At 43.7% G+C, this 57671-nt stretch carries 51 protein-coding genes, 1 tRNA gene and 1 rRNA gene (1 of these 53 running past the window's edge); 24 read left to right on the top strand and 29 right to left on the bottom strand.

Features of this window, described 5'->3' with window-relative positions:
- The 3 genes from NXR94_RS16750 to NXR94_RS16740 all read left to right on the top strand — a co-directional run.
- On the top strand, nt 1-526 hold the 3' portion of the coding sequence (locus NXR94_RS16750) for a sulfotransferase family protein (RefSeq protein WP_258105828.1). Its footprint begins 191 nt before the window's first position; only the last 526 of its 717 coding nucleotides appear in the window; its start codon lies off the left edge, out of view; its stop codon occupies nt 524-526.
- 2 nt (nt 527-528) lie between these two features.
- Nucleotides 529-1428, top strand: a complete 900-nt coding sequence (locus NXR94_RS16745; protein WP_258105827.1) for an aminotransferase class IV — start codon at nt 529-531, stop codon at nt 1426-1428.
- 152 nt (nt 1429-1580) lie between these two features.
- On the top strand, nt 1581-2762 hold the full coding sequence (locus NXR94_RS16740) for an acetyl-CoA C-acyltransferase (RefSeq protein ID WP_258105826.1): 1182 nt from the start codon (nt 1581-1583) through the stop codon (nt 2760-2762).
- Between the two features lie 79 nt (nt 2763-2841).
- Here the strand turns inward: NXR94_RS16740 and rraA are convergent, their stop codons facing one another.
- The 3 genes from rraA to NXR94_RS16725 are packed head-to-tail and all read right to left on the bottom strand — an operon-like array spanning nt 2842 to nt 7501.
- Nucleotides 2842-3327, bottom strand: coding sequence for a ribonuclease E activity regulator RraA (gene rraA, locus NXR94_RS16735; RefSeq protein WP_258105825.1), 486 nt, complete (start codon nt 3325-3327; stop codon nt 2842-2844).
- The gene (locus NXR94_RS16730; protein WP_308706284.1) at nt 3327-5618 is read right to left on the bottom strand and encodes an isocitrate lyase family protein; all 2292 of its coding nucleotides are present in this window, start codon (nt 5616-5618) and stop codon (nt 3327-3329) included. The genes rraA and NXR94_RS16730 overlap by 1 nt, the downstream gene beginning before the upstream one ends.
- Nucleotides 5615-7501: a malate synthase gene (locus tag NXR94_RS16725; RefSeq protein ID WP_258105824.1), complete on the bottom strand. Its 1887-nt coding sequence runs from the start codon at nt 7499-7501 to the stop codon at nt 5615-5617. The genes NXR94_RS16730 and NXR94_RS16725 overlap by 4 nt, the downstream gene beginning before the upstream one ends.
- Nucleotides 7502-7533: 32 nt before the next feature.
- On the opposite strand from NXR94_RS16725, the gene NXR94_RS16720 reads away from it, so the two are divergent.
- The 9 genes from NXR94_RS16720 to NXR94_RS16680 all read left to right on the top strand — a co-directional run bounded on the left by NXR94_RS16720 (nt 7534) and on the right by NXR94_RS16680 (nt 18938).
- Entirely contained in the window at nt 7534-7716 is a 183-nt protein-coding gene (locus tag NXR94_RS16720; protein WP_258105823.1) for a hypothetical protein, read from the top strand.
- Nucleotides 7717-8267: 551 nt separating this feature from the next.
- Nucleotides 8268-9011: a 3-oxoacyl-ACP reductase FabG gene (gene fabG / locus NXR94_RS16715; RefSeq protein WP_258105822.1), complete on the top strand. Its 744-nt coding sequence runs from the start codon at nt 8268-8270 to the stop codon at nt 9009-9011.
- Nucleotides 9012-9020: 9 nt separating this feature from the next.
- Nucleotides 9021-10007, top strand: coding sequence for a 3-oxoacyl-ACP synthase III family protein (locus NXR94_RS16710; protein WP_258105821.1), 987 nt, complete (start codon nt 9021-9023; stop codon nt 10005-10007).
- Between the two features lie 9 nt (nt 10008-10016).
- Entirely contained in the window at nt 10017-11534 is a 1518-nt protein-coding gene (locus tag NXR94_RS16705; protein ID WP_258105820.1) for a sodium/pantothenate symporter, read from the top strand.
- On the top strand, nt 11527-13008 hold the full coding sequence (locus NXR94_RS16700) for a class I adenylate-forming enzyme family protein (RefSeq protein WP_258105819.1): 1482 nt from the start codon (nt 11527-11529) through the stop codon (nt 13006-13008). The genes NXR94_RS16705 and NXR94_RS16700 overlap by 8 nt, the downstream gene beginning before the upstream one ends.
- 56 nt (nt 13009-13064) lie before the next feature.
- The gene (locus tag NXR94_RS16695; protein ID WP_258105818.1) at nt 13065-13964 is read left to right on the top strand and encodes an alpha/beta fold hydrolase; all 900 of its coding nucleotides are present in this window, start codon (nt 13065-13067) and stop codon (nt 13962-13964) included.
- A 4-nt stretch (nt 13965-13968) separates the two neighbouring features.
- Nucleotides 13969-15402, top strand: coding sequence for a hypothetical protein (locus NXR94_RS16690; RefSeq protein WP_258105817.1), 1434 nt, complete (start codon nt 13969-13971; stop codon nt 15400-15402).
- Nucleotides 15403-15661: 259 nt separating this feature from the next.
- Nucleotides 15662-18115, top strand: a complete 2454-nt coding sequence (locus NXR94_RS16685; RefSeq protein WP_258105816.1) for a TonB-dependent receptor — start codon at nt 15662-15664, stop codon at nt 18113-18115.
- 121 nt (nt 18116-18236) lie between these two features.
- Nucleotides 18237-18938, top strand: a complete 702-nt coding sequence (locus NXR94_RS16680) for a 16S rRNA (uracil(1498)-N(3))-methyltransferase (protein ID WP_258105815.1) — start codon at nt 18237-18239, stop codon at nt 18936-18938.
- Nucleotides 18939-18940: 2 nt separating this feature from the next.
- On the opposite strand, the gene NXR94_RS16675 is transcribed toward NXR94_RS16680, so the two are convergent.
- Nucleotides 18941-19405, bottom strand: coding sequence for a hypothetical protein (locus NXR94_RS16675; RefSeq protein WP_258105814.1), 465 nt, complete (start codon nt 19403-19405; stop codon nt 18941-18943).
- Nucleotides 19402-21639, bottom strand: coding sequence for a Tex family protein (locus NXR94_RS16670; RefSeq protein ID WP_258105813.1), 2238 nt, complete (start codon nt 21637-21639; stop codon nt 19402-19404). Before NXR94_RS16670 ends, NXR94_RS16675 begins: the two co-directional genes overlap by 4 nt.
- Nucleotides 21640-21770: 131 nt before the next feature.
- On the opposite strand from NXR94_RS16670, the gene NXR94_RS16665 reads away from it, so the two are divergent.
- Nucleotides 21771-22340: a TlpA disulfide reductase family protein gene (locus NXR94_RS16665; protein WP_258105812.1), complete on the top strand. Its 570-nt coding sequence runs from the start codon at nt 21771-21773 to the stop codon at nt 22338-22340.
- On the opposite strand, the gene NXR94_RS16660 is transcribed toward NXR94_RS16665, so the two are convergent.
- Together NXR94_RS16660 and NXR94_RS16655 are read right to left on the bottom strand one after the other, a co-directional pair.
- The gene (locus NXR94_RS16660; protein ID WP_258105811.1) at nt 22335-23459 is read right to left on the bottom strand and encodes a glycerate kinase; all 1125 of its coding nucleotides are present in this window, start codon (nt 23457-23459) and stop codon (nt 22335-22337) included. The genes NXR94_RS16665 and NXR94_RS16660 overlap by 6 nt on opposite strands.
- Nucleotides 23456-23926: a histidine phosphatase family protein gene (locus NXR94_RS16655; protein ID WP_258105810.1), complete on the bottom strand. Its 471-nt coding sequence runs from the start codon at nt 23924-23926 to the stop codon at nt 23456-23458. Before NXR94_RS16655 ends, NXR94_RS16660 begins: the two co-directional genes overlap by 4 nt.
- Nucleotides 23927-24048: 122 nt before the next feature.
- Between NXR94_RS16655 and topA the strand changes: the two genes are divergently transcribed.
- Entirely contained in the window at nt 24049-26373 is a 2325-nt protein-coding gene (gene topA, locus NXR94_RS16650; RefSeq protein ID WP_258105809.1) for a type I DNA topoisomerase, read from the top strand.
- 88 nt (nt 26374-26461) lie between these two features.
- Here the strand turns inward: topA and dnaN are convergent, their stop codons facing one another.
- The 9 genes from dnaN to NXR94_RS16605 all read right to left on the bottom strand — a co-directional run bounded on the left by dnaN (nt 26462) and on the right by NXR94_RS16605 (nt 35941).
- A complete protein-coding gene (gene dnaN, locus NXR94_RS16645) occupies nt 26462-27586 on the bottom strand; it encodes a DNA polymerase III subunit beta (protein ID WP_258105808.1) in 1125 nt (374 codons plus the stop codon).
- A gap of 129 nt (nt 27587-27715) precedes the next feature.
- On the bottom strand, nt 27716-28618 hold the full coding sequence (locus NXR94_RS16640) for a hypothetical protein (protein WP_258105807.1): 903 nt from the start codon (nt 28616-28618) through the stop codon (nt 27716-27718).
- Nucleotides 28618-30303: a gliding motility-associated ABC transporter substrate-binding protein GldG gene (gene gldG, locus NXR94_RS16635; RefSeq protein ID WP_258105806.1), complete on the bottom strand. Its 1686-nt coding sequence runs from the start codon at nt 30301-30303 to the stop codon at nt 28618-28620. Before gldG ends, NXR94_RS16640 begins: the two co-directional genes overlap by 1 nt.
- Complete coding sequence (gene gldF / locus NXR94_RS16630; RefSeq protein ID WP_258105805.1) at nt 30300-31025, bottom strand: gliding motility-associated ABC transporter permease subunit GldF; 726 nt, start codon at nt 31023-31025, stop codon at nt 30300-30302. The genes gldG and gldF overlap by 4 nt, the downstream gene beginning before the upstream one ends.
- Nucleotides 31022-31936 carry a gliding motility-associated ABC transporter ATP-binding subunit GldA gene (gene gldA / locus NXR94_RS16625; protein WP_258105804.1) on the bottom strand — a complete coding sequence of 305 codons (915 nt, stop codon included), beginning with the start codon at nt 31934-31936 and terminating at the stop codon, nt 31022-31024. The genes gldF and gldA overlap by 4 nt, the downstream gene beginning before the upstream one ends.
- Nucleotides 31937-32638: an SDR family oxidoreductase gene (locus tag NXR94_RS16620; protein WP_258105803.1), complete on the bottom strand. Its 702-nt coding sequence runs from the start codon at nt 32636-32638 to the stop codon at nt 31937-31939. It lies immediately after the preceding gene.
- A 174-nt stretch (nt 32639-32812) separates the two neighbouring features.
- Entirely contained in the window at nt 32813-34210 is a 1398-nt protein-coding gene (locus NXR94_RS16615; RefSeq protein WP_308706283.1) for a glycosyl hydrolase family 28 protein, read from the bottom strand.
- 25 nt (nt 34211-34235) lie between these two features.
- A complete protein-coding gene (locus NXR94_RS16610; RefSeq protein WP_258105802.1) occupies nt 34236-35609 on the bottom strand; it encodes a cytosine permease in 1374 nt (457 codons plus the stop codon).
- 259 nt (nt 35610-35868) lie between these two features.
- A tRNA-Lys gene (locus NXR94_RS16605) sits at nt 35869-35941 on the bottom strand.
- A gap of 103 nt (nt 35942-36044) precedes the next feature.
- Between NXR94_RS16605 and NXR94_RS16600 the strand changes: the two genes are divergently transcribed.
- Nucleotides 36045-36755 (top strand): lipopolysaccharide assembly protein LapB, encoded by a 711-nt coding sequence (locus tag NXR94_RS16600; RefSeq protein WP_258105801.1) that lies wholly within the window; start codon nt 36045-36047, stop codon nt 36753-36755.
- A gap of 80 nt (nt 36756-36835) precedes the next feature.
- Here NXR94_RS16600 and NXR94_RS16595 read toward each other — a convergent pair whose 3' ends face one another.
- The 3 genes from NXR94_RS16595 to NXR94_RS16585 form a co-directional block, all read right to left on the bottom strand.
- Nucleotides 36836-37846 carry a glutamine synthetase beta-grasp domain-containing protein gene (locus NXR94_RS16595; RefSeq protein ID WP_258105800.1) on the bottom strand — a complete coding sequence of 337 codons (1011 nt, stop codon included), beginning with the start codon at nt 37844-37846 and terminating at the stop codon, nt 36836-36838.
- Between the two features lie 237 nt (nt 37847-38083).
- Nucleotides 38084-39091: a porin gene (locus NXR94_RS16590; RefSeq protein ID WP_258105799.1), complete on the bottom strand. Its 1008-nt coding sequence runs from the start codon at nt 39089-39091 to the stop codon at nt 38084-38086.
- 112 nt (nt 39092-39203) lie between these two features.
- Nucleotides 39204-40508, bottom strand: a complete 1305-nt coding sequence (locus NXR94_RS16585) for an ammonium transporter (protein ID WP_374988011.1) — start codon at nt 40506-40508, stop codon at nt 39204-39206.
- A gap of 551 nt (nt 40509-41059) precedes the next feature.
- Between NXR94_RS16585 and rlmD the strand changes: the two genes are divergently transcribed.
- The 4 genes from rlmD to NXR94_RS16565 all read left to right on the top strand — a co-directional run bounded on the left by rlmD (nt 41060) and on the right by NXR94_RS16565 (nt 44677).
- Nucleotides 41060-42451, top strand: a complete 1392-nt coding sequence (rlmD, locus tag NXR94_RS16580) for a 23S rRNA (uracil(1939)-C(5))-methyltransferase RlmD (protein ID WP_258105798.1) — start codon at nt 41060-41062, stop codon at nt 42449-42451.
- A 2-nt stretch (nt 42452-42453) separates the two neighbouring features.
- Nucleotides 42454-42816 carry a hypothetical protein gene (locus NXR94_RS16575; protein ID WP_258105797.1) on the top strand — a complete coding sequence of 121 codons (363 nt, stop codon included), beginning with the start codon at nt 42454-42456 and terminating at the stop codon, nt 42814-42816.
- Between the two features lie 35 nt (nt 42817-42851).
- Complete coding sequence (locus tag NXR94_RS16570) at nt 42852-43679, top strand: mechanosensitive ion channel family protein (RefSeq protein WP_258105796.1); 828 nt, start codon at nt 42852-42854, stop codon at nt 43677-43679.
- 95 nt (nt 43680-43774) lie between these two features.
- Nucleotides 43775-44677 (top strand): histone deacetylase, encoded by a 903-nt coding sequence (locus NXR94_RS16565; protein WP_258105795.1) that lies wholly within the window; start codon nt 43775-43777, stop codon nt 44675-44677.
- On the opposite strand, the gene NXR94_RS16560 is transcribed toward NXR94_RS16565, so the two are convergent.
- Nucleotides 44678-46576 carry an AAA domain-containing protein gene (locus tag NXR94_RS16560; RefSeq protein WP_258105794.1) on the bottom strand — a complete coding sequence of 633 codons (1899 nt, stop codon included), beginning with the start codon at nt 46574-46576 and terminating at the stop codon, nt 44678-44680.
- 3 nt (nt 46577-46579) lie between these two features.
- Nucleotides 46580-46978, bottom strand: a complete 399-nt coding sequence (locus tag NXR94_RS16555; protein WP_258105793.1) for a TerB family tellurite resistance protein — start codon at nt 46976-46978, stop codon at nt 46580-46582.
- Nucleotides 46979-47138: 160 nt separating this feature from the next.
- On the opposite strand from NXR94_RS16555, the gene NXR94_RS16550 reads away from it, so the two are divergent.
- The 4 genes from NXR94_RS16550 to NXR94_RS16535 are packed head-to-tail and all read left to right on the top strand — an operon-like array spanning nt 47139 to nt 49679.
- The gene (locus tag NXR94_RS16550) at nt 47139-47678 is read left to right on the top strand and encodes an acyl carrier protein phosphodiesterase (protein WP_258105792.1); all 540 of its coding nucleotides are present in this window, start codon (nt 47139-47141) and stop codon (nt 47676-47678) included.
- Nucleotides 47675-48049, top strand: coding sequence for a fluoride efflux transporter CrcB (gene crcB, locus NXR94_RS16545; protein ID WP_258105791.1), 375 nt, complete (start codon nt 47675-47677; stop codon nt 48047-48049). The genes NXR94_RS16550 and crcB overlap by 4 nt, the downstream gene beginning before the upstream one ends.
- A 38-nt stretch (nt 48050-48087) precedes the next feature.
- On the top strand, nt 48088-49302 hold the full coding sequence (locus NXR94_RS16540; protein ID WP_258105790.1) for a DnaJ domain-containing protein: 1215 nt from the start codon (nt 48088-48090) through the stop codon (nt 49300-49302).
- The gene (locus NXR94_RS16535; RefSeq protein WP_258105789.1) at nt 49260-49679 is read left to right on the top strand and encodes a DUF3052 domain-containing protein; all 420 of its coding nucleotides are present in this window, start codon (nt 49260-49262) and stop codon (nt 49677-49679) included. The genes NXR94_RS16540 and NXR94_RS16535 overlap by 43 nt, the downstream gene beginning before the upstream one ends.
- Before the next feature lie 4 nt (nt 49680-49683).
- On the opposite strand, the gene NXR94_RS16530 is transcribed toward NXR94_RS16535, so the two are convergent.
- Nucleotides 49684-50232 (bottom strand): acyl-CoA thioesterase, encoded by a 549-nt coding sequence (locus tag NXR94_RS16530; protein WP_258105788.1) that lies wholly within the window; start codon nt 50230-50232, stop codon nt 49684-49686.
- A 9-nt stretch (nt 50233-50241) separates the two neighbouring features.
- Complete coding sequence (locus NXR94_RS16525) at nt 50242-50673, bottom strand: hypothetical protein (protein WP_258105787.1); 432 nt, start codon at nt 50671-50673, stop codon at nt 50242-50244.
- Nucleotides 50674-50745: 72 nt separating this feature from the next.
- Between NXR94_RS16525 and NXR94_RS16520 the strand changes: the two genes are divergently transcribed.
- Nucleotides 50746-51516 carry a class I SAM-dependent methyltransferase gene (locus NXR94_RS16520; RefSeq protein ID WP_258105786.1) on the top strand — a complete coding sequence of 257 codons (771 nt, stop codon included), beginning with the start codon at nt 50746-50748 and terminating at the stop codon, nt 51514-51516.
- On the opposite strand, the gene NXR94_RS16515 is transcribed toward NXR94_RS16520, so the two are convergent.
- From NXR94_RS16515 to rrf, 6 genes are all read right to left on the bottom strand, one after another.
- A complete protein-coding gene (locus NXR94_RS16515) occupies nt 51513-52508 on the bottom strand; it encodes a glycosyltransferase family 2 protein (protein ID WP_258105785.1) in 996 nt (331 codons plus the stop codon). The genes NXR94_RS16520 and NXR94_RS16515 overlap by 4 nt on opposite strands.
- Nucleotides 52501-53478, bottom strand: coding sequence for a glycosyltransferase family 2 protein (locus tag NXR94_RS16510; RefSeq protein ID WP_258105784.1), 978 nt, complete (start codon nt 53476-53478; stop codon nt 52501-52503). The genes NXR94_RS16515 and NXR94_RS16510 overlap by 8 nt, the downstream gene beginning before the upstream one ends.
- A gap of 6 nt (nt 53479-53484) precedes the next feature.
- The gene (locus tag NXR94_RS16505; RefSeq protein ID WP_258105783.1) at nt 53485-53994 is read right to left on the bottom strand and encodes a DUF4199 domain-containing protein; all 510 of its coding nucleotides are present in this window, start codon (nt 53992-53994) and stop codon (nt 53485-53487) included.
- Nucleotides 53987-55249 (bottom strand): dihydroorotase family protein, encoded by a 1263-nt coding sequence (locus tag NXR94_RS16500; protein ID WP_258105782.1) that lies wholly within the window; start codon nt 55247-55249, stop codon nt 53987-53989. Before NXR94_RS16500 ends, NXR94_RS16505 begins: the two co-directional genes overlap by 8 nt.
- A complete protein-coding gene (locus NXR94_RS16495; protein WP_258105781.1) occupies nt 55246-57201 on the bottom strand; it encodes a BatA domain-containing protein in 1956 nt (651 codons plus the stop codon). Before NXR94_RS16495 ends, NXR94_RS16500 begins: the two co-directional genes overlap by 4 nt.
- Before the next feature lie 351 nt (nt 57202-57552).
- Nucleotides 57553-57664 (bottom strand): 5S ribosomal RNA (gene rrf, locus NXR94_RS16490).
- Nucleotides 57665-57671 lie beyond the last annotated feature (7 nt).

Raw genomic sequence — 57671 nt, 5'->3', positions numbered from 1 at the left:
AAACATGAACAGGCTGGAAGAGCAATGCGGTAACGTATTTATCAAAAACATGGCTCATCATCTGATCGAAATGGACGTTGATTTCCTCACTAAGTGGACAAACTTATTTCTGATTAGGAACCCAAAACAGCTGATCGCCTCATTCGCACAGGTTATCCCCAATCCTACACAAACCGATATCGGCATCAAAAGACAATTTGAGCTTTATATTTTTTTGAAAGAGATGGGGCAAGAGCCCATCGTGATCGACTCAGGAGAATTACTCAATAATCCAATTCGAGTTTTCTCCAGACTGTGTGACAAGCTCCAAATAGAAATGCTCCCATCCATGCTGAAATGGGAAGCGGGAGCAATTGAAGAAGACGGCATCTGGGCGAAGTACTGGTACAAAAATGTTCACCAGTCCACCGGTTTCACCGCTCAAAAAACATCTGATCGCGAACTGCCTGATCGCTGCCAAAAACTTTACGAGGAATCTCTACCTTTCTACCAGGAATTATATAAACACGCAATCAAAGCGAACTAATTATGCTACAACAATACAATCCTAAAAATGCCGACATAAAGGTCTGGGTAGGCGATCAGCTTTACCACCGCGACGAAGCAAAGGTCTCTGTCTTTGACAGCACCGTACAGGGTGGAGATGCGGTTTGGGAGGGGTTGAGGGTCTACAAAGAGGGTGTATTCTCGCTGGAGCGGCACCTCAACCGCATGTACGAGTCCGCCAAAGCTTTGGCTTTCACTGATATTCCTTCCTTCGACTTTATCAAGTCCGCGATCAAACAAACTCTGGAAGCTAATGGCATGAACGAAGATGCCCACATCCGACTCACCCTCAGCCGTGGCGAAAAGGTGACTTCAGGTATGGACCCACGGTTGAACCAAAAAGGAACCTGTCTCATTGTACTGGCAGAATGGAAGCCGTTGGTTTACGATAATGAAAACGGCATCAGGGTGATTACCTCTACCCAGCGCAGAAACAACCCGCAGTTTTTGGATTCGAAGATCCATCACAACAACCTCCTCAATAATATCCTTGCTAAGATCCAGGCCAATTTTGCTGGGGTGGATGCAGCAGTAATGCTGGACCACCAGGGCTTTGTTGCCGAGCTGAACGACACCAATTTATTCATGGCCAAAGATGGTAAGCTCTTCACTCCTTTTGCAGATGCTTGTTTGCATGGTATCACCCGTGGACTGGTATTGGAGCTGGCTGACCAACTGGGCATAACTTATGAAGAAAGAAACCTTTCTTTGGTCGACTTTTACAATGCCGATGAAGTATTTGCTACGGGTACCATGGGCGAGCTCACCCCGGTAAAAGAAATTGACGGTAGAACCATCGAGAACCGGTCAGGTCATGGATTAAGGGCTAAATTAGCGACAGCATTTAAGGAGATCATTCCCCAATACTGTGAGGTGCTTTAATGACTTTTAGGCATTCATCCTTAAAACCAAAGGACAAAAAAATCTTCAGAGAAGTTATAACCCGCAATAGTCCACCCCCTAAAATTACCCCTTTTTCTCGCCCACTGTAGAGTTAGTAGTAGATTCACGGCCTACAATATGATTATTCAAAAATGAATGAAGTTTACATCGTTTCGGCCTCCAGAACACCCATTGGATCATTTGGAGGAACCCTTTCAGGACTTACCGCAGTACAACTTGGCACTGAAGCTGTGAAACATGCCCTTGATAAAGGTGGTGTTGACCCAACCATAGTCGAGGAGGTTTTGATGGGGAATGTACTTTCTGCCAATCTTGGGCAGGCTCCTGCTCGTCAGGTCGCCATCTCTTCGGGTATACCGAATACTGTTCCATCCACCACCATCAATAAAGTCTGCTCATCCGGATTGAAGTCTGTCATGTTTGGTGCTCAGACCATTGCTTTGGGACAGGCTGACGTGATTGTTGCCGGCGGCATGGAAAGCATGTCTAACAGCCCATATTACCTTCCCAAAGCACGTTTTGGCCACAAATATGGCAATGGGGAAATTGTTGATGGGCTCCAAAAAGATGGGCTCTGGGAGGTCTACAACAACTTTGCCATGGGAAACTGTGCCGACCACACAGCTAGAAAAATGAGTATCTCTCGCGAAGCACAGGATGAGTATACCATTAACTCTTACAAGCTGGCTTCAGAGGCATCCAATAGTGGGAAATTCAAACAAGAAATAGCCCCTATAAGTATCCCTCAACGCAAAGGAGACCCACTTATCGTCTCACAGGACGAAGAATTCCAAAAGGTGAATTTCGACAAGATACCAGCTCTGAAACCTGTTTTCTCCGAGAATGGCACTGTGACAGCGGCCAATGCCTCAACACTCAATGATGGTGCTGCAGCGGTCGTGCTTATGAGCAAAAAGAAAGTTGAAGAATTAGGTCTTGCACCTATCGCCAGAATATTGAGCTACTCGGATGCAGCCCAGGACCCGCTATGGTTCACTACCGCTCCATCTTTAGCCATACCTAAAGCACTGGATCGGGCCGGCCTCAAAAAATCGGATGTAGATTATTATGAAATTAATGAGGCATTTGCGGCTGTCGCTTTGGCCAACATGCAGTTGCTGGACTTGAATCCTGACTCCGTGAATGTTTTCGGCGGGGCCGTTGCCCTTGGGCATCCCCTGGGGTGTTCCGGAACAAGAATTTTGACCACCCTGACCTCAGTACTTGGAAACAAGCAGGCGAATATTGGTGTGGCAGGCATCTGCAATGGTGGCGGTGGGGCCTCTGCGATGGTCATCGAGAGATTGAATTAACTACTACCCTGACTCTATCAAGAATGGCACCCCAAATGGGGTGCCTACATCCTGATCATTTAGCTGTCACGCCCGTCTCTTAATTAATCAGTAAACGATTGGAAGCCCGGAGCAATCCGTCTTCGTCTGCATACAGGAAGTCTCCCGGCTTAAGGTGAACCCCCGCAAAGCAGACCTCCACATTCCTTTGGCCTTCCCCTCTTTTAATACTCTTGACAGGTGTTGTGTTAAGGGCTTTAATTCCAATATCCATCTTGTTAATCACTGAGCTATCACGAATGCACCCATAAACCACGATCCCGGCCCAGCCGTTATCAATGGCAAGCTGCGCAAGTTGATCGCCCACCAAAGCACATCTCAGAGAACCTCCTCCGTCCACAATCAACACTTTACCCTGTCCCTTCTGGCTTAATAACTCCCTCACCAGGGTATTATCTTCAAAAATCTTAAGTGTGGCTACTTCGCCATAGAAGCAATGCCTCATACCAAAACTCCGAAAAATGGGATCGGCGGGGCTTAGCTCCCCGCCAAATTCATCCCATAGACCAGCTGTAGAGAGATCCATCAATCAAGCTTTTTAATTAGACGTTCAACTCGCTCACTTTGCTCTGAAAATGCCCTCACAGCCTGCCTCGCCACATCCGCCACAATGATATGACCGATCTCAGCACTCACCTGATCGTAAATACCCTGCTTTTTCATGGCTAAACATTGATGCTCATTATCCCCTGTAGGTGTGAGATAATGAACAGAATCCGACTTGTACCGATTCAAGAGAAACAGATGCATAAGTGTCATCAATCGTTTTTGACGATATTCCTTTCTGAAAGTGTTTTGATCCCGCACTGACAGTATTCGTCTTTGGTTGCGATCGGAAACCGTACTGAAAATAATGTTAGCCATAAGATCTCCCGTGCTATCCCTCAGGGCTAGCTCCATGGTCTCAGAACCGGGGCTATGCGGAAGCAAACTCACCTTCAGCTCGTGTTGCATCTGGTTATGTTCAGCCCAGGTTTCGATCCACTTTTGCAGTTCGCTCACAGGAAGCTCGGTATGGATCAGATGCTGAAACTGGGTAGAGCCTTTCCCCATTGCTCTGGTAGTGGCCGTCCGACCGGAAGACGAAGCCAATGCGGCATCCAGCCTTGGCCCACCTACATGCGTTTGAGGCGTTTTATAGGATGATCCCAACAACCTAAACTTTCGCTGAATCTTCGCCAAAGCAATCATGCCTTCGGTCATCAATCCATTGGCGAATTCTTCAGTAGCCAATCCATCGATCTGGTGCCCTCCATAGGTAATGAAATTGAATACGAAACCCAGTTTCCCAATTTCAGCAGGGAAGGCTGCCATCTCTGCTTCCGTCATACCCGTACTGTCCCAGTTGAAGGAAGGAGACAGGTTGTAAGCTAGCATCTTATTCGGGTACACGGCATGCATGGCTTCAGCAAACACCTTAGCATCTTCCAGATCCGCAGTTTTAGTTTCCATCCAGATGATATCAGCAAAGGGTGCCACGGCCAGAGACTTGGCTATGGCATAAGGAATTCCTCCGCGTATCTGATAATAGCCATCGGGAGTGCGTGTCAGCTCACAATCCCACACCAGGTCAATACCCAAAAATTTGGCTTGCTGGTATATTTCAGTCAGGGAAGCCGTTTTTAGTATATCATCCCAGTTTTCCGGTAGAGACATCTTTCTGCCCTCGGAAACATATTGCTCAACCAGATCTCCCAGTGCCTCCCCAATGGTTTTGACACCTGCTTCCGCCTGCCACTTCTCCACCACCATGTTTAAGATTTGATCAAAGGCCTTCTCAAAAAGATGAGGGTTATTGTCGTCCAAATTTTCAAGCACCTCATGGATCGTGTCGAGTACCCCATTCTTTTCCAGCCATTTGGTGGTACTTTCAAAATTGGGTGATTCCCGATAGAGCAGATGTCCGTTGATCGATTTGACACCCTTTTCATTGATAATCCTGTGAACCGCCAGGATCACCTCTTTATAGGAGGGAACCTCCAGGTTCGTGGCTCCCAGAATAAACGGCTGATCCCTTTCATCTGAGATTCCCTCCAGCAAGGTTGCCGCCTCAGCATCGGTTCGTGCTACAATAATACCGGGCACCCGCATCGTATCTAGCTGAAAACGGGCAGCATTCAACCTTTTTATCTGTTCGTCGCAGGGCACGAGCACCTTCCCTCCCTGATGACCACATTTCTTGGTTCCGGGTTTCTGATCTTCAATATGGTAGCCTGTCACCCCAGCTTCAACAAATCTGCGGATCAAATTTCTGACATGTGCATCGCCACCGTGTCCTGTATCGGCATCAGCAATAATGAACGGACGAAAATCGAACTTTGGACTGTTGGCACGCTCCTCAGGGCTCATTTTAAAACGCTGGAATTCCTGATTTTTATCTGCAGTAAGTAATGCCCGCACAATGGCTGCAGCCTCATCCGGCACCTGACTCAGCGGATAGCTAGCTAAATCTGCTCCGGGATCTTCATTGATAGATCCCTTCGCAGAAGTAGCCCATCCTCCCAGATAGATCCCTTCAATGCCCGCTTTCTTCATCATGACCGCCTGACTAGGAGTATAAGGCCCAAAAGTGGTGATCGATTTCTTTTGATTAAAAAGCTCTCTGAGGCGATCATAAAACTGTATCGCCGCATTTTTCGCAATGGAGTAATCGTTGAAGATCGTCCCTTGCTGCTCCGCCACCTGCCTTGGAGAATAGAGGCGCTTCACGTCTTTGAATCGTGGCTGATCCATGTACGATCGTGCCTGTTCTATGGCAGTCTTCATCCCATCATCTTTGATCCGGGGTTTTTCCTGAATTTGGATAGTAGCATTCATATCAATTGGGTTTTAAGGTCAAGGTTTTCAGTCATTCGGATTCCCTGCTTCAGATTGTTGTAATACAGATTAATCCTGTCCAGGGCTTCCTGCAAATCCTCATTATTGAGATTAAGATTGAGGAGGTCGATATACCATGGGGCTTTCAAGGGTTCATGGACATACCTCCTCACTATTTCCAGTGCAATCGGGAGAGTAGTACTTTTAGAGTCATCATGCACGTCTTTATCCTTAGCCTTCAATAGTTTTTCATATTCCTCCCCAAGCAATCGGTCAAACAAGTTTCTGGTAAATACATCTCCTTTTTTACAGTTAGTTTCCGAGTCATCTTCGGTTAGCGTACCTGCTTTGTGCAGCCACTCCCAAAGCACACTCAATCTGATCTCGCCGGTAGCCATATCTTCCATGAGGTAGAGAATGTTATCATCTCCGAAAAAGTCGGCGGGCTTCAATGCCGCAGCCTGAAATCCCTGTAGAAATGCATTTCCATACTGGATGGCTACGCTTAGCAAGTTTCTGGCACCACGTATGGTCCTTGGGGCCGCTTCCAGTAGGGTTAAGGCTGCCGCCGAACTTTCAGAATAGTCCAGTGCAGGGAAATCCCTTCCCAGCTGATTTTTCTCTTTCATTGCTTCCCATACTGGTCTGATGATATGCACCATTTTCCAGTGCGCCACCCATTTTCCGGAAGCTCCGGCCGCCTGCTCCCTGCGAGCTCCGGCTAATGCCTTTTCCATGCTGGAGGCTACACCTTCCTCAGACCCTACCGGAATATTGGGCTCCATACCTCCTTGCCATAGCACATAGTTCCCTTTGAGGTCAGGGGTATTCACGGCGCACCGCACCCGATCCTCGTAGGTGGCCATGTAGGCATAAGTCATTGATATAGCCTCAATGTTAGGGTTAATAAATGTTGGCTCTCCAGCCAATGCATCCGATACGCTATTGATGTAATCCCATCTTCCGGTGTTGAACCCAACAAAGTGAAGTCCAAGCGCCGCCCGGATTTCCATTAGCTGGAAGGTCGCCTCCAGTTGTTCGACAAGCACATAGGTTTTGACGGTACCATTCTCAAGATTTAAATAATCCTCCAGCCTATTTAGCAGCCTATTCCAGTAAGCCGCCTCCTCAGCAGTCTGGATCTTTGGCAGGTACAGGATGATTGAAGCTTCTCTTTTTAGAAATTCCTTGTAATTATTTACAACAAAAAGGGTAACATCAACAATAGAAGCTGAGAAGGGTTCACCACCTTCCAGGCAAAAGTGCCTGTCATCCAAATGCAGCCCCCTGGCACGAAAGATGATCGTAGTAAAATCTAATTGACGCTCCCAGTCGGTCACTATTGACCTGCCCAAAAAGCCTTTGGACCAAATGTTCATCTCGTAAGACACCCTTTGCGCCACTTTCATAAAGAGGGGGTCTTTGGCTATAGCCATCTTGAGGTTCCTCTGGTTGTCTAATGACATACTTTTAATTTGTCCAAGGGCATCCTCGCCATCAAACATCCAGCCATCTGCCCCTGAGAGTAAAGCGTATGCCACGTTTCTCAGGCTACTTTCCAACGGAGCTCCAGGCTTAGCTGCCGGTCCCGTTCCCTGAATCCACTGTCTTTTTAAGTCCCCGGGTATTTCTGAACCGACAAACCTCCCATTTCGAGCATCACTGACCAAAATATCGGTTCCTTCAATCACCGCCTCCTCAGGAAGAAATGCCAGCGGTAAGTCACCTGAAAGCCTCTTGGCCCTCCTCTCCAGTCGTTTTTGCATGAGTCGTTTTTGCTCTTGATTGAGTTCAACCATGTGATCAAGAGCCGACAAAACATCTTCAGTCAAGATATCCTTATATCCTGACATCAAATCGGGGTTTAGTGTAAGTCGTTCCATATTGTTTGGGTTTAATTATCCAAAAGTGATGGATGGTTTTCATCAATCCGATGAAGGCAACCATTAAAAGGGGGTTGACTTTTAGGGCTAAAAAAATGCCTCTACCCTACTCAGGGGACAATCAGAATGTAGACGATCCGAAAATCATCCCATTGAAAAAAAAGAGTGTTAATTCAAAAGAAGCGGCCATTTTCAACGAACCGAAGCACTCTTGACTTCATCTGCCACCAGTGCCTAAAAGCGCTACGACCCGTCACATCATACTCAAAATCAAAACTCCGGACCACTGCACTGACTTTAATGTCCGCAATCGAAAAATGACACTTAAAAACGCAATGAATTTGCAACGCATCATTCCGAAATCACTGATTTTCAAGACTAAAACCCTCAAGGAAAACCAGATTATTTTGTCGTATGTCTGAAACATTTGTCTCAGCGTATCAATATGGACGGCCGGTCGATCAATACCATTGGGTCCCTAGAAATAGCCCGGACTAATAACCACATTACGTTAAAATTTTCTTAAAACAGGACCAGACAAAAACCTCAATACGCCAGAAAGTCTATGGCATTGTAAAAACATTTAAATATCTAAAAATCAATAATTTAAATAGATAACAAAACAATTTTTACTCCATAGTCGGACCCTTTAATTGGCAACATCAAATTCCATTGGATTTTCATTATTCTATTTTTAGGTGATCATTTTTAAATTTTTTCAAATCAGTAAGGGCACTAACCTCTTCCTGAAACCCCATAACACAACATGAAAAGACTCGAAAATAAAGTTGCCATCATTACAGGAGGAGCCTCCGGAATAGGTAAGGCCGCGGTAGAAAAATTTGTAAGTGAAGGTGCGTTGGTAGCAATCTGGGATTTGAACAAGGAGGCCGGAGAGACACTAGCCGCTACACTTACCAGTCAGGGACATCAGGTTATTTATCAAATGGTAGATACCTCCAGCCCCGACCAAACCGAAACGGCAGCAAACACGACGCTTGCCACTTTTGGAAAAATCGACATCCTGATTAATAATGCCGGGATCACTAGAGATGCCACCATAAAGAAGATGACCTTCGAGCAATGGCAACAGGTAATCAATATTAATCTAACGGGCGTTTTTAATTGCATTAAGGTAGTCATCCCGAGCATGACCGAGAACAATTATGGCAGGATCATCAATACCTCTTCTGTAGTGGGCTTATATGGCAATTTTGGTCAAACTAATTATGCCGCTACAAAATCAGGGGTCATCGGTCTATCCAAAACCCTTGCCAAAGAATTAGGAAAATATTCGATCACGGTAAATGCCGTAGCCCCGGGCTTTATCGCCACAGACATGGTACGAGCCATGCCGGATAAGGTCATCGAAATGATGACCGGAAAAACGCCACTAGGACGACTGGGAACACCAGAAGACATCGCCAACGCCTATGTCTTTTTAGCATCTGAGGACGCTTCATTTGTCAGCGGCTCAGTACTTAGTGTAGATGGCGCTGTCACGATTTAACCCAATAAAATGAGAAGAGCTGCATTAACAGGAATCGGGTCCTTCGTTCCCGAGCAAGAAATCCCAAACAGCTACTTCAATGATCTTCTCGGAGAAGACGTTGATAGCTGGCTAAAAGAAAATGTAAATATCCATACTCGCAGGTGGTGTCGAGAAGATGAATCTGTGGCTGACCTCTGTGAAAGAGCCTCCATTTCAGCATTAAATGATGCGGGACTCAGCCCAAAGGATATCGACCTGATCATTCTGGCGACAGACACTCCTGAGTTCGTCTCACCCTCCACCGCTTCGGTCATTCAGGACAGACTCGGACTCCAGCATGCGGGAACTTTCGATCTCAACACGGCCTGTGCAGGATTTGTAACGGCTATGGATGTGGCAGCAAAGTATATTGCGGCTGACGACCGGTATCAAAACATTTTGGTCATTGGTGGTTATGCAATGAGCAAATACCTAAATAAAGAAGATAAAAAAACAGTGACCCTTTTTGCTGATGGTGCCGGAGCGGTGATTATGAGTGCCTCAGAAAATGGAAGTGGGTTGATCACAAGCGACCTTCACACCAGGGGGGAATACAATAGCTGGATGGGAATTTATGCTGGCGCAACCCACCAACCCATTACCAACCAGGTGATCGAAAAAAAAGACCACCTTCTTAAATTCGTACATAAATTCCCCAAAGAGCTCAATCCCCAGATGTGGACGGAGATGACTCAAAAAATTTGTGACCGAATGGATATCACACCCGATAGCTTCGATCACTACTTCATCACCCAACTCAATTTTAATTCAATATATGAGACCTTAGACAACCTAGGTGTAAGCAGAGAAAAGGCTACTTTGATCATGGACAAATATGGTTATACCGGCTCGGCCTGCATTCCGATGGCCTTGAATGACGCCTACATCAATGGAAAACTCAAAAGAGGTGACCTGATGATGTTTATCGGGTCGGGTGGTGGATTGGCCTTTGCGGCGGCGGCAGTAAAGTTTTAAACAAGACTTATGCAACAACTAGCTACTTCAGAACAAATACTGGCAAACTGGATCGTGGTGATCCTGTACATGTGCATTATTCTGTTTTTTGTCATTCGGGGAGCTCTAAAAGTAAGAACCATGGCTGATTATGCCCTGGGAAATATTTCATTCTCTCCCATGGCCGTAGGGTTGGCGCTGGCAGCATCAATGACCAGCGCCGCAACCTTCATTATCAACCCGGGCTTCATTGCCCTTTATGGGATCAGTGGAGTGCTGTCATTTGGGATTGTTATGCCACTGGCCATTTTCTTTTCGCTTATTCTGCTAACCAAAAAATTTAGAATTTCAGGAGCTAATACAAAGGCCCTGACCATGGCGCAATGGATTGGTAAGACATACCAAAATGATGGCTATGCGCTCTTCTTCGCTTTCATATCACTTCTGCTTGTCACTTTTATTGTACTCATCTGCGTCGGGCTTACCCAAATTCTGTCCAGCGCATTGAACGTTGAGCCGGTATTGGTCCTGGGGAGCGTAATCATTTTTGTCTTTGGATATATGATGTTTGGCGGGGCAAATTCTATGGTATACACAAACGCCATCCAAGCTACCCTCATGCTGATCGTTGCCCTCATATTACTTGCATCAGGAGTGGATCAATTTGAAGGGGGGCTGACCGCTTTCCAATCGAGACTGGATGATATTGGCCCCTACTTTGCCAGTTGGGTCAACCCGGATAGTTTTCTGTTTCGAAATTTATTTGAGATCATCTTTTGCCAGGCGGTAATCGGATTCGCCATTGTGTGTCAGCCACACATCATCACTAAATCTTTGCTTCTCAAAAACGACAAGGACGTCAACAAATACCTTGTTATTGGAATTGTAGTCCTGATAATCTTTTTTCAGGTTGTGATCGTTGGACTTTTCGCCAGAATTCATTTTCCCGACCTTGCCATTGACGGGGAGCGCATACCGATGGACGGAATTGTTTCGGCATACGTCATTAGCAAATTTCCCTTTTATATCACCGTCATACTTATTGCAGGGCTGATCTCAGCAGGATTATCCACCCTTGAGGGATTGATACAATCATTGAGTTCGACGCTTACCACGGACCTCATCAATCCTCTGTTCTCAAAATATTACGATCCTTCTAAAAGAGATCAACAGGAAATAATGATCAACAAGGTCATCATTGTATTCCTGGCAATAATAAGCTTTGGCCTTTCCTACCAGCAATTGATCAGCCCTAACTTAAGTGTTGGAATTTTCGCACAAAATGGCGTCTATGCCTATTTCTCTGCGGCTTTTGTTCCGGTCCTTTTCGGAATGTTCATCAAAAAAAATCCTGTAGGGCTGAAAACAGTTGCTACCGCTTCAATTGTGGCAATCGTGACGCATTTCGGTGTTTACTATGGCGGATTTTTCCCGATGATGGATCAGCAAGTAAACAACCCGGCGATTGCCAGTACCATGGCACTCATCGTTTCATTATTAGTTGGTCTCACATTTCATTATTTTTCTATCAATAAGCGTCATGTATAGAAAAGACTGGATATCGAAATGGGCTCAACTCACACCTCACAATGTCGCCGTGGAAGAATGTGAGACCGGAAGATCTTTGACCTATATGGAGTGTAATGAACGGGCTGAAAATCTGTCTGGTCACCTTATCCAAAATTATGAACTAAAAACTGGTGACCGGGTGATGGTTTTGGCTGAACATGCACTTGAGTATGTGATTTTATTTTCCATGATGCAGAAAACCGGGATTACGCTGGTCCCAATAAATTATAGGCTGGCAAATTCAGAAATCAATTACCTGATTCAAAACTGTAACCCCACACTATTCATATCCGAGCATAAGTTTCAGGAAAAAGTAAACGACCTGGAAATCAACGTAACTATTACCTGGTTTGAGGACCTGGCCAAAATGTCAAAAACCAAACCGACCTTTCCTTATTCTCCTGTAGAAACAAGCGAGGATCATCCGGCCTTTATTCTTTACACCTCCGGGTCTACCGGATTTCCAAAAGGTGCTATCTATTCTCATAAAATGCTTTTTTGGAATAGCATCAATACCAGCCAAAGCCTGGAAATAACTACCGAGGATCACACAATCAACTGCATGCCCCCTTTTCACACGGGTGGCTGGAATGTGCTTCTGACCCCTCTTCTGCACAGAGGCGCTACCGTCGCTCTTATGAAAAAATTTGACCCTGAGCAGTTGCTCAGGCTGATCGATCAAAAGCAATCCAAGTTATTTATGGGGGTCCCTACGATGCTCAAGATGATGGCAGACTGCTCGTTATTTCATGCTTCCAGCCTGGCGTCACTACGATACTTTGTCGTTGGAGGGGAAGCACTACCCCTTGACGTCATCCGTAAATGGCATCAAAAAGGCGTGAAGATCAGGCAGGGATATGGCTTGACAGAGGTAGGTCCCAACATCACATCTCTACATCAGGATGATGCTGAAAGCAAGATCGGTTCTATAGGTCACGCGAATTTTTATGTTGATTATAAAATTGTCAATGAGAAGGGTGAGCGCGTAGGCTCTAATGAAATAGGCGAATTTTGGCTAAAGGGTCCGATGGTTACACCCGGTTATTGGCAGGATCAGAAGGCCACCGATGCTGCTATCACCGACGGATGGTTTCATACTGGTGACCTGGTACGTGAAGACGACGATGGGTATTTATATGTTGTGGACAGAAAAAAGTCCATGTTTATTTCCGGGGGGGAAAATGTTTACCCGGCAGAAGTGGAGCGTGTGCTCCGAACCTTCCCTTCAGTGGATGAGGCTGCCGTAGTAGCTGTTCCCGACCAGAAATGGGGAGAGGTGGGCAAGGCTTATATAACCATTCGCCCTGGACAGGAATGTCAGGTGGATCAGATCAGGCAATTTTGTATGGACCACCTGGCGAAGTTCAAAGTACCCAGATACTTTGAGTTCATCCCTGAAATGCCGAAAAATGGAAGTGGAAAGATTGACCGAAAACTCCTCACTAAAAAATGATCCCCTTGTTTCGACCGGTTATTTCTATTCTATTTTTATCCCTATGTTTAACGACCATGGCCCAAAACGAATTATCCATAGCAAAGACAATCAAGCCCTACCCCTATGATGTGAAGTATCACACCGTCAATGATTCCATGAGAGTGGCTTATGTGGATGAAGGGCAAGGGGCCAACACACTGATCTTCATTCATGGATTGGCCACCTATATTCCCTCATGGTTTCCGGTATTTGAAAGTCAAAAGACGAACAACCGATGTATTGCCCTCGATTTGCCAGGCTACGGGCTTTCTTCGAAGGGACAGTACGCTATTTCAATGAACTTCTATGCGGAGGTCGTTATTTCATTGATTGAAGCACTGAAATTGAAAAATGTAATTTTGGTTGGACACAGCATGGGTGCCCAAATTGCTATCACCAGCGTCCTGAACAGGCCGGAAATATTCACTCAACTCATACTCCTTGCCCCTGCAGGTTTCGAAACCTTCACCCCGGAACAGACCAAATGGTTAAAAACAGTATCTGATGCCTCTGAACTATCGAAGGCTACGGATGATCAGATTAGGGCTAACTGGAAACTCAACTTCTTTAATATGCCCGAATCTGTTGAGTTCATGATCAATGATAGAATACAAATGAAAAAAAGCATGGATTTTGATTTGTATTGCAGGTCGGTCTCTCTTGGGATCACCAGCATGCTCGAAGGCCCTGTATTTAGTAAATTAGGAGAACTTAAAACACGTACCCTGGTGGTCTATGGTGCAAATGATCTGCTGATCCCGAATCGATACCTAAATCCGAATCTAAGCACAAAGGATGTGGCTCAATCAGGTGTTAATAAAATCCCTGACGCCACCTTAAAGCTCGTTCCGAATTGTGGACATTTCATTACCTACGATCAACCCGAGGAGGTGAATAAAATTATTCATACATTCCTTTTTCAAACAACAGAATAGTGCGTTGAAAATAAAGCTCAAAAAATTCACGGAATTTGCATCTGATATTCTTCCTCATGAAGCTGATTATCTGGCGAGCATTCAACAATTTGAGGACCAGGAGAAAGCTGATATACTCAACAAAATCAGATTAAATGCCCATGACCTTCAAAACAAGGTCCCCTTTAACCCCCAAATAGACAAACGCAAATACTCCAGCCTCATGGATTGGATCCAAAAGAAGTTGGATGCCATAGACGTAGACAAATACTTTGAGTGGATCAACGATATGGATCGCAAAGTAATTACTGATGCCCTTACAGTACCGGAAGAGAAAGCCTTATTAAAAACCATCAAAAATTACGACCATCCTATTCATAACTTTATGAAGTTTTATGAAATGGTGATCAATTACCGGCACTTCCTACTTATTCGACTACGAAATAAAGATTATCGTGAGGTCAATGCATTCATAGAAAAATATAGAGATGAATATGCCTTTTCCAAAGAGGTCAACGAAAAGCTTCATCAGGCGACCACCGATATCATAGACCAGTTCAATTCCAAGCAGGGAGATTCTACCAAGTGGGAAAACTGGCTGGAGGAATGCTTCACCAATGAAAACCTTGATGGTTATAATCGGTACATGGCGGTAATACGACTGACCTTTCTCTATTTCAACAGCAGGGAATTTGGCAAGCTTAAGAAGATGTATGATCAATTGGACACCCTACTGATCAACGGACTATTTTATACCAGAAGAATCCTCTACAACTACTATGCGAATCGCCTCATGCTGCACTCCAAATTTGATGTATTGCAGCAGGCAGAGGAGTATGGTTATCTCTCCATCAGACAAAAAAATTCTGATCACATCCAATACCTCAGTAATTTCAGCTCCATTCTTATCAAACGCGGAAAAATTGAAGAGGCGCTTAACCTCCTAAAAGAGTCCTTTTCGGAGGTCCAGAAGTCCTCTAACTATTACCAGAAAATTGGCTTCATCTCCTTCTATATCAAATGCCTAAACCTCCACAACCAACCTCAACGTGGTGAAATGCTAGCTGAAAGTTTTTTAAGAATCCACGCTTCGGAAATCCTAAATCAAAGGTGGTACTCCTTTTTTACAGCCTACATTCAGGCACTCATTAAACAGGAAAAATACCAAAAAACGCTTCAGGTTTTTCGCAAATACAATCTCATTAACAAGGACGATGAGGATCGAAAAAAGGCCATTTACCTACCCACCATCAGGTGGTATTATGAAGTCGCTTTGTTAAAAGAAAAAAGGATCCAATCAAAGGAAATGGTCGAATCCATCGTATCCTTCTCTAAAGAGTACCTTTCAGATCAGCATAAAACCTTTGTACTAAAACAAGTACTTACTGAACTGGAAAATTACATACCACGCACAGTTGTAACAGCGCGTGCTGAACTTTTTCAGGTAAAGAGCAATTGACCCATACTTAACTCAAAACTCTCTATTGGTGAATCAAAAATCAGGTCAAATCGCCTAATTTTATCATAGCTCCTATCTTTAATAGTCAACACCATATTTTCAATTCATAACTGACTGATAATTAACTTTTTAAATAAAAAATTGACCCCTATCAACCTGAAAGTCAAAGCAACCTAAAATTATGATAATCCCATTATGGCCACCTGATTTTCTATGTTTATTACGAAAACCGTAAAAACAACTAAGAAACCCCACAGAAATGAAAAAAAACTCTACTCTAACCCTTCTAAGCCTATTACTATTTCTGACTTATCAGGCCGTAGCACAAAGCTCAATTACGGGTCGCGTTGTGGACGACGCATCCGGAGAGCCTATTGTTGGCGTATCTGCCACCTTACTTGGCACTTCAAAAGGATCTATCACAGACACTAATGGCAATTTCAACATTGGCAATGTTGAAGATGGCAACTATGTTCTGGAACTCACTTTCATAGGATTTGAAAAAATAAGTCAGCGAGTTTCCATAGCAGGACAGGATGTCAACTTAAACAGCATCAGCATGAATGAATCTGTTTTCGCATTCGATCAGGTGGTGATCTCCGGCACAAGACAAGCTGAAAAAATCACAGAGACCCCGGCCACCATTGAGGTCATCTCCTCTAAAGACATCACAGAGTCAGCCTCCTTTAATCCCGGAGAATTATTATCCCGAATGAAAGGAGTTGAGTTTGTCCGTTCAGGGGTGGTCGGTACTGGTGTCAATATTCGTGGCTTTAACAGCAACTTCAACTCTAAGAACCTTCAGGTAAATGATGGGCGGTTCTCAACACTTATTGCGACAGGACTTCCTTTCGGGCCGTTGACTACTCAAATCAAAGAAGACATAGAACGTGTAGAAGTAATTATGGGTCCCAACGCAGCCCTTTATGGTCCAAATGCACATAATGGACTCGTACATACCATCACAAAAGACCCAAGGTCCTCTCAGGGAACAACCGTTGCTCTTGGAGCTGGTAATCAAAGTATGTTGACGGGACGCTTTAGACACGCTCAGGTTCTAAATGACAAGCTCTCCTTTAAAGTGATGGGCGAGTACACACAAGCCGAAGAATTCAAATTTGCTGACTCGGTTTATATAGATCGAGATGGTATCCCCGGAAAGGAAGGTTATGAGGAATACAAACTCGACAATGATCTAAGCTTTTTAAGGGGAGAGGCAGCCCTCTACTACCGGGTAGCAGATAATTCAGACCTAATCTTTAGCTGGGGTGCTAGCAATAGTACTTACCTGGCTCCTACAAATGTTGGACGAAATCAAATTAAGGATTGGCGCGTAAATTACTTTCACCTAAGATATGTTTCCGACAAGTTCTTTGTGCAAGCCTATCGTACAGCAAGCAAAACCGAGGATACCTACGCCATTGATCAACGAACCAAAAACTATTGGGCTGCCATTGACGGTGGAGCGACTGAAGCTGAAGCTGAAGAAATCTCTCTGGGTAATGGAGCCACATTCGCAGATGACTCCAAAAGATGGAATGCCGAAGTTCAGTACCACGAAACGTTTGGTAATGCCAAAGTGGTGGTTGGATCCCAATGGCAAAAAGATATTGCCAATAGTAAAGGCACCTATCTTATTGATAATGGAGGAAAGGACCCTATAGAAATTAACCAAATTGGGGTTTACGGACAGCTTGACTACCGATTCAATAATACCCTCAAAGCAGTTGCTGCTTTTAGAGGTGATAATCATGAGGTTTACGGCTTCAACTTTGTACCCAAAGCCGGACTGGTCTACACCCAGGGTGATAACGCCATTCGATTAACCTATGGTAAAGGAATTGCTGCCCCCACCATTTTGAACATGTACGGAGACCTGTTCGCAGGCTTAATTCTTGGTAATGCAGATGGATTCACATTGACAGATGGCACTAAAGTAGAAAAACAAAAAGTGGAGCAAATCCAGACTATTGAAATCGGATATAAAGGTCAGGTCATTCCTAAAAAATTATTTGTAGACGCCAATGCCTACTACAACATGTCAGAAAATTTCCTCTCCCCCGTCACAGTTGTAGGAGTTACCACCGAACGTGGCAGCACCCCAATCGATCAGGTACAGTCAGGCTATGCAGCCTACGGAGGTTTAGTCGCCACCTATGTGAACTTTGGAGAAGTCAACACTTATGGATTTGATATTGGAACCAATGTTTACTTCAGCAACAACCTGAACTGGACATTCAACTACTCCTATTTTGATTATTCTGTAGACAAGAAGGACCTTGAAAACAACGATTTCAATGGTGATGGAGTTGTAAATATTTTGGACATCCTGGTAAACGCCCCTAAAAATCGCTTCGGTACAGGACTGTACTATCGCTCACCAAAATTCTTCGCCAATGTATATCTCAGATGGGTACAGGAATATGATTATTTCTCAAGCTTCCAGATTGCCGCCGAGACGCAAGATTTATCATGGAGAGGGACTCCAATCACCGAAGATGCCAGAAGTACCGACACCTGGAACTACGGCCCATTAGGTGGTTTTGTTAATGTCGACCTCGGCATCGGGTATAACTTCAACGACGTATTTACGATCTCAGGTCAGGTAACCAACTTGTTTGACGCTGAATTCAGAGAGTTTACGGCCTCTCCATTCATCGGCAGGCTATTCGCTCTTGAACTGAAAGCCAATATACCGGGAGGCAAAAAATGATACTTGATTTAAGTTGGTAACTTGAAGGCCGTTCATGTGAGCGGCCTTTTGTTTTATGTTTCTATCAAAATAAACTACTTGACTATGCCAGTATCATAAGTTTTTTTGATCTTCGAGCAACATGAATTACTTCTACCAACCTGACATCACCAAAGGACAGCTTTTTCTTGAAGGAGAAGAGTTTACGCATTGCACGCGCGTACTTCGAAATGCGATTGGCAGCCGGATCGGTATACTCGATGGCATTGGAGGAATGTATGAGGTAGAGCTCACCAACATCTCAGGCAAAAAATGTGAATTCAGCATACTCAGCGAGAGCAAGAAACCTTCGAAGGATTTCTATCATCACATCGCACTCTCGCCTACCAAGAACATTGACCGTACGGAGTGGTTCGTGGAGAAAGCCTGCGAGATGGGCGTGGACGAAATCAGTTTTCTTTTAACCAAAAACTCAGAAAGGAATAAGCTGCGCATCGACCGGTTAGAAAAGAAAGCCATCAGTGCCCTCAAACAATCCAAAAGTGGCTATATCACCAAAGTAAATGAGCTAGTCAAGTTCAAAAACTTCCTGGAAAATCTGGATCGTAGCTTCGCTCGGCATATCGCCTATGTCGAAGAAGGACTGCCTTATTACGGAAAAATACTTACCCCTGCCACCAGGGTGCTGACGCTTATCGGACCAGAGGGTGATTTCGATCCTTCTGAAGTCGAAATGGCGCTGAGTAAAGGCTTTGAAAAAATCTCTCTTGGATCAAACACTTTGAGAACGGAAACTGCCGGATTGGTGGCCTGCCAGTTTGTAAACGCCGCCAATCACTACTAAGACTATTCAGCAACGCTGTAAGTCGCCTGGTATAATTGCCCTGCTTTGTTATAATCTACGCCAAGTGTACTGGGACGTATTTCCCTCACTTTCATAAATGATGGGAATGGAAGATTGTCTCCCTCAATGAGTAATGAATCTGTAAACTGCGTCTCGAAGACCGAGGCACTAACCGCACCAGCGAAAGAAGTATCGATCACCGTGCAGCTATTAAGGTTCTTCAATTCAAACGTAGCAACCGAATCATCATTAACCATCTGAAAAAGCCAATAAACAGAATCGGCGCACCCTTCCATAATTTGCGCCTCCCCATCAATCAAAAGATTAGATAGCGCCCACCTTTTCTTATCCCCAGCCGTGAGCATCAATTCGACCTCTGCAGCCGTGTAGTCCTTGATAATATCAGTGTCTACACAGCCTGTCAGAATTACGAATCCCAGGATTACACTTTTGAGTACTGTTCTCAATTTCCAAATTTTCCTTTCAACATGGCTAATTTAGCCTGAAGGTCTCCCTCAACTTGAGGTTCCTCCCTTTTTTTGCGTTGCTTTGGCGCCGGGCTCTTACCAAACGGATCACTTTTCATAGAAAGCGATATTCTTTTACGAGGCACATCCACTTCAAGTACCGTTACTGTTACCTTCTGCTGAAGCTTCACCGCCTGGGCCGGATCCGACACAAAACTATCCGATAAATGGCTCACATGCACCAGTCCATCCTGGTGAACCCCCACATCTACAAATGCACCAAACTTGGTAATATTAGTGATGATACCCGGAAGTTTCATGCCGATGGTCAAATCCTTGATATCGTGAACATGATCGTCAAAGGCAAACGCCTCGAATTGCTCCCGCGGGTCACGTCCTGGCTTGGCCAATTCCTGGATGATATCCTGTAGGGTCGGCAAACCAACCTCCTCGGTCACGTATTTCTTCAGATCAATCTTTTGTCTGAGGTTGCTGTCCTTCACCAGGTCCACCACAGTACACCCAAGGTCTTTCGCCATGGTCTCCACCGTCTCGTATCGCTCTGGGTGAACGGCACTTTGATCCAATACATTTTTTCCTCCTCCGATTCTAAGGAATCCTGCTGCCTGTTCAAAGGCCTTGTCTCCTAATCGAGGTACTTTTTTCAAATCCTCGCGGCTTTTGAATGCGCCGTTTTCATTTCTAAACTGGATAATGTTATCAGCAAGCTGTGGCCCCAGACCGGAAACATAGGTCAGCAGTTGCTTACTTGCCGTATTGAGCTCTACACCCACAGCATTCACACAGCTCATCACCACGTCATCCAAAGAAGACTTTAAAGAGTTTTGATCTACATCGTGCTGGTATTGTCCCACTCCGATAGACTTCGCATCAATTTTCACCAGCTCCGCCAGAGGATCCATCATTCTTCGCCCGATAGACACCGCACCCCTCACCGTGATGTCGTGATTCGGGAATTCCTCCCTTGCTACTTCTGATGCAGAGTAGATCGACGCACCACTTTCATTCACCATGGCAATGATGATATTTTTAGGCAGCCCCAAAGACTTCACGAACTGCTCTGTTTCACGGCTGGCCGTTCCATTTCCTATGGCCACTGCCTCTATATTATGCTTCTGAGCCAATGCCATCACAATCGCTCCGGCCGTCTGCTTATCTTTCTGTGGTTCGTTCGGGTAAATGGTGGTGTTCTCGAGCAATTTTCCCTGCTTATCCAGGCAAACTACTTTACAACCCGTCCTAAAGCCCGGGTCAATACCCAGCACTGTTTTTTGACCCAATGGTGCCGACATCAACAACTGCTTCAGATTCTCTGAGAATACCCCGATTGCCTCAAGGTCCGCTTTTTTCTTCGATTCCAGTCTGGATTCCGTCTCAATACTCGGCTTGATCAGTCTTTTATAGGAATCCTTGACCGCAGTTTCTACATGTACTGAAGCTGCATTATTTGATTTAACGAATTGTCGGTTAAGCAACGCAATCGCGCTTTCCTCCTCCGGTGCAATGTCCATTGACAAAATCCCTTCTTTCTCTCCCCTTCTTATCGCCAATAATCTGTGCGATGGTATATCCTTCAACGACTCCTGCCAGTCAAAGTAGTCTTTGTATTTGGCTCCTTCCTGCTCCTTGCCACGCATCAACTTGGCGGTCACCACACCTTCTGACTGAAACAGGGTTCGTATTTTCTTTCTTGAGTCCGCATCTTCACTGACCCATTCGGCAATAATATCTCTTGCTCCTTGCAAGGCCTCCTCTACATCTGCAACTCCTTTCTCGTCGCTAATAAATTTCGCGGCCTCCAGCTCGGTATCAAATGCATTCTGAGCAAACAGCATATTGGCCAGTGGCTCCAATCCCTTTTCCTTGGCCACAGAGGCTTTGGTCTTCCTTTTAGGCTTATAGGGAAGGTATAAATCCTCCAACACCGCCATGGTTTCTGCTGCGTCAATCTTCGATTTCAACTCCGGCGTTAATTTGCCTTGCTCATCGATCGACTTAAGGATGGCCTCTTTCCTTTTATCCAATTCCCGCAATTGGGACACCCTGTCTCTCACCTGTGCCACCTGCACCTCATCCATGGTGCCAGTCATCTCCTTTCGATAACGGGAAATGAACGGCACGGTAGCTCCTTCATCCAATAACTGGATCACGGCGTCTACAAATCTTGATTGCAGGGAAAGTTCCTGGGCTATCTTAGCAGCGTAATTTGTCATATTCTTCAAATCAATCATCGGGTCGAGACCCGTCACATTTCTTTTAAGTGGGCATCAAAATTACCCGTATCGTGAATGAATTCTAAATGTTTTTGTTCAATAAATAATGATTAAAAAATCAAGCGACCCTAATGTCCAGAAAATCAGGTAAAAGAGAACTTATAGAATGGGTAATTTTGATAGCAGTCGCCGGCACCCTTTACTTTACGGGCTATCATACTGAAGTGATCGGGTTCGTTCAGAGATTGGTTTTATCAACTGGCATTATCAAACCGGACACCGAACCAGATGCCAGCACCCAGGCCAACTACAATTTTGAATTGGTCAATGCCGCGGGCCGGGTTGTTGCGTTCGAAGAGTTCAAAGGCAAAACAGTCTTTATCAACTTCTGGGCAACATGGTGTCCTCCATGTGTGGCTGAGATGCCTGATATCCATGACCTGTATGAAAAAACGGGGGACCAGGTAGCCTTCGTAATGATTTCACTGGACGATGATCGGAATAAAGCGCTGCGATATATCCAAAATAAGGAATTTGACTTTCCGGTCTATTTTGTGAATGGATATCTGCCACAGGTTTATGAATCGAGTAGCATCCCGAGCACTTACGTGATCTCCTCAAAAGGTAACATCGTAACCAAGCGAGAGGGCATGGCTAAATATGACACGGAGTCCTTTCGTGAATTCCTGTTGAAATTATAAGTCTTGCCTTAGTCGGTCGCCTAGTTTTCTGGCGGCAATTTCCAGGTTATCTCCTGTCTTCCTCATCGATTCTAGCAAATTATCCATTGGATGGTTGATGCTGAGCAGTTCATTAAAGGGACCATCAACAAGGACTTCAGCTTCTCCACAGATCCCGACCACGTATTTACCAGCTTTATTTGCCAGGTACGCTACTAATCCAGGGCCCTTTCCCGAAAGCGTCTGTGAGTCGATCTTACCCTCTCCGGTGATGACCACATCGGCCCATTGTAGCTTTTGATGAAAACCAACCTTATCCAAAAGATTGCTGGCGCCATCCAATAGTTCCGCATTCAAAAACCCATGTAGAAAGGCTGAAATCCCTCCGGCGGCACCACCGTGTTTAATTGCCGAGACATCTGATCCTGTTTTCTTGAGACATATATTATTAAGGTGAGCCAATGCCAGTTCCAATTTTGGGACATCCGCCATACTTGCTCCTTTTTGCGGTCCAAAAACACGTGCCGCGCCTTCTTCCCCTAGAAGCGGATTGGACACATCACAAAATACCTGAATGGACACGCCATCGAGCAAGTTGCTGGCTTCAGAAACATCAATATCATCAATCAAAAAGAATTTTTCGGGGCATACGCCATGTATTGGACTACCATCGGCATCATAAAAAACCACTCCGAGGGCCTCCAGCAGTCCCATGCCACCATCAACGGAAGCACTTCCTCCCACACTCAACCAAATCTCTTTAGCGCCCTTTTCGACGGCCTCTTTTATGATCACCCCCGTCCCACAAGAGGTAGCCACCCAGGGGTTTAGTTCGTCTGTGTTAAGATGTCGAATGCCCGAGGCCTCCGCCATTTCGACAATGGCCACATTTTCCCTTTCCATCCAGCCATAGCTCGCTGTGACTTCTCTCCCAAGGGGATCAGGATATTGATCAGTAAATAATCTGGCTTTGCACGCTTCAGCAAGAATGGAAAGCGTGCCATCCCCTCCATCGGCAATAGGCAACCTGATAATTTGAAATTCGTGGGATGATCTTTTCAGTCCGGCTTCAATGGCCAAAGCCACTTCATTGGCATTCAATGCACCCTTAAACGCATTCGGACTGATCAATACATTCATTGAAAAATACTGCAGGTGTCCTGAGAAATGTTTTTCCAGTCACCCAATCCGTAATCCAGCTTAATTAATTGTCCGGGCTCAAGTCCGGAAATAGATTCCCCGGCAAGGTATTCAGCGAGGTAGCTGATACCCGGGTTATGGCCAATCAGCAACAATTGATATATGGAATGATCCGTATCGCAGATCATATCAAAGAGGGTTTTTACCGAAGCTTCATAGACCTCATCTCTAAACTCAACCTCCCAATCGACATTCATGGTTTCGGTCAGGTGTTGCAAGGTCATTTTAGTGCGTATGGAAGGACTGCAATACACTAATGTTGGATCAAACACATGCGGATCCAGGGACTTCGCCAATTCCTTAATCTGAGCAACTCCTTTAGAGCTGAGAGACCGCTCAAAGTCCTTCGATCCTGCTTGTGGCGGAAGTGCCTCACCGTGTCTTAGGAGATAAATTTTTCTAACCATCTTTGCGGATTTCAGTTTGTGTTAGCATAATTACTTGTTAATTATGCATCCTTCATTGGTTGTATTCTAAAGCAATTAATGAAATTTGGAGATATTTTAGCGATAAAATTTGAATTAATATAATGGCAAAGAATCTCGTAATAGTGGAGTCGCCAGCCAAGGCAAAGACAATTGAAGGGTATTTGGGAAAGGATTTTACCGTTAAATCCAGCTACGGTCACGTACGCGATTTGCCGAAAGGTGATAAGGCCATTGACATTGAAAATGGTTTTCGTCCTACTTACGAAATTTCCTCCGACAAGAAGGATGTCATTAAGGAACTTAAGAAGTTAACCAAGGAAGCAGACATCATCTACCTCGCGAGTGATGATGACCGTGAAGGGGAAGCCATCAGCTGGCATCTAAAAGAGGCTTTGAGCCTAAATGATGAGAAAACCCGAAGGATCGTTTTTAGGGAGATCACCAAAAATGCCATCCAGAATGCTATTCAAAACCCAAGAGGGATCGATATCGATTTGGTGAATGCGCAGCAGGCCAGAAGGATTCTCGACCGATTGGTGGGATTCGAACTGTCGCCCGTATTATGGAAGAAGGTTAAAAGAGGGCTTTCTGCAGGAAGGGTTCAATCCGTAGCGGTGCGACTGGTCGTGGAGCGAGAAAGGGATATTGAAAAATTTGAAGCGGAGTCAAGCTTCAAAATTACTGCCCAATTCAATCTGGATCAGGGCAAGACCCTTTATGCCGAGCTTGGCAAGAAATTCAAGACAGAAGAAGAAGCGCAAGAGTTCTTAAATAAATGTATTGGTGCTGAGTTTTCTATCAGCAACCTGGAAACTAAACCTGCGAAGAAGCAGCCGGCCCCCCCTTTTACTACCTCTACCCTACAGCAGGAAGCAAGTAGAAAATTGGGGTATTCCGTTTCTTATACGATGTCGCTGGCTCAAAAGCTTTATGAGTCTGGTAAGATCACTTACATGAGAACGGACTCAGTGAACCTTTCACAGGAGGCTATCAATGGTGCTGCGGCTGAGATCAGCTCTTCCTTTGGAAACGATTACGTTCAAACAAGAGCATTCAAAACAAAATCAGAGTCGGCACAGGAAGCTCACGAAGCGATCCGTCCAACGAACTTCGGCACGCACAGTTTAGGTGGTAGTTCAGCCGAGAGCAGACTTTATGACCTGATCTGGAAACGAGCGATCGCCTCTCAGATGTCAGAAGCCCGTTTAGAAAAAACTACTGCTTCTATTAACATCTCAACTACTGACGAGGTAATGGTCGCCAGAGGCGAGGTCATCAAGTTTGAAGGATTTCTGAAAGTCTATCTGGAATCAACTGATGATGAGGATGATGAAGAGCAAAAATCTATGCTCCCTCCTTTGACGATCGGACAAAAGCTGGAACTAGCCAAAATGATTGGTAAGGAAGGGTTCAGCAGACCACCGGCAAGATATACGGAAGCGAGCCTGGTGAAGCAACTGGAAGAAATGGGCATTGGACGTCCATCAACCTATGCGCCGACCATCTCTACGATCCAGAAAAGAGAATATGTGATCAAGGAGTCAAGAGACGGAAGAGAAAGAAACTATACAGAGCTGACGCTTGAAGGTGGTAGCACCAGCAAGCAGACGAAGACCGAGATTACCGGAACGGAGAAGAACAAATTGTTCCCAACGAATATTGCCATGATTGTGAATGACTTCCTTGTGGAGCATTTCACCAACGTGGTAGACTATTCCTTCACAGCAGATGTTGAAAAAGAATTTGACGACATCGCTCAGGGAGGAAAATCATGGGAAAGCATGATCCAGTCTTTCTATGGCAAATTCCACGAGAAGGTTCAGGACACTGCGAATGTTCAACGGGCTGACATCTCTGCAGCAAGAGAACTGGGAGAAGATCCAAATACAGGCAAGAATGTATATGTGCGTATGGGAAGGTACGGAGCTTACGCCCAGCTTGGAGAAAGCCCGGAGAATGAAGAGGATGAAAAACCGCAATATGCTAGCTTAAAGAAAGGCCAGTTCATAGAGAATATTACACTGGAAGAAGCACTTGAGCTATTCAAACTTCCACGCACTGTAGGTGAATTCGAAGGTAAAGTGATGGTCGCTGCGATTGGACGTTTCGGTCCGTACGTCAGACATGATGGTAAATTTGTCTCTCTGAAAAAAGAGCAGGATCCATTAACAATTACTGAGGACGAGGCGATCGAATTGATCCTGGCTAAAAGAGAAGCCGATGCGAATAAGTTCATCAAGGTCTTTGACGAGGACCCAGACGTGCAGGTACTGAATGGACGCTTTGGGCCATACATCAAGTTTGGAAAGAAAAATGTGAAAATCCCGAAGGATAAAAAACCAGAAGATCTCACTTACGAGGAATGTAAGGAGCTGGCAGAAAAAACTCCAGAGAAAAAGGGACGAGGCAGAGCAAAGAAGAAATAAGGGTTGCTAAATACCTTACTAGGAAAAACCAAAAAAGCCCGAAATCTTACGATTTCGGGCTTTTTATTAGGTCTTTAGTTTATCTCAATTAAACGTAGTTATTCAACATTACCGGCATTACCAGCATCAGAATATCTTCGTTTTCATCTTTATCATTTGGAGTGATGATACCCGCTCTGTTTGGAGCGCTCAACTTCAAGGTAAGATCGTCTCCTTCGAGGTTAGAAAGCATCTCGATCAAAAATTTCGCGTTGAACCCGATTTCGATATCCTCCCCGTCATGCTCACAAGATAGTCGCTCATTCGCTTCGTTAGAGAAGTCAAGGTCTTCGGCCGAGATCATCAGTTCACTTCCGGTAATTTTTAATCTTACCTGGTGAGTGGTTTTGTTTGCATAGATCGCGATCCTTTTCAAAGAGCTTAACAACGCTCCTTTATTGATCACCATAGTGTTGTCATTGTCCACCGGGATCACATTTTCATAATCAGGGAATCGCTCGTCGATCAAACGACAGATCATCTTCACGCTGTTAAAGTTGAAGAAGGCGTTTGAAGCATTGAACTCAACATTCACATTGGTATTCTCAGATGGCAACGTTGATTTCAACAACGTTAAAGCTTTTCGAGGGATGATCATACTGTGCCCCATGTCAGCAGCCACATCTACCCTTCTGTATCGGATCAATCGGTGACTATCCGTGGCTACAAATGTTGTATTCGTTTCGTCTAACTTGATATATACACCCGTCATCGCCGGACGAAGCTCATCATTGCTTGTCGCGAAGATCGTATTGTTGATTGCCTGCGCTAATACACCTGAAGAAATATTCACTGAATATCCATCAGATACCGACGGGATCTTAGGGAAGTCTGTTGCATTCTCTCCTGACAGCTTATAACGACCATTATCCGAATTGATCTCGATGCTGTAAGTATCTGAGTCAATCGTAAAGGTCACTGGCTGCTCAGGAAGGTTTCTTAACGTCTCCATCAGGATCTTCGCCGGGATCGCGATACTACCATCCTCCTTGGCTTCCACCTCCATTTCAGTAATCATACTCGTCTGCAAATCAGACGCAGTAATGGTCAACGTACCTTCATTGATCTCGAACAAAAAATTTTCAAGAATAGGCACAACAGGGTTGGTAGTGATCACGCCGTTGATTGCGGAAAGCTGTTTCAGTAGGTATGATGAAGAAACAATAAATTTCATGTGTATGTTTTTTGACGACGCAAGGCCACATGGAATTCAAAAAATGATTTCAAGATGGTCCTTTTATCAAGTTAGATTTGGGTGCCAAATTTAAGAACAAATTTTGATAAATCAGCCCTTGAAGTAAACTCACTCAGAGAGTTTAAAATCATCACGTTTGCGAAGGATTTGAGATACCCTCCGCTGATCAAAAATCAGCATTTCCCCATCGGGTCCCACGACGAGATGAAACCCTTCTCCCGGAAGTTTTTCATAAATTTTGTAAGTCATGGTTTCAAGGGAATTGATGGACTCAATGGATAGCAACGCCAATGGAGTAGCCTTTGCGAGTGTATCATATTTTGGAAACCTCCCAACACTAATTCTTTCATTAGCCTGCAAGTATTGGAACTGGTTGAGGTACTCCACCACCCCTGAAGAATCTATTGGACTGACATTTTCTACCACGAAAAACTCATCATTGAACCGAATATCAAAGCCCCTATCATCCCCCTCGACATAATCCAGCTTTAATTCCTGAATCGTTCTCCAGCTCTCATCTAACACCAGACGATCCCTCCACTGGTCAGGATGCAGCTCAAAAATGCTGGCCAGGTAATCTCTGTAACCCGGGATTTCAACCTCATAGCTCTTTCCTCCCTGAGTGAAGTAGGTCTTGGTGCGGGTAGCATTTCCGCTTACGACAAAAGAGTTCGCATCATTATTTCCAAAAATCACCTTCACTCCTTCCTGTGACACCTCAGCCACAGGTCGCTTTACTCTCACCCGCTGCATGATGGACATGAGCAAACGCATCAAACCTTCATCGACTGGATTATCCTCATTGACCAACCATCGCCCATTGGATTCTGTTAATGAATATTCATTTTCCCCAACAAAAGATATTTGATCAACAGATGCGGTATCAGGAAGCACAAACATGCGCTCGTCAAAAGAAACTGAGGAGCCTTTCTTCGGCACAAGAAACAAACCCAGGTTGATCGCTACGACCACCATGATCAAGGTCAAAAGCAGTTTATTCTTTTTCTCCATCAGAATTTGTTTTTGCTTTTCCTCACAAACATTTTCACAACACCAAACACCAATAGTAACAGCACTGGCGCCACCAGATTGATAAGTTGCCACTTAAGTCGTTCCTCTTTTACCCTCACTTTATCCAATGGTCGTATCTTGATCTCTTTGGTTCGCGACTGGATAATCCCCTCCTCATCCATCAGATAATCGACCAGATTCAGAATGAGGTCTTCATTGGCATATCTGGCCTGGCTGTATGGTTCAACACCTAATGACAATGGTGTCCCGTCTTCCAGACTTAATTCATTTCGGATCAAATCACCATCTGACAGCACTACTATTTTGGTAGCAGTTCCTTCATCGATCATCTTATTGCGATCGAAGCCCCTTGGAGGAAACTTGTTTTTATAAAGGGAGGTGAATGGTCCCTCAAGCAAATAACCTAGCACCTTGGGCCCTGCTTGAAATTTATCAGGCAAAAGATCTGACTTAAGATCATTAAAGCTCACTTGTATGGGTGCACCGATCACCTTGGTGTGAGCAGAAGTCAAAAGCAAAGGCGTTTTCTTGATGCCCATGGCCTTAACGGTATCCATGGAAGAAGTAAAACGCATCATAACCGCATCCAGATTTCTTACTGCCGGGTGCGTTCCATAATTGGTGATCACCGGAAAATACGGCCAAGGCAACATCCTGATCTGAGGCTGATTTCCAATGTTCCCCGCTACAATTGGAAAGTCCCCACAGTTAAGGTCTGTTACGTAGTCCTGATTGATGCGGACTCCATATTTAAAAAGTAGGTCCGTTAGATTAGTCTGGTATGGAATAGCTACCGTTCCATCTCCTGAGGCACTATCCATGTTGACACTCAAGGCATCCAGGAAGAAAAGCAACTTTCCACCTTTCATCACATATTGATCAAGAAGAAATTTCTCCCGGTCTGAAAATCCGGTAGTGGGCTTGGCGACTACCAGCAGATCATAACCTGTGATCGCCGTATTTTTTTCAGGAAGGTTTAGCCGGTAAAGATCATACTTGGATAAGATCAGGTTCGTAAATCCTGCCAGCTGAGTAGTATCAGGTTCATTGTGCCCAACAACCAATCCTACCTTTTTTCTCCTCAGCTCAGATAGCTGAATAATGCCACTCGCCAGTTCATACTCAATTCCCTCAATGGCCTGATTGATCATCTCATCCGGACTGGAGGTACGGTTCCCTTTCAATAAATTGATTGCTGTCTCTCTACCCCTGTATGACAAGATCACGCCTGGGAAAACCCATTTCTGCGAATTTTGACCATCTTTCGAATAACTGAGGTTGGTCGGTTGCAATCCACGATTGATGAGATCCTGGTAGTAGCGATTTCTTGCCTGAGTACTTTTGGCCACGGAAGGATCGATGAAGCGATAGTTAATGGTCGTGGCAGCATAGATGGAAAACTCTTCCAGGGTTTCTCTTATAGACTTTTGGAATCGTAGGAAATTTGAAGGAAGCTCTCCTCCCAAATAGACATCCACGTAAACATCCTCATCCAGACGATTCAATAAATTCTTCGTTTGATCGGTCAGGCTAAATCGGTCTTCTTCGGTCATATCCACCCTTACCCTAAATCGGTCAGCCAACTGAAATGCTAACCATACCAATGCCAGTGTCAGCACCAATTGGAGCAATAAGTGAAGCCGGTGACTTTTCCAGTTGATCATTTCTTTAGTCCCAGAATCAGTTTTGTGAACATTAATACAATAGCGATGGCACCGATGAAATAGGCCAAGTCAACCAAATCAATCAATCCTTTACTCATCGAAGAATAGTGAGCCATTATCCCGAGCTCCGAGATCAGGTAAGACCAATCCGCCCAGATATTGATACCCGCCAGCGAATCAAAACCTGCATATAACAGGAAGCAGAGAAATGCGGAAAGGATAAATGATACGATTTGATTACCCGTCAATGCAGAGGAAAGAATCCCAACAGCGGTAAACACTCCGCCCAACAATAATAAACCTATATACGACCCCATGATCCCCGGTGTGTCAAGGTTTCCGGCCGGGTTACCTAGCTGAAAAAGGGAAAAATAATAGACCAGTGTAGGGAGGACTGAGAATAACACAAGGAAATAGCCTGCCAGAAATTTCCCCATGATCACATCAATCTCCCGGAACGGCAAGGTGTACAATAGCTCCAGGGTCCCATTGCGTTTCTCCTCAGCAAACGACTTCATGGTAATCGCCGGAATCAGGAACATGAAAACATAGGGTCCTAATGAAAATACCGGTTCCATGCTCGCATAGCCGTAATCCAAAACGTTCGTATCGGGAAACACCCACATCAGCAAGCCTATGCCCACCAAAAACACCCCAATCACCACATAGGCGATGAGTGAATCCAAAAACTCGTTGATCTCTTTCAGAAAAATGCTGATCATGATTTTTGGTTTTGGGTGAGACGATGAAAGATTTCCTCTAAAGATTTATGTGCTTTGGTCAGGCTCAACAATGGTAAGTCGTTCTCTGACGTGATCTTCAACAAAGCAGCCCGTAGATCATCACGATCCGACTCTATGAGGTAGGCATTCTCTCCATATTCCTTAGGCTCAAAACCACCTGAAACGAACACTTGCCTATCAACCGCCTGCTCAAAGGTGATAATGATCCCATTGGAGTCATTCATACCCTCCTTCAGCACGGTAAGCTGATCATCTGCTACAATCTGTCCCTTATCAATGATCACCACTTTATCACAGATGGCCTCAACCTCCTGCATAATATGTGTAGAAAGGATCACCGTCTTATCCTGACTAATGTTTTTGATTACTTCTCGTATTTCTAAGATCTGGTTTGGATCCAGCCCGGTAGTCGGTTCATCAAGAATCAGAACTGATGGGTTATGGATCAAAGCCTGGGCCAGTCCGACCCTTTGACGATAACCCTTAGAAAGGGCTCCGATTTTCTTTTTCTTTTCACGATTCAACCCTACCGTCTCGATCATCTCCTCCACCCTGTGTTTAAGCGTTGATCCTTTGAGGCCGTAGGCACTGCCTATAAACCGGAGGAACTCACGCACATACATATCCAGGTAAAGCGGATTATGCTCCGGAAGATATCCCGTCATTTTCTTCACCTCCAATGGGTCTTCGGTTACCGAAACGCCATCGAGTGTTATCGATCCTGAAGTGGGCACCACATACCCAACCGCCATTTTCATGGTAGTGGACTTCCCTGCCCCATTCGGACCTAAAAAGCCCGTCACCTTGCCCTTTGGCGCCTCAAAGCTGATGGCATCCACGGCACGCTGCTCTCCATAAATCTTAGTTAATTCACTGATGACTACTGACATCTATCTCTGCGGCTTTCCTTTAGGTCTAAGTGGACGAAGTTCTATATCTCCTGTCAGGAGATTGGGGTGGGTATTGATCACATTGACGATCGCCTGTGCGATGTCTTGTGGTCGCATCATGTTTTCATTGGCCTCAATAGCCGCTATATCATCGAAAAAATTGGTATTCACACTACCAGGGTAAACATTGGTCACCTTGATCCCCCAGTCTCGCAGCTCCAGCATCATCGAGTGACCAAACCCAGTGACAGCATGTTTTGTCGCCACGTATCCACTCATGTTTTTCAGGCCGTTCAGCCCCGCCAGAGATACAACATTAATAATATGGCCCTCATCCATTCGCTTCATAGCTGGCACAACAGATTTGGTGCAGTACATCAGTCCGTGCACATTCACATCAAACATGCCCTTCCAGTCTTCGACGCTCATCTCCTCGATGGATCCCATCACCCCATAGCCTGCATTATTGATCAGTATATGTATATCCTCCCCTATAAGATCAACCGTTTGGCGATAAGCAGCTAACACCTCCTCATACTTGCTCACATCCACTTTCACGAAGTGAAAATTTTCATGGGCGAGCTCCGGTTTTGTACGGCCCCAACCTGCCACGGTCACGCCTTCTGCCAATAGCAAGTTGACTGTTTCCAGCCCTATACCTTTACTTACACCTGTTATGATTGCTTTCCTGCCTTTCATCATACCTATTAATGATTGAAATAACGCAACGCAATATTCCCTTATTTTAGTTTCAATGCCAAACGTGAGGAAGTTGGATCAGGAATTTTGACTAAAAGGAAATAAAAGCACTAATAAAAGGCAGAAAATGGATTCTGATATCCGAGAAGTGGGTAAACCTAAGCCCCCTTTAGATAATTACTCAAAAACTTTTAATTCCTCCTCGCTGCTTTCGGGAGCATTAACCGCTCCACCTTTCCAGTCAACTCCATTTATAGCTACATTTTGAATAGTTATACCATCAAAGAGTGAAGTATCTAATGTAGCCTTTTCGGATTGGAAAATGATGTCCTTCAGGGTGAAATTAGCCAGACGATCATGTTCAGTTATTCCCACCTCGGCAAATTTCACGCAGTCCAAATCTATGTTTCTAAAAGTGATATTTTCCGAAGATGAAACAGGCGCAGACTCACGGCCCTTTAAATCAAAAAACTGCGTCCACGGTCGGATATAGATTCCTGTCCTCACGGCACCCGATATGTTTTCAAGAGTGATGTACTCATACTTCTGAGGGGTATCAGGTCGCATCTTCAGGAAGATCATTCTTTGAGCCCCTTCAATCGTACAGTTTCTCATAAGAACATTTCTGGTATGAATATTCTCACTACCGCAGGTAACCACCGAGTGACAAAAGCCATAGGTATTATTTTCGATCAGGATATTTTTATTGGGTCCATTATTCGGGTCTTCATCTGCCCACGGGCCTTTCCCACCCTTCATAGCCACGGCATCATCATTTACCGACATGTAACATCCCCGGATCAATACATTGCTGCAAACATCCAAATCAATCGCATCAGTGCTTGGGGCCTTGACCGGCTTTCGTGGCGCGAAGATGGAGGCATTCAGAATTTTAACATTATTACATTGATACAAGTGAGTGGTCCAAAACCCGGAATTTTGCAACCTTATATCCTGTATCTGCACATCATCACTGCCCCATATAAAAACGAGCCTGGGTCTTGACACTTCCAGGTTAGTACATTTCGGATTTTCCTCCCGCCTTTTCCAAAATGCCTTCCAAAATTCCAGACCATTTCCATCAATCGTTCCCTTTCCTGAAATCGTAAAACCATCCACGCTGTAAGCATTGACCAGTGCAGGAAAATATTCAAGATTTTGCCCCTCCATACGGGAAGGTTGCTTTGGATAATTGGAAATGTCATTGGAGCCCATTAGCAAACCGCCCTCACTCACATGAAGATGCGTTCCTGGCTTGAAGAACAAGGCTCCTGACATGAAGGTCCCGGTTGGCACCACTATAACCCCTCCGCCATTTTCAGCGGCCAGGTCAATTACTCCCTGAATGACCTCAGTGTTCAATTCATTGCTATCACCAGCTACAGCCCCATACTCGGTGATATCATATTGTTTCCCCAGGGAAGTAATATCAACCAAGGTGGTATCTCGAAACCATTCCGAAATTTCTGTACCATCAGGAAAGGTCTCCATTACTGTTTCTTCTTGTTTCTTCTTAGGGGTACATGAAAAAACAAAAAGAATGAACACTATTGCTAACGAAAGTAATCTCATCATCGGATCAGGTTTATGGGTTTAGTTATCAGCTCGCCTTTACTTTATCAATTATCAAATAAAGAACACCACAAGCCAGCCATGTAGGTAGGGTTAAAAACGAAAGAAAAACATCAAAACCGACTGAGATCGAATAGAAAGTAACGCAACTTACTACCCAGGCGATAAACACCGACCAGTTAAAGTCTCCTTTAAAGCCTAATTCCCTGTCTTTTGATTTGAAAAAATGCTCAAAAGCGATCACTGCACCAACCGGCGCCAAAATGAAACCATATAACGCAACAAAATCAAGCAATTTCATTGCAAAAGCGGGAAACAAACCTGCGATCGTTGCAGCGGCACCTGCAATTAAAGTCACCTTACTTGTTGAAAGCTTTGGCATGATCGCCTGAAAGGCCAGCCCAGCTCTATAAATAGTAGGGTTTGCCGTTGTCCACCCTGCGAGGATCACTACAATAATTCCAAAGAAACCTATGGCATTGTAGGCCATCGGCCCAGGAGCCACCGAAGGAGCTATTCCTATAGCCAGGCTCGCCTGAGTTTCAGGGTGCTGTAGAAATACCGCATATAATAAAGCTGCAGCTATCCATGCCATGTAATGCCCCACATACATGCCAGCTGCCGTTGTCCAGCCTACAGAAGGCTTTTCAGCAAACCTTAACACAGACAAATCAGACATCCCGATATGCATTGCTCCATTGCAGAACCAGGACCACAGAACCACATGCCAAAAAGTATATTTTATCTGTCCCGGGAATGGCTCACCACCATCTCCCCAGATATTCCAGAAATCCGAGAAGCTTTGAACTCCGAGCTGCTTGATCGCAACGATGCCACCTAATATGAATCCAAGAACAATAATTGGCGACATATAATTGGCTGCCTTGGATACGGTTTGATACCCCCTTGCTGCAATGATGGAAATCACGGCACCGATAGCCAGTACGATAATGATCCAGGTCATTCCATTCGGCATAGTATCCGATAGCTTGGGCATTTCCATATCAAATGGAATACCTACAGCCGTAGCTGAAACAGTAATCATCGAACCTGCAAGGAAACAGAAAAGCACACCATTAGCCAGGTTATAGAAGATCACAAACTTTCTTCCGCTCAGCTTTTCGAGATGATAGTAAAGTGTAAGTCTGTATTTTGTGGCAATGGTGGTTGTGAGATATCTCCAACTTAAGACAGCTAGCAGGTTTCCCAGTAGCAACCCGATGATAAGATCAAAAGCACTTACACCTGCTGTAAGAAATAAAGGACCAATAACGAACTCAGTTCCTGCGGCATGCTCTCCTGCGTACATTCCTAAAAAGCTCTTCCATCCTTTGAGCTCTGATTTGGGTACGGGCTCTCTTTCAAATTCGCCTTGCTCGGCCGTTTGATTTTCCTGGGTCATTTCCATGTTGTTAAAATTGTCCGGTAAAATAACCTATAAAATCACCCGTGATCACCCTGCTCTTTCCTGCTATGGATAAGAATTCCATTTTCTCTAAAGGAAGGTTTAGAGAAACAAAAAAAGCCCGATTTTCTACGAAAATCGGGCTTTGTTGTGGGGTTAGATCGGGCTGGCTATCCAGACCAGGCCCACATCCTAAAAACACTATTTTAAATAACCACAAAAAAAACCCGAACTCGCTAGAATTCGGGTTTTTGAGTGATTCGCCTGGGGTTCGAACCCAGGACCCCATCCTTAAAAGGGATGTGCTCTACCAGCTGAGCTAGCGAATCTTTTATGTTTGTTAGCCGTTTTTAACTAGGCTTTTATACCTGCCTTGGTTAAAATTGCGGTTGCAAAAATAGAGAGCATATTTTCAAAATACAACCCATGTTTATGTTTTTTAGAATAATAATTTTCACATTTTTTCTCTCCCCTTTCCTTTGTCAATCGAAAGACCTTGAAGCTCAATTAAATACAGCTGACAGTCTCTTTGAAAAACAGAAATACACTGAGGCATTATCTCAATATCAGGATATTTTCGACCAGGGACAAGCCTCATCAGCGATGCTCGCCAAAATGGCATTTATCAATGAGGGCCTGGGAAATGAGGTAGAAGCTCTCTACTACCTGGAACAATACTACAGAACTACTTCAAATCGCAAAGCGCTGGAAAAAATCCGCGAACTGGCAGATGAACATCAGCTATCCGGTTACCAGTTTTCAGATGAAGCATTTTTTGTAGATCACTTAAGCACCTATAGATTAGAGATCATTTCCGGGCTACTCGGATTATCAGCTTGCTTATTGATTTTAATGTTTTTGAAAAGTGCCAGGGGATACAAATCCATACCATGGATCATGGGGCAAGTGATCTTCGCTGGGTTTGCTTTCGTTCTCATCAACAATACTTTCAAAACCCGGGAAGCAATCATCTCTGATGGAGTCACAACAATAATGGAAGGACCCTCCAGCGCCTCTTCAGCGATTGTCAGCACAAAACCAGGAGATAAGGTTAAGTTGGTTCAAGATGATGAATTATGGACGCTTATAGAGGCTGAAAATGAGCGAGGATTTGTAAGGTCCAATAAGCTCCTTCCACTTTAAAGAAATCATTCTCAATTCTGAGAAAAAGAAAAAGCCAACTCCCAGGAGTTGGCTTTTTTAAATTTCAATCTATCAGTAACTTAAGAAACAGTCTTTACTGTCTTGATAATTCTTGCAGCTACTTTGTATGGATCAGCATTAGAAGCAGGTCTTCTGTCTTCCAAATAACCACTCCATCCATTGTTCTTAGTGAATAGAGGAATACGAATAGAAGCACCTCTATCTGATACACCATAAGAGAAATCAGTGATAGCAGCAGTTTCGTGCTTACCAGTTAGACGCTGATCATTGTAAGCTCCGTAAACAGCGATATGCTCGTCTACAACACCTCTAAATGCCTCACATACTTTCTTGATTTTCTCTTCTGATGCTGCTGTTCTAATGTAAGTATTAGAGAAGTTAGCGTGCATACCAGAACCATTCCAGTCAAGTTGACCTAGAGGTTTTGGGTGATAGTTGATAGAAAGACCATATTTCTCAGTCAATCTTTCCAACAAGTATCTAGCAACCCAGATTTGGTCACCAGCAGATGCAGCACCTTTAGCCATGATTTGGAATTCCCACTGACCAGTAGCAACCTCACCATTTGTACCTTCAATGTCAAGACCAGCATCGATACAAAGCTCTAAATGCTCATCTTTGATCTCTCTTCCAAATACATTCTGGCCACCAACACCGCAGTAGTAAGGACCTTGAGGAGCAGGGAATCCACCTGCAGGGAATCCGATAGGTCTGTTTGTCTCATTATCCCAAATGAAATATTCCTGCTCAAAACCGAACCAGAAATCATCATCCTCATCATCGATTAGTGCACGACCATTAGATTCGTGAGCAGTACCATCAGCATTCAACACCTCGGTCATTACCAACCATCCGTTTTTGATAGCAGGGTCCGGACATACGAAAACTGGTCTCATGATACAATCTGATGAACCACCTTCTGCTTGTTCTGTTGAGCTACCATCAAAAGACCAGTCTTTAAGGTCTTCTAATTTTCCGCTAAAATCTTGAACTAATTTTGTTTTACTTCTGAGTGATTGAGTTGGCTTATAACCATCCAGCCAAATGTACTCCAACTTGCTTGTTGCCATTTTATTAGGTTTATATTTTGTGAAATGAATACGGACTAAGTTGGGATCTAAAGCCCGAATAAAATAGTTCTGTAATTTTCAAAATTTTACTGAAAAAAATAAATCTTCAGTGCATTTTTTTTGATTTCATTACCAAATTCATAAAAAACAATTTATTCTATTGATAATACAAATCAAAAAAGTCCACCCTCAAGGGTGGACTTTTTAATCTATTATTTATGACGACTTATGTCAAACTTAGAATGCATAGACTGCAGCTACCAAGAAAGATGCAAGTGATCCTTGTGGTGACTCACCAGCCTCAGGAACAACAACATCCTGAGAATACATATCAACTCTCAATTCCGGAATGAATGTTAGGCTTCCTACAGAATAGTTAGCAGAAAGAGTCAGATCAATAACACTTTCATCTTCTGGAACATAAGTAATTGCGTTCAATCCCATGTCCTGGAAGTACTCAGCTCTTAAACCCATAGAGAAGTCATCAGAAAATGAATTCTGTAGGTAAAGCGCACCACCAGCAAATAGATCGTTGTTGAATGTAGCGTTTACACCAAGGTAAACTGCATCAGTAAGGTCAAGACCTCCTGTGAAGTCAGCTTGGAAATAGTTGTCGCTGAACAACAAGTTGATGTACTGGCCTCCTATACCCAATTGAGCACCTCCATAGTAGTGGTCAGTAAAGTTGAAATCCGTGATATCAGTGTTATTGAATACACCCAACATCAAAGAAGCTTCTCCCAAAGCAATATCAGCTTTCAAACCAGAGTGAGAGAATGGTCCGTAAGAGAACATGTAGGAAGTAGAGTAGTTGTAGTTACCAGTTGGGGAAATTACTTCGTACCCAAGGAAGGTATTGAAGTTACCCAATGTAAGAGTAACACCATCACTTACGTTCCAATATGCATACAATTGATTCACAATGTTTTGAGAAGGTCCAGAACCAAAAACAGCTTCAGTACCTCTAGGACCAAATACTAGGTCAGCAACGAATCCTGACTTTTCTCCTTCTACGCTAGCGATCAAATTCGCCATACCCAAAGAGAAACCCGGAAGGTTAGCAAATGAAGTTCCAGGATGAATCCATCCATCAGCATCAACGTCATTCGACGCGTTTAGGTTAGTTCTGTAGTAAGTGTCAATTGATCCGCTGAAAGAAAGTTCCTGAGCAGATACAGTGCTGATTGAGAATAGAGTCACCGCCGCAACAACCGCTCCTCTAAAAATGTTTGTAAAAGTTTTCATAAGCATTTCTTGATTGATTAAAGATTTGAAGTTGGTATTTAAGTTTCCGGGTCGGACGCACCTCTGGCCCTATCCTGCCCCGGAAACCTAAAATTGATATAGTAATTGAAAATTATTCAGTGATGATAGTGTATCCTCTGATTCCGTGCTCGTGGCTATCAAGACCTTCTTTCTCGTGCTCTTCAGAGACTCTGATTCCCATAGTCATTTTAAGAACGTAGAAGATGATGAATGCACTAGCGAACGCAGCAACACCACAAACAGCTACTCCGATAAGCTGAGCAACGAATGAGTGATCAGGGTTGTTAGAGAAGATACCTACAGCCAATGTACCCCAGATACCGCATACAAGGTGAACAGAAACCGCACCTACAACGTCATCTAGCAAGAATTTATCAAGAGTGATAGCAGAAAGAACTACGATCAAACCAGCAATGAAACCAACGATAAGCGCAGAGTTAGGCTCGATTACATCAGCACCAGCTGTGATACCTACCAAACCTGCAAGGATACCGTTCAATACCATTCCAAGGTCCATTCTTTTGAATACGATATAGCTCATCAAGAAACCACCAAGACCACCAGCACAAGCAGCTAGCGAAGTGGTTACAAGAACGAATGAAGTTAGAGCAGGATCAGCAGAAAGTACAGAACCTCCGTTGAATCCGAACCATCCTAACCAAAGTAGGAATACACCAATAACAGCTAAAGGAACTGATGAACCCGGCTTGTCGATAACTTTGCCATCAACATATTTTCCGATACGTGGACCTAGAATCATAATACCGGCAAGAGCACCCCATCCACCTACTGAGTGAACTAGTGTTGAACCAGCGAAATCATAGAATCCCATAGCATCAAGGGCTCCACCACCCCATTTCCAGCTACCGATGATCGGGTAAACAAGACCTACGAAGATAACAGTGAAGATCATGTAAGCAGAAAGCTTGATACGCTCAGCAACAGCACCAGAAACGATAGTAGCAGCAGTAGCAGCGAACATCGCCTGGAACAAGAAGTCTGTCCACCAAGTGTAACCAGCACCAGCATAGTCGGCACTTACATCAGCAGTAGTTGAATCTCCGATTCCAAAACCTGCGAAACCAAACCATCCTGGCTCCTCAAATCCAGGGTACATAAGGTTAAACCCACAGATAAAATAAGTGATGATACCGATGATTGGTGTCAAAGTGTTTTTGAAAAGAATGTTTACTGTGTTTTTAGCCTGGCCAAAACCTGCCTCAACACCAGCAAACCCCAAGTGCATAATAAATACAAGAGCTGTTGCCAGCATCATCCAGATGTTGTTCGCCGTTAACAGGTTGAACGTCACATCTGCAGACAAATCAGCCTGGGCCACTGCTTCAACAGCACCCTCCGCCGATGGCATCATTAAGAGGTTGGTGATCATGTTCATAAAATTCAAATTTAATTTTGTTGAAAAAAACCTTTGGTTAATAATATGTCGTCACATATTCCGATCGCCAAATAAAGTAATTGTTAGAGCCTTTCAAAATTATTGTTTCATTTTTTTGATCTCTTCGTTAAGAAATTGTTAGTCGGAGATCATTATTTTTTGAATATATTTAAAAATAAAGCCGTTTTTTTTGCTATATTTCTTCCAACATTGAAATCAAACAAACTTCGATTACGGAGATCATAAAAATGAGATGTATTTACATTTTGCTCCGTAAAAACAATGATTCGTTAATTTTTTTTCAAAAATTAGCATAATTCGCAAAATATCATTCTTGCGATTACGATCTCTCATTGATTTCTTTAAAAATATTGAAAATTCCTCAATTCAGGGCGTTTACAACGCCTCTCAATCACCACTTACGATTTTCAGCTAGGAATCATTACAGCACAAACTTGGTTTTGTCCAATTTTTTTAAACTTAGCCCAAGCTCATATAACGGTTCATTTTATATACCTTCTAATACCATAGTATTGCTAATTTTGCCGTCTATGAAACACAATAAGATCGTAGAAGACCTGGAAATCACAGGTATTTCTGCTGAGGGGAAGAGCATAGCCAAAAAAGATGGCAAAGTTTACTTTATAGGATTAGGAGCTCCCGGAGATAAGGTGGATATACAGGTGAGGGGCAAAAGGAAAGGGATCTTTGAGGGTGATATCATCAAGACCCACCATTCCTCTTCACATAGAACGACCCCGGTTTGCGAGCATTTTGGTATTTGCGGAGGTTGCAAATGGCAACACATCAACTATGGTGCTCAGCTTCAATTCAAATTTGAGCATGTAAAAGAAAACCTGAAAAAGATCTCCAAAGTTGAATTACCCGAGTTACAACCCATCATCGGATCAATTGATACCTTCTTTTATAGAAACAAACTGGAATTCACTTTTTCCAACAACCGCTGGCTGACCCGGTCCGAAATAGACAGCGGAGAGGACTTTTCAAGAAATGCACTGGGATTTCACATACCCAGGCGATTCGATAAAATTCTTCATATTGACAAATGCCACTTACAAGCTGAACCTTCCAACAATATTAGGCTTTCAGTCCATAAGTTCGCAGAAGAACATAGCATCCCTTTCTTTGATCTAAAGGATCAAACGGGTTTGTTAAGAAATCTTATTATTCGAACTGCTTCGACCGGATACATCATGGTCATTGTTCAGTTTTACCATGAAGATGATAAAAACGAATTACTCCTCGAGCACCTGAAAAACTCCTTTCCGGAGATCACTTCACTTCAATACATCATCAATCCTAAGCAAAATGAGACCTTTTATGATTTACCCGTTCATGTTTACGCTGGTGAACCATTTATTACTGAACAAATGGAAGGACTATCGTTTCGTGTAGGCCCAAAATCTTTTTACCAAACCAACTCAAAGCAGGCCTATGAGTTGTACAAGGTAGCAAGATCATTTGCTGACCTTAAGGGAGATGAAGTAGTTTATGATCTATACACCGGGACCGGAACCATCGCCAATTTTGTGGCTGGTCAAGCTGCAAAGGTCATTGGAGTGGAATCAGTAGAAGAAGCTATCATAGATGCTCGTAAAAATTCCGAGCTTAACAATATTACCAATACCACTTTCCTTGCCGGAGACATGAAAGATATGTTTACGGATCATTTCGTGAAAAAGCACGGACATCCTGACGTGATCATTACGGACCCCCCTCGAGCAGGAATGCACCCAAAAGTGATTGAAGTATTGAACAGAATCAAACCGGAGCGATTAGTCTATGTGAGCTGCAACCCTGCAACACAGGCCAGAGACCTTCAATTGCTTGACGAGGCATTTATTGTGAGAAAAATTCAGCCTGTAGACATGTTCCCTCAAACTCATCATGTAGAAAACGTAGTACTGCTTACAGCCAGATAATTATGCAAAACGATCCAGAACTTAATCCTAAATATCTCGGTCAGATCTCATCTGATTTTGTCAAAGTGGCCGAGCTTCTAAAAGAGGCTTCCTACCAGATCCGCAAGCGAGGCTTCTCCGAACATCCGGTTTTTCCAATTTCGAAAAACGATTTGCCCATTGGTCAGTTATTGTATGAGGCTGGTAAGATGGAAAACGAGTGGAACTACTACGCTTCTTTCGCTGAGGAGTTCCTGGAACGCAAACTCATAGAGGATAAAGAGGTCTTTGTGCAGGCCTATAAAGACCCGGATGAGTTTTGCTGTCTTTTTATTGTAGATAAAGATTTTACTAACTTCCTGTTTATCCCTTATCCAGTTGACTGATGTTAAACCAAATTAAAAACTCAATTAACTTCAATATGGAAGAGCAAGCAAACCAAATCGCTGAATTTTCGGATATAGCAATGGAATGGGCACTGGACTTCGGCCCAAAAGTGGTTATGGCCATTGTTACCTTAGTCGTGGGTCTTTGGGTCATCGGACTGATCACAAGAAGCTTTGGTAAGATCATGTCCAAGCGAGAAGTAGATGTATCCCTGATCCCTTTTCTGAAAACGCTACTTAACTGGACCCTTAAAGTCATGCTGTTCATCTCTGTGATTGGCATGGTGGGAATTGAAGCCACCAGCTTTGTGGCTGTTCTGGGTGCTGCGGGTCTGGCTGTGGGTCTGGCTCTCCAGGGAACCTTGCAAAACTTTGCCGGTGGGGTTATCATCCTACTCCTAAGACCTTTTAAGGTAGGTGATGTGATAGACGCCAAAGGTTACCTCGGAACCGTCAAGGAGATCCAAATATTTTATACGATTGTCAATACTTTCGACAAGAAAGTGGTTTACATCCCCAATGGCGAACTGGCTAACTCTGATATGACCAATATCTCCCAGGAACCTCTCAGAAGAAATGAATGGAAATTCGGAATTGCCTATGGAGATGATTCAGATAAGGCCAAAGCCGTATTGCAAAGATTAATTGATGAGGACGAACGGATACTGAAAGACCCGGAATCATTCATTGCCATGCATTCGCTCGGAGACAGTTCAGTGAATTTTGTGGTAAGGGCGTGGTCTACTTCTGAAGACCTGTGGCCTGTATATTTCGATATGAATGAAAAAGTGTATAAAACCTTCGCAAAAGAGGGGCTTAACATTCCATTCCCTCAAATGGATGTGCATGTTCACAACAAATAGAATTTACTCGTCTCAAAAAACTCAAAGGTCATCGTTTTTCGGTGACCTTTACTTTTTCGTATCAAACCTATTCGACTTTTCCCAGTTAATTGAATATGCTCAAAATAGCCTGGTCAAAAGAGTACAATCACCCGCTGCCTCCAGGTCATCGGTTTCCCATGGAGAAGTACGACTTACTCCCAGAACAGCTACTTCACGAAGGAACCATTGAAGAGTCAAACCTATTTGCCCCGGGCATGCCTACCGAAGAAGTATTATTGTCGGTCCACAAACAACATTACCTTCAAAAACTGCATCAGCTTGACTTCACCAGGCAAGAAGAAAGAAAAAGCGGCTTTCCCATCTCCAAAGAACTGGTCATCCGAGAGCAAGTCATCATCGCTGGAACGATCGAAGCTGCATTATTTGCACTGCAATACGGTGTAGCCATGAATATAGCAGGAGGGACGCACCATGCTTACTCGGATCGAGCAGAAGGTTTTTGCCTTTTAAACGATCAGGCCATCGCCGCACAGTATTTACTCGATTACGATCTCGCGAAACAAATACTCATCATTGATCTTGATGTCCACCAGGGAAATGGCACTGCTGAAATATTTGAATCTGAATCCAACGTTTTCACCTTCAGCATGCACGGAGAAAAAAATTACCCAATGAAAAAGGAAAGATCTGATTTGGATGTACCCTTACCAGATGGCACTGGAGATTTGGAGTATTTGAAACTACTAGATCAACACCTGAACAAACTCATGGATACTGTCCAGCCTGATTTTATCTTCTTCCAGTCCGGAGTGGATGTGTTGGCTTCGGATAAACTTGGCCGACTTGGGTTAACAATCTCCGGATGTAAAGAGCGTGATCGCAAGGTCCTGAACATTGCCAAATCCAATAACATTCCTCTTGTTGCCTCCATGGGTGGTGGTTATTCTCAGGACATCAGACAAATCCTGGAAGCCCATGCCAACACCTATCGACTTGCACAGGAAATTTTCTTCTGATCAATAGAGATATTCAAATGCACTGTGGTACCAGCTCCTGCTTTGCATGTCCTGGATAAGTAGATCAAAAAAATCGTTACTACTCAAAGTCGACGAATCGCCTACCATCATTAATAGATGTCTGGCACGAGTCATGGCAACATTCATTCTTCGTTCGTCTGCAAGGAAGCCTATAACACCAACAGAGTTACTACGGACCAAAGAAATTATCATCACATCTCTTTCCTGTCCCTGGAAAGCATCAACGGAATTGATAGTAATGTTATTAGCAAGATCAGCGTACCAATCAAAACGTATTATTTGATTTTTGAGCACCTCTGTCTGTGCCTTATAGGGAGCAATCACTCCAATGGATAACGAAGCAAACATTTCCCTGTTTTCCTGAATCAAGGTATCCAAACGATTCAGTACAAAAGCAGCCTCCTCCTCATTGTAAGTGGACAGGGTCTCCTGGTTGATTTTCTCATCAAACCCACAACCTGCAGTATCTATAAAACTGACGGAATCATTAAATAACTGTCTTCTATTACCAATGATCTCCGCTGACTCCAGTTCTCCTTTATAGAAGTACGCATTTGAAAAGGCCATAATATTTGGGTGCATTCTATACTGCGTCTTCAACATGACCTCATGCCCCTGAGAGCGCTTTATCGTCCTTTCAAAAATAGTTTCGGTGAGTCCTTGTTTTCCAGCCTCCAAAGACTTTACCGTTGGAGACAGCTGCCAGTGGTCTCCTGCCATCACTACTTTTTCGGCCTTCATTATTGGAATCCAACATGCCGGCTCGAGTGCCTGAGACGCCTCATCGATAAAGACGGTCTTAAATTGTCTGTTACCCAGGTAACTGTTATTGGCACCAACAAGGGTGCAGGCTATCACCTGTGCTTTATTCAGCTCATCGAAGATCATGTGCCCTTCCAGCATCAGTGCCTCATCCTTTAGGCTTCTGGCTTCATCAAGCAACAATTTCCGCTGCTTGCGTTCATCATGCCCGAAATTTCGCTTGTATTTTCTGCCCAATGACCGCATTTCTTCAGACTTCCTGCGCAGATCGCGAAGCATACGTGCATCATTATGCTCACTCAGTCTCGCGTCAAGGGTTGTCCTAACCACCGCTTCCGTTACCCGGGCCGGATGCCCCAACCTCAAAACACGCACATCCTGCTCAGACAGCTTTTCTGCCAAAAGATCAACGGCGGCATTACTAGCAGCACAGACCAACACCTGCTTTTCTGTAAGCACCTTTTCACGAATCGCCTCAATAAGGGTCGTGGTCTTTCCTGTTCCGGGTGGTCCATGAACCAAGGCAATATCATTTGCTGACCTGATCATATCCAGGGCGTTTTGCTGGCTGGCATTTAATCCTGGAACATTTTCATGATTTAAGCGATCAAAGTGCGGTTGTTGCTCACCCAATAAAACGGGCATGAGTTCAGCTATCCTCCCACCCGATGTTTTAGAAAGGGAAACCATGGTTTTCTCCATTTCATCATAGGTGCCCTCATCAAAAAGAAGATTGATCCCGACTTTACCCTCATCAATCCAATCCGGCTCATCTTCAGCATTCAGCATGAAAGTCATTCTATGTTCATTCATGCGGGTAATAATACCGGAAGCAGAGAGCTTCCTTTTTTCATCGTTGAGAAACAGACTCACCGAGGAGCCCGGCTGAAAAAAATGTCTTTGATTCAGATCAGTTGTTCGCTCGACTTGTAGCACCCATTTTTCTCCTGTTCCTAAATAAGATTTTTGTAAGGTGACCGGATACCAGGTAACACCTTCCTTTTTCCGATCCTGAAGTGAGCGGTTGCGGATTTTTTCTTCATACTGTTTCCTGTCTTCCTGCCTTTCCTTTTTTATCAGGTTCAGCAGGCGCTGGAAATGCCCTTCAAACTTCATGAATTATTTTTTGATGAGGTACTCCTGTATGGTGTCCTTGATCAATTCTTTATCAGCAGATAGATGCGGATCGCTATAGATTTTCAGCATCAATTCAAGCAACACACCCTCATCATAGCCAAGTTTACTGGCCATACGAGCACAAAACGCCAATTCTTCTTTATAAAGACGCCCGTCGATCTTCATCAGTTGTACGATCGAATAGATGTACTCATACTTCTCATCCTCAGTAAGGCCACTAAGGTCTTCTATGAGCGTTGGGTCTTCGAAGCAACCGGTAATATCATCAGAAGACATACCATTAGCCTCACCGATTTGTTTGATCAAATCAATTTCCTCCTGAACCACAACTCCGTCGATTCTGGCTAATTGCACCAATAAATTGAGGTGCGTTCTCCTCATATTTGTTGATCCCGCTTCGATAATTCTTTAGTTTACGCAGTGAATACTCGGTTGCAATTCCATTTCTTAATGGAATTAAGACTTCAAATTTATATAAAACAACTTAAGGCGAGTGAATTTTCTTGCACACCTCCACTTATCAGGCCCCAATGAAAAAATCATGATCGGAAACCTCATCGGGGATTTTGTCAAAGGGAAAGATTTCACTCACTACGAAAGCGAGATTTCCAAAGGCATAATACTTCACCGGGAAATAGATAGCTATACCGATCAACATCCAGTGGTGACTTTGAGCAAACAACGTCTAAGGTCCAGGTACAGGCACTATGCTCCGGTGATCACCGATGTATATTATGATCATTTCCTCGCAGCAAACTGGCAAGACTATTCAGATGTACCGTTGCTTGAATACACAGAAAACTTTTACAAGACGACCCAAAAATATCATGACATTCTACCAGATCAAGCCCAATATATGCTTAGGTACATGAAGGCTGATAACTGGCTATATAATTATCAATTTGTGGAAGGTGTGAATCGGGCGCTTACCGGAATGTCCAGAAGAACTAAATTTGCCTCCGGCATGGAGAACGCGAGCCAGGATTTGGAGGAACATTATGAAGCGTTCCAATCAGAGTTTGAACAATTTTATCCTGATCTCATTTCTCATGCTTCAAACTTTCTGAAGTCAATCAAATGAAAGAAGTAATACTTGCCGGAATAGGCGGTTTTGTTGGAAGTGCCTTAAGGTATCTCGTAGGACTTAGTGCGGGAAAACTATTTCATGACGGATTTCCGAGTGGAACGCTGACCGTCAACCTAATTGGGAGCCTGATCATTGGTTTACTTGCCGGATACTTTCTGAAATACTACAATTCCAATTTATCCATGCTCCTGATTACAGGGTTCTGTGGCGGGTTTACCACTTTTTCAGCATTTTCACTGGACATTTTACGACTATACCAAACACAGCACTACACGCAATTATCTCTCTACCTAATTGCCAGTGTAATTGGCGGCTTACTACTATGCTTTTTGGGGCTTTTCATTTCCAATAAATCAGCTTTATAAACAATTAGCATGCGTTTTTACGTTAAATAACGAGGCGCATGAAGAATTTTTACCAACTTCTAGAGATCAGTGAAACTGCCAGTCAGGCAGAAATTAAGGCGGCTTTTAAGCGGTTAGCGGTACTGTATCACCCAGATAAGCATGCAGGGAACATGGAAATGGAGGAACGTTTCAAGGAAATCAACCTTGCGTACCAAACGCTTTCCAACCCATATGAGAAAGCCCGATACGACATCAAGCTCACTTACAGTCGATCTATTCCTAATACAGAATTCAACCCACCGGATACCTTCTCCACACAACCACGCAAGCGATACTACTATAGACCTAATTATAAGGAACCAGAAATTGACTGGAAGGAAAATTGGATCGCTACTGCCTATGCATTTGGATTTACGATCATTGTAGCATGCCTGGTGATGACGGTGATTTGGATCAAAACGACCTATGATGAGAAAATGCACCAGGAGTTACTGGCCAACAGAAGAGCCACATTTGAATCTGCTCAGGAGGATCTTTTGCGAGGGAAAGTGGGCGATGCGTTAGTAAAATTAAATGACCTAAGTCCCCATCTACCGGAGGAAAACGACATGAGGGATTTCAAGGCAAACCTGTTTCATGGTTATATTCTGAAAGGCCAGGAAAGTTATACCCACCGTCAGTATCAGGATGCGATTTACTATTTTGAGTTAATTGAAAAATTTAGTCCAAGAAAACCGATTCCTGTCAAGGAATTACTCGCCAAGGCTTATCAGGAAAATCATCAACCGCATCAGTCGATCAAAAAGTTTAAGGAACTCCTGGTACTGGGGCATAATAGCCTGGACTATTATCTCTCCATGGGAGAAATCTACCGCGACCAAATTAACAACCCAACAGAGGCCATCCGGTATTTTCAACTTGCAAGGGACAAAGCTCTTCGGCAATACAAATCCTTTTATGGAGACGCCTATTTTTTAGTGCTTTCCGCAGACATGGTTCCAATCAGACATTATGAGCTATTTACCGGGTTGGCAGAACTTTACCTGATAGATAATCAGGACAAAAACGTGATTAAAACAACACAATGGAATATCCAGGTATGGCCGGATAGCATTGATAACTACCTCGTCGCTGCACAGGCTTATCGGAACATTGGTCAACTTGATAAATCATGCAAAAATCTTCAATCTGCCCTAATTTTAGGAGCGAACATAACCTTACCTCCAACATGCATCCCAGTTCTACAGCCGGATACTCAGGCACTCCCCTAGTCAAAAAGCTTGGTCTAAAAGATGGATTCAATTGTTTAATCCTTAATACCCCTAAAAATTATTTCGATCTACTAGGTGAACTACCTAAAGACATCAACTTTTCAGATTCTCCAGAAGGAGAATTTGATTTTATTCATGCTTTCTTCTCTAACCAGAGCCAACTACAAAGTCAATGGCCTTCCCTAATGAACCACCTACAAAAAACGGGTACGCTTTGGATCAGTTGGCCTAAGGGGAGTTCGAAACTTGAAAAGGATCTTAACGAAAATGATGTTAGAAGAATAGGACTTGAGGGCGGTTTGGTCGATGTCAAAGTGTGTGCCGTGGACCAGGACTGGTCAGGTTTGAAGTTTATGTTTCGAAAAAAAGACCGCTAGATTTTCACTCCACATCCAATATACACCTTTGACCAAGAAGCATTTCATAATATTCCTCCATCATAAATGCGTTTTTGGCTTCATTAAACGCTTTATTCGCCTCCTTTTTAACCTGTTTTCGCTTAATCGCTTCGGCAAATTTTTTCACCTCTGCCAGAGTCTTAAGCTGCAAGGCAGGAACCGGGATTGGTTTGTCATCATCTCCCTTGGCGACCATAGTGAAATAACAGGTATTGGTCTGTTTCACCGTGTGTGTCTTGACATTCTCAGCTGCTACATTAATACCGATGACCATTGAGGAGTTCCCTACATGATGAACAGTGGCTGTCAGTGAGACCAGCTCTCCCACCTCCACGGGTTGCAAAAACTCCACCTGATCCACAGAAACAGTCACGCAATAGTTGCCCGCATGCTTACTCGCGCAGGCATAGGCCGCCTTATCCATTAGGCTAAGCAAAATTCCTCCGTGAATTTTCCCTCCAAAATTGGCATAAGAAGGGATCATCAATTCTGTTAGGATTGTCTTTGAAAAATCTACTGATAAAGCTTCCATATTTGTTTATTAACCTGTCCAGTCCCCACTCTTCTCCCGGCACCTTTTTATTCTTCGATTCAAAATTAGCTTCCAAAACGGGCTATGTGTAACAATCAGCCTCAAATTGACCATTACATTATTAGAATATTGATCGTCATCATTTATTGCCCCGGGTAAGCCCTTGGGATTAGGCATATACTCAAACCCCATTCGACGGGTTTGCTCGAGTACACATGGATTCCCAAACAGCGTTCCATCCGGCTCATCTTTATAGAGGTATTGGATATTCCTTCTTTTAGGCCTGTTTCTGTGGACGTTAGCCTCTTTCCGAGGATCCAGGTTTTCCGTGGGCATATGATCCCTGAAATCACGTTCTTTGGTACTCCCCTGTGCATGCGTTTGATGAACACAGATCAATATCAAAGACATAAACAAACCAATCCAAACTAAGCCTCGCATAGACAGCAAATCTTAGCCTAAGATAAGTTATCTTAAATATCTTTGCGACCTTACTGACCCCAATACAAGGCTGTGAAAAAGATTATTAGCTTTCTCTTAAGAAATATTCCTCGGAAATACCTTCAACTGGTAAGTCATCATGCACTAGCCGTTCTTGCCATTTTTTATAAAGGGAACAAAGTGGAGTGCCCGGTTTGCGGGTCCCGTTTTCGTGTTTTTCTTCCATACGGACGAGAATCAAGATCAAACGCTTTATGCCCCAGCTGTCTATCTCTGGAGCGTCATCGCCTGATCTGGCTATACCTGAAAGAAAAAACTGATTTCTTTACAGCGGATCAGAAAATGCTCCATGTAGCTCCGGAACTTTGCTTTATGGACAAGTTCGAAGCGTTGCCCAATACCGACTACATCACAGCGGATATTGAATCTCCATTGGCAAAAGTGAAAATGGATATTCATGAAATTCCTTTCGAAGAAAATACTTTTGACGTGGTGTTTTGCAATCACGTACTGGAGCACGTGGACGATGACCAACTGGCTATGCGAGAAATGCTCCGGGTGCTGAAACCAGGAGGTTGGGGTATACTACAAATTCCACTCTTCCATCCCATTCCCGAAAAAACTTTCGAAGACCTTACCATTACATCCCCTAAGGAAAGAGAACAAATGTTTGGTCAGGATGACCATGTGCGATTATTTGGAAAGGATTACCCGGAAAGATTGCGCTCGCAAGGCTTTATTGTAAAACAAGAAAAACTGGTATTTGAGTTGCCGGAAGAAGACGTAAAGCGCTATGGCTTGCCTTCTGATGAAATCATTTACAGGGTAGAAAAGCCTGCTTAATACAATTCAATGTACTTCGTATTGGGGTTAATACCTCTCAGCTTACGAAACCATTCGTAAACCAAACCATATCCATATCCAAAGAATTGGATCAATGTTACAATGGGAGAAAGGAGTGCCACTTTGATCGATTTGGTTTTGAAAAGGCCTTCAACCATCACTAATAGCAAATAGAAGGCATAGCAACCCACACCTGCCAGGCCGATTTCAGGAAGTATGGGAATCGCAAATACTGACGCGATCAAACCAAGACTAAAAACCAACGGAAACAGGTGAATGATCGAAATTTGCTCCGGATGAAATCTTGTCAGGTTGATCCTTGCCCTTCCAAAATACTTGAGCTGTTTATAGAATTTCCTTAAATCAGTACGACGTTTGTGATAAACGAAAGCATCCGGAATTAATGCTGTGCTGTATCCCTTCTTGATTATCCTGGTGCTAAATTCAAGGTCTTCGCCCATGAAGGGTATCAAATAGCCCATGGTTTCCTCAAAAACTTTTTTACAAATCCCCATATTGAAGCTCCTGGGATGATATTCCCCTACGTGCTTTTTGTTTCCGCGAATACCCCCGGTAGTAAACAAAGACGTCATGGAGTGACTGATAGCTTTTTGAACGGTATTGAATGATTGATGTGCCGCATCCGGTCCTCCAAATGCATCAACTGATTGGTGCGTTAAAAAATCATCAACTGCTTGAAAGTAGTGTTCCGGTATCAGGCAATCTGAATCAAATACGATGTAATAGTCCCCCTTGCATCGTTCATAACCATAGTTCCTCGCAAACCCCTGACCTCCATTTTCCTTGACATAATAATGTATGTCCAACTTCGATTCAAAGTCTTCTACCACATGCTTTGAGGTAATTGTGGAGCCATCTTCTACCACTACAATTTCAAAATCAGAAAAAGTCTGTCTGGTAAGCGTCTCCAACAATTCCTGCAACTCATCAGGACGATTGTAGATGGGAATAACAACGGAATACTTAGGCATCACCTCCTAGTTGCTCACTCACGAGATAATCGTTCTTTTTCGGACTCACCTGAATAATCATTTCAGCAAGGAAACCTGCAAGAAAAAGCTGTGTTCCAAGAATCACAGCAACTAAAGCCAGAAAGAATAGTGGCTGATCCACAATGTCCCTGACTGGAAGCGAATGATATTGATTGTGCAATTTGTCGAATATGAGCCATACTGTAACCCCTGACCCAAATAGAAATGACAACGTTCCGAACAAGCCAAAGAAATGCATTGGCTTTTTCCTGAACCTGGTAACGAAGCTAACAGAAATTAAATCCAAAAACCCATTCAGGAATCGCTCCAGCCCAAACTTTGTGGTTCCGTATTTTCTTGCCTTATGCTCAACAACCTTTTCCCCGATTTTGAAATAACCATGCCATTTGGCGAGAAGTGGAATATACCTGTGCATTTCGCCGTACAGGTCCACACTCTTAACTACCGCATTCTGATAAGCCTTGAGCCCACAATTGAAATCATGAAGTTTTATTCCCGAAACAAGACTGGTTACCTTGTTGAAAAACTTGGATGGAAGTGTTTTCCCAATTGGATCGTGGCGCTTCTTTTTCCAACCACTTACCAAATGATAGCCATCCTCATTAATCATTTTTATCAATCCGGGTATTTCATCAGGACTATCCTGGAGATCTGCATCCATGGTAATGACTACTGCACCCTGAGCCTGCTTAAAGCCAATATGCAAGGCCGCTGATTTTCCATAATTACGATTGAACCGTACCCCTAGAACGCGTGGATCCTTTTCATGAAGATTGGAGATCACAGACCAGGAGTTATCAGTACTTCCATCATCGATCATCAAAATCTCAGTTGAGATTTTGTGTTGATCCACAACTCGAATAATCCAGTCATATAACTCCGGCAGAGATTCGTCCTCATTGTAAACCGGGATAATCAGAGAAAGGTCCAAATTTTCAGAGTATTCCAATGCGCCCTATTTAGGTTGTTTTCTTAAAATTATGGATATCAGCGGGGTAATAAAGAAACCCGCCATTATTTTCTTGAGTACCGACTTGAAGACCAAACCACCGGCAGTCGCTTCTTTGATAGAAGTTACCTGAGCCTGAAAGGTCTCTTCTCCCATTTGTTCAATGTACAAATCCTTTCCATCCATCAACAGTTTCATCGCATCCACCTTATAGTCAGGAAGAAGTTGGGTATCCACCTGAAAATAGATCATCAGGTAAACGGCAAAAACCAGGGTGCTGAAAAAATAAATATTGAAACCAACGGTCATCCCCTGCCAAAAATGAAGGATCTCGTTTTCTTGTTCTGACTTGAACTCCTTGGTGCCAAAAAAGATGAAAATACCGAAGAGGATCAGGTCAAAAACCAGATGCACCAAACTAGTTAGTGGACTTACTCCAAAATAGTCGGATACGAAAAAGGTGACGCATAATAACAGCCCGCAAATGGCTGCGTATTTCAGTGAAAGCTTAAACATGCTCAAGAATCTCCAGCGAAGTAATTTTACCATTAATAGTTCCTAAGGACTTACCGGTAAGTTCCTTGCCTACGAAAGGGGAATTGAATGATTTTGATTTATTATTTGACTTGTCAAAAGTCCATTTTTCCTCTGGGTCGAATACCGCTAATTTGGCCATTGCCCCTTCAGCAATTTCCGGCTGATCCAATCCTACCACTGTCCGTGGCCCCCTGGTTATTTTCTCTATGGAAACTTCCAAAGGCAACTCATCTTTTATTGAATTTAAAGCTGCAAATGCAGTTTGTAGTCCAATCGCGCCAAAATCAGCTAAATCGAATTCCAAATCTTTGCACTCCTGGTCCTGAGGCTGATGAGCGGTTGAAATCGCATCAATCACACCAGACTTTAATCCCTTTATAAGCGCCTTTCGGTCCTTAGAAGTCCTAAGTGGTGGGTCCACTTTATAATTCGTATCGAAAGTTTCAAGGTCCTTATCCGAAAACAGCAGATGATTGATTGATACATCACAGGTTACTTTCAGTCCCTCCGCTTTTGCCTTCTTTATTAAATCAACCGACTTTTCTGTTGAAATCTGGGAGAAATGAATTCTTCCTCCGGCGTATTTCAATATCTCAATATCACGTTGGATAGTCAATTCTTCAGAAACCGATGGTTCACCATTCAATCCAAGACTAGTACTCACGGCCCCCTCATGCATGTGAGCATGACGGCTCAGCCCTACATCCTTTGGCCTGTTAATGATTAAACCCTCAAACTTTTGCACATACTGCAAAGCTTTAAGCAGTAGCTCAGTGTTCCAAATAGGGTTCACACCGTCTGAAAAAGCTACGGCTCCGTTGTGATTAAGATCCAGAATCTCCGTTAAGTTTTCTCCTTTCAACTCCTCACTCACCGCAGCAATCGGCCACAAACTGACTTTTCCAGATTTACCGCGCACAAACTGTATCCCTCCTTTGGTCTCTAAAGCGGGCTGAGTATCCGGAGCTACACATACATCCGTAAATCCTCCGGAAACAGCGACTTCAATACCACTTGAAATATCTTCCTTATGTTCATTTCCTGGTTCACAGAAATTAGCCGAAAGCTCTGCAAAACCAAGAGACACCCACTTACCACTCAAATCGATATCAGCTCCTTTGAGACCTTTTCCTATTTTCTTGATGATCCCATCTTCAATCAGGATATCCACGGTCTGCAAATGAAACTTTGATGATGGGTCAAAAACGGTGGCATTTGCTAGTCCTATTTTCATTTGAGTATTCTCAGAAGGGTTTGTTCAGCAATCAAAAAGATCAGCGCCAAAATTAATGCATATTTCCATAAAGCCATGTCATCCTCAACTCCCGTAATACCAGCCAGATCTCCGGAGGCATCAGTTGAGATAAAACTTACATTGTCGAATTCATTCTCCCATGATTTCAATTGCTCATCTGAAATTGCTTCAAGTTGCGACTCCTTTTTGGACATATTGATCGCATATGATTCCAAAGTATCTCTCCATGAGGTTAAATAGTAAAACCCCGGTTCACTTAATCGGATTGGAAGTTCGATAAAGCTCTCACCCTGAATACTACGAAGTACCGGAACAATCGATTCGTTTTTCGACACCAACCTCAATTGCTCCCCCACGCCCTGGTAGGCCTTTTTGATTGGAAGAAAATGACTATCCATATCAAAAGCCATTTTTAAGCCCTTTTCTCTTTTTAATGTTAGTTCATACATCAAAGGAAGGAATAAAGCGTGCTGATGAAGATTGGTATAACTATCCATTAAAGGCGAAGCAAACAGGTATATATTATCACCAAACCTCGTTAGTAATGGAGCATTTAGTTGAGATTTTAAGATCACATCATTACCTCTTGGAATAATGAGGTATGGCTTGAATTTAGGTAGTCGCGAATTAACATCGGAGGGAGAGAAAATACCACCAAACAAGGGATGCTCCAAAGACTTCTGAGAGATCACAGCTTCATCTCCCTCTGAATCAATGGTTAATTGAGCCCCTGTAAGAGACTCATAAGAATTGATTTGAAGACCCTCTGCAGGAAAAACAACTACAGGCTTATCAAAGTATCTAAGCCGCTCCATAATCCAGTCAGGTACCGACTTTAGTCCATCTAAAATTACAAAATCAGCACTTTGCAGTTTTTCAGTGTCCACGGACCCAACAGATTGAATATCCAGATTAAAATACTCTTCATTTAGAAATACGGAACTAACTGCTTTATTAGGCTTATTATCGTACAACTGAAATCCTGCGAGTTTAGGTTGATCCGGAAAGACCAGGTGATATTTATTGTCGTATGAAAAAGTAGCATCTTCAATCATAATAGTGCATTCCCTGCTTGACAGATTGGGTAGTTCGGCTTTTATCCATTCTTTTGAGTTTGCACCCAGATCTTCTGTGAAGGAGGCGATTTGCGATTCTTCATTAACGATTTTAATCAGCACACCTGATTTGGCTTCTCCTATATTACTGATCAAAATCCTCAGCTCGAAACCATCACGATAAGCCCTGACGTCCTCGAGCGCTACAGAATCAATATATATGTTCCCACTTTGAGCAGGTTTGAGCTTGACCAGATTAAATTGGCAAAGACTATCCTCTAACGCCTCCTTTAAACTGCCCAGGGTAGATTCCTGAAAGTCAGAAATAACATACATCTCTCTTTCCACTCCTGCAACGCGGCGTACCTTTTCATATAAGGCATCAAAAGTCACATTCGCATAGCTAAAGGGGATTTCAGTGAGTCGCCGACCAACTTCTTTAGAGTTAATGGGCCTTAATGGCCCTTCAAAATTATTTGTGGTAATGGTCGTTTTTTTTAGTCGCTTTTCCGCAATTCTTTCAACTATACCTACACCTGAAGAAAGTAAGTCTCCGCCCGCATCAGTCATTCGGCCCATGCTATAAGAGTTATCCAGATATATTACCTGATTGAAGTTAGCTTTCTCAGGCTGGTCCTCAATAAAGATTGGTTGACTCAACGCTAACACCAATGCGGAAAAAGCTAGTAATCTTAGAAGCAGTACGAGGTACTTTTTGAGGTTATTACTGGAGTTGGTTGAGCTCTTGACCTCTGTTAGGAAACTGACATTAGAAAAATAAACGACACGAGCCTTTCTGAAATTGAAAAGGTGAATGATCACCGGTATAATTAAGAGTGAAAACAACCAGAACGCAACCGGATTTAGAAAGCTCATTCAGTTATAATTTGGAATAATAGTTTCGGGTCACTTTTATACATTGCTACGAAGTTAACGTTCACCTTCCAATTCTTAGTGAGTTATGACCAGTATCCTAAAGATCGTTTGCCAGCAGGCAGGCGACTTACTGACTGCGCGTCCCGCTCCCACCTGTTACGGCAGACTATGCGTCTCGGCACCATCATCTCACCTCACAATGTGGCTATATGAAAAGAACAATCAACCCACAGAAATATTGCTTGATCCCTTTTTTGCTTGATCCGTAAAACCGACTGATCCCTTGATTGTATCGTTTCAGAAAAAAAGCATAAAAAAACCCTGACTAGTAAACTAATCAGGGTAATAATAAACTGGCAACGACTTACTCTCCCACCTGTTACGGCAGTACCATCAGCGCTGGCGGGCTTAACTTCTCTGTTCGGAATGGGAAGAGGTGGACCCCGCCGCAATAATCACCATAAACTCTT

The organism is Marinoscillum sp. MHG1-6 (assembly GCF_024714475.1).
In the GTDB taxonomy this organism is placed as follows: domain Bacteria; phylum Bacteroidota; class Bacteroidia; order Cytophagales; family Cyclobacteriaceae; genus JAMZMI01.
Note: the sequence above shows the minus strand (reverse complement) of the source record. Positions and strands in the feature narration are given on the sequence as shown.

What these genes read in the sequence shown, in the direction of transcription:
- NXR94_RS16745 (WP_258105827.1), top strand. Translation starts at nt 529, where the DNA reads ATGCTACAACAATACAATCCTAAAAATGCCGACATAAAGGTCTGGGTA.
- NXR94_RS16740 (WP_258105826.1), top strand. Translation starts at nt 1,581, where the DNA reads ATGAATGAAGTTTACATCGTTTCGGCCTCCAGAACACCCATTGGATCA.
- rraA (WP_258105825.1), bottom strand. Translation starts at nt 3,327, where the DNA reads ATGGATCTCTCTACAGCTGGTCTATGGGATGAATTTGGCGGGGAGCTA.
- NXR94_RS16730 (WP_308706284.1), bottom strand. Translation starts at nt 5,618, where the DNA reads ATGAATGCTACTATCCAAATTCAGGAAAAACCCCGGATCAAAGATGAT.
- NXR94_RS16725 (WP_258105824.1), bottom strand. Translation starts at nt 7,501, where the DNA reads ATGGAACGACTTACACTAAACCCCGATTTGATGTCAGGATATAAGGAT.
- NXR94_RS16720 (WP_258105823.1), top strand. Translation starts at nt 7,534, where the DNA reads ATGGTTTTCATCAATCCGATGAAGGCAACCATTAAAAGGGGGTTGACT.
- fabG (WP_258105822.1), top strand. Translation starts at nt 8,268, where the DNA reads ATGAAAAGACTCGAAAATAAAGTTGCCATCATTACAGGAGGAGCCTCC.
- NXR94_RS16710 (WP_258105821.1), top strand. Translation starts at nt 9,021, where the DNA reads ATGAGAAGAGCTGCATTAACAGGAATCGGGTCCTTCGTTCCCGAGCAA.
- NXR94_RS16705 (WP_258105820.1), top strand. Translation starts at nt 10,017, where the DNA reads ATGCAACAACTAGCTACTTCAGAACAAATACTGGCAAACTGGATCGTG.
- NXR94_RS16700 (WP_258105819.1), top strand. Translation starts at nt 11,527, where the DNA reads ATGTATAGAAAAGACTGGATATCGAAATGGGCTCAACTCACACCTCAC.
- NXR94_RS16695 (WP_258105818.1), top strand. Translation starts at nt 13,065, where the DNA reads ATGGCCCAAAACGAATTATCCATAGCAAAGACAATCAAGCCCTACCCC.
- NXR94_RS16685 (WP_258105816.1), top strand. Translation starts at nt 15,662, where the DNA reads ATGAAAAAAAACTCTACTCTAACCCTTCTAAGCCTATTACTATTTCTG.
- NXR94_RS16680 (WP_258105815.1), top strand. Translation starts at nt 18,237, where the DNA reads ATGAATTACTTCTACCAACCTGACATCACCAAAGGACAGCTTTTTCTT.
- NXR94_RS16670 (WP_258105813.1), bottom strand. Translation starts at nt 21,639, where the DNA reads ATGACAAATTACGCTGCTAAGATAGCCCAGGAACTTTCCCTGCAATCA.
- NXR94_RS16665 (WP_258105812.1), top strand. Translation starts at nt 21,771, where the DNA reads ATGTCCAGAAAATCAGGTAAAAGAGAACTTATAGAATGGGTAATTTTG.
- NXR94_RS16660 (WP_258105811.1), bottom strand. Translation starts at nt 23,459, where the DNA reads ATGAATGTATTGATCAGTCCGAATGCGTTTAAGGGTGCATTGAATGCC.
- NXR94_RS16655 (WP_258105810.1), bottom strand. Translation starts at nt 23,926, where the DNA reads ATGGTTAGAAAAATTTATCTCCTAAGACACGGTGAGGCACTTCCGCCA.
- topA (WP_258105809.1), top strand. Translation starts at nt 24,049, where the DNA reads ATGGCAAAGAATCTCGTAATAGTGGAGTCGCCAGCCAAGGCAAAGACA.
- dnaN (WP_258105808.1), bottom strand. Translation starts at nt 27,586, where the DNA reads ATGAAATTTATTGTTTCTTCATCATACCTACTGAAACAGCTTTCCGCA.
- NXR94_RS16640 (WP_258105807.1), bottom strand. Translation starts at nt 28,618, where the DNA reads ATGGAGAAAAAGAATAAACTGCTTTTGACCTTGATCATGGTGGTCGTA.
- gldG (WP_258105806.1), bottom strand. Translation starts at nt 30,303, where the DNA reads ATGATCAACTGGAAAAGTCACCGGCTTCACTTATTGCTCCAATTGGTG.
- gldF (WP_258105805.1), bottom strand. Translation starts at nt 31,025, where the DNA reads ATGATCAGCATTTTTCTGAAAGAGATCAACGAGTTTTTGGATTCACTC.
- gldA (WP_258105804.1), bottom strand. Translation starts at nt 31,936, where the DNA reads ATGTCAGTAGTCATCAGTGAATTAACTAAGATTTATGGAGAGCAGCGT.
- NXR94_RS16620 (WP_258105803.1), bottom strand. Translation starts at nt 32,638, where the DNA reads ATGATGAAAGGCAGGAAAGCAATCATAACAGGTGTAAGTAAAGGTATA.
- NXR94_RS16615 (WP_308706283.1), bottom strand. Translation starts at nt 34,210, where the DNA reads ATGATGAGATTACTTTCGTTAGCAATAGTGTTCATTCTTTTTGTTTTT.
- NXR94_RS16610 (WP_258105802.1), bottom strand. Translation starts at nt 35,609, where the DNA reads ATGACCCAGGAAAATCAAACGGCCGAGCAAGGCGAATTTGAAAGAGAG.
- NXR94_RS16600 (WP_258105801.1), top strand. Translation starts at nt 36,045, where the DNA reads ATGTTTTTTAGAATAATAATTTTCACATTTTTTCTCTCCCCTTTCCTT.
- NXR94_RS16595 (WP_258105800.1), bottom strand. Translation starts at nt 37,846, where the DNA reads ATGGCAACAAGCAAGTTGGAGTACATTTGGCTGGATGGTTATAAGCCA.
- NXR94_RS16590 (WP_258105799.1), bottom strand. Translation starts at nt 39,091, where the DNA reads ATGAAAACTTTTACAAACATTTTTAGAGGAGCGGTTGTTGCGGCGGTG.
- NXR94_RS16585 (WP_374988011.1), bottom strand. Translation starts at nt 40,508, where the DNA reads ATGAACATGATCACCAACCTCTTAATGATGCCATCGGCGGAGGGTGCT.
- rlmD (WP_258105798.1), top strand. Translation starts at nt 41,060, where the DNA reads ATGAAACACAATAAGATCGTAGAAGACCTGGAAATCACAGGTATTTCT.
- NXR94_RS16575 (WP_258105797.1), top strand. Translation starts at nt 42,454, where the DNA reads ATGCAAAACGATCCAGAACTTAATCCTAAATATCTCGGTCAGATCTCA.
- NXR94_RS16570 (WP_258105796.1), top strand. Translation starts at nt 42,852, where the DNA reads ATGGAAGAGCAAGCAAACCAAATCGCTGAATTTTCGGATATAGCAATG.
- NXR94_RS16565 (WP_258105795.1), top strand. Translation starts at nt 43,775, where the DNA reads ATGCTCAAAATAGCCTGGTCAAAAGAGTACAATCACCCGCTGCCTCCA.
- NXR94_RS16560 (WP_258105794.1), bottom strand. Translation starts at nt 46,576, where the DNA reads ATGAAGTTTGAAGGGCATTTCCAGCGCCTGCTGAACCTGATAAAAAAG.
- NXR94_RS16555 (WP_258105793.1), bottom strand. Translation starts at nt 46,978, where the DNA reads ATGAGGAGAACGCACCTCAATTTATTGGTGCAATTAGCCAGAATCGAC.
- NXR94_RS16550 (WP_258105792.1), top strand. Translation starts at nt 47,139, where the DNA reads ATGATCGGAAACCTCATCGGGGATTTTGTCAAAGGGAAAGATTTCACT.
- crcB (WP_258105791.1), top strand. Translation starts at nt 47,675, where the DNA reads ATGAAAGAAGTAATACTTGCCGGAATAGGCGGTTTTGTTGGAAGTGCC.
- NXR94_RS16540 (WP_258105790.1), top strand. Translation starts at nt 48,088, where the DNA reads ATGAAGAATTTTTACCAACTTCTAGAGATCAGTGAAACTGCCAGTCAG.
- NXR94_RS16535 (WP_258105789.1), top strand. Translation starts at nt 49,260, where the DNA reads ATGCATCCCAGTTCTACAGCCGGATACTCAGGCACTCCCCTAGTCAAA.
- NXR94_RS16530 (WP_258105788.1), bottom strand. Translation starts at nt 50,232, where the DNA reads ATGGAAGCTTTATCAGTAGATTTTTCAAAGACAATCCTAACAGAATTG.
- NXR94_RS16525 (WP_258105787.1), bottom strand. Translation starts at nt 50,673, where the DNA reads ATGCGAGGCTTAGTTTGGATTGGTTTGTTTATGTCTTTGATATTGATC.
- NXR94_RS16515 (WP_258105785.1), bottom strand. Translation starts at nt 52,508, where the DNA reads ATGCCTAAGTATTCCGTTGTTATTCCCATCTACAATCGTCCTGATGAG.
- NXR94_RS16505 (WP_258105783.1), bottom strand. Translation starts at nt 53,994, where the DNA reads ATGTTTAAGCTTTCACTGAAATACGCAGCCATTTGCGGGCTGTTATTA.
- NXR94_RS16500 (WP_258105782.1), bottom strand. Translation starts at nt 55,249, where the DNA reads ATGAAAATAGGACTAGCAAATGCCACCGTTTTTGACCCATCATCAAAG.
- NXR94_RS16495 (WP_258105781.1), bottom strand. Translation starts at nt 57,201, where the DNA reads ATGAGCTTTCTAAATCCGGTTGCGTTCTGGTTGTTTTCACTCTTAATT.